This window comes from Mycobacterium helveticum (assembly GCF_007714205.1).
GTDB lineage: Bacteria > Actinomycetota > Actinomycetes > Mycobacteriales > Mycobacteriaceae > Mycobacterium > Mycobacterium helveticum.
Map to the genome: position 1 here is coordinate 1 of NZ_VMQU01000029.1, position 46,628 is coordinate 46,628.

The 46,628-nt window shown below is 70.9% G+C and carries 43 protein-coding genes and 2 pseudogenes; 32 read left to right on the top strand and 13 right to left on the bottom strand.

The annotated features are described in order from the left end of the window. Together FPZ47_RS09055 and FPZ47_RS09060 are read right to left on the bottom strand one after the other, a co-directional pair. Positions 1-482, bottom strand: a 482-nt coding sequence (locus FPZ47_RS09055; protein ID WP_210419863.1) for a TIGR03089 family protein, incomplete at its 3' end; no start/stop codon positions are given. Beyond that, positions 470-1,945, bottom strand: coding sequence for an LCP family protein (locus tag FPZ47_RS09060; RefSeq protein ID WP_144948616.1), 1,476 nt, complete (start codon positions 1,943-1,945; stop codon positions 470-472). The genes FPZ47_RS09055 and FPZ47_RS09060, both read right to left, overlap by 13 nt. A 109-nt stretch (positions 1,946-2,054) precedes the next feature. On the opposite strand from FPZ47_RS09060, the gene rfbD reads away from it, so the two are divergent. The 3 genes from rfbD to manB are packed head-to-tail and all read left to right on the top strand — an operon-like array spanning position 2,055 to position 4,991. Then, a complete protein-coding gene (gene rfbD, locus FPZ47_RS09065) occupies positions 2,055-3,029 on the top strand; it encodes a dTDP-4-dehydrorhamnose reductase (protein WP_144948613.1) in 975 nt (324 codons plus the stop codon). Positions 3,030-3,039: 10 nt separating this feature from the next. After that, on the top strand, positions 3,040-3,912 hold the full coding sequence (locus FPZ47_RS09070) for a glycosyltransferase family 2 protein (RefSeq protein ID WP_168209401.1): 873 nt from the start codon (positions 3,040-3,042) through the stop codon (positions 3,910-3,912). 2 nt (positions 3,913-3,914) lie between these two features. Further along, entirely contained in the window at positions 3,915-4,991 is a 1,077-nt protein-coding gene (gene manB, locus FPZ47_RS09075; protein ID WP_144948607.1) for a mannose-1-phosphate guanylyltransferase, read from the top strand. A gap of 22 nt (positions 4,992-5,013) precedes the next feature. Here the strand turns inward: manB and FPZ47_RS09080 are convergent, their stop codons facing one another. Genes FPZ47_RS09080 through cofD form a run of 4 tightly spaced genes read right to left on the bottom strand, consistent with a single transcriptional unit; the run spans position 5,014 to position 8,145 of the window. Continuing rightward, positions 5,014-5,568: an NUDIX hydrolase gene (locus FPZ47_RS09080; protein ID WP_144948604.1), complete on the bottom strand. Its 555-nt coding sequence runs from the start codon at positions 5,566-5,568 to the stop codon at positions 5,014-5,016. Then, complete coding sequence (locus FPZ47_RS09085; protein WP_144948601.1) at positions 5,565-5,786, bottom strand: hypothetical protein; 222 nt, start codon at positions 5,784-5,786, stop codon at positions 5,565-5,567. Before FPZ47_RS09085 ends, FPZ47_RS09080 begins: the two co-directional genes overlap by 4 nt. After that, entirely contained in the window at positions 5,783-7,123 is a 1,341-nt protein-coding gene (locus FPZ47_RS09090) for a coenzyme F420-0:L-glutamate ligase (protein ID WP_144948703.1), read from the bottom strand. Before FPZ47_RS09090 ends, FPZ47_RS09085 begins: the two co-directional genes overlap by 4 nt. Before the next feature lie 29 nt (positions 7,124-7,152). Beyond that, positions 7,153-8,145, bottom strand: coding sequence for a 2-phospho-L-lactate transferase (cofD, locus tag FPZ47_RS09095; RefSeq protein WP_144948598.1), 993 nt, complete (start codon positions 8,143-8,145; stop codon positions 7,153-7,155). Between the two features lie 379 nt (positions 8,146-8,524). On the opposite strand from cofD, the gene FPZ47_RS09105 reads away from it, so the two are divergent. Next, entirely contained in the window at positions 8,525-8,863 is a 339-nt protein-coding gene (locus FPZ47_RS09105; protein WP_144948596.1) for a WhiB family transcriptional regulator, read from the top strand. 48 nt (positions 8,864-8,911) lie between these two features. On the opposite strand, the gene FPZ47_RS09110 is transcribed toward FPZ47_RS09105, so the two are convergent. Then, on the bottom strand, positions 8,912-9,334 hold the full coding sequence (locus FPZ47_RS09110; RefSeq protein WP_144948700.1) for a metallopeptidase family protein: 423 nt from the start codon (positions 9,332-9,334) through the stop codon (positions 8,912-8,914). Between the two features lie 186 nt (positions 9,335-9,520). Between FPZ47_RS09110 and FPZ47_RS09115 the strand changes: the two genes are divergently transcribed. The 4 genes from FPZ47_RS09115 (at position 9,521) to manA (ending at position 13,850) form a co-directional block, all read left to right on the top strand. Continuing rightward, complete coding sequence (locus FPZ47_RS09115) at positions 9,521-9,964, top strand: DUF3499 domain-containing protein (RefSeq protein ID WP_168209400.1); 444 nt, start codon at positions 9,521-9,523, stop codon at positions 9,962-9,964. A gap of 120 nt (positions 9,965-10,084) precedes the next feature. Beyond that, positions 10,085-11,488, top strand: coding sequence for a phosphomannomutase/phosphoglucomutase (locus FPZ47_RS09120; RefSeq protein WP_144948593.1), 1,404 nt, complete (start codon positions 10,085-10,087; stop codon positions 11,486-11,488). Then, the gene (locus FPZ47_RS09125) at positions 11,485-12,615 is read left to right on the top strand and encodes a TobH protein (RefSeq protein WP_144948590.1); all 1,131 of its coding nucleotides are present in this window, start codon (positions 11,485-11,487) and stop codon (positions 12,613-12,615) included. Before FPZ47_RS09120 ends, FPZ47_RS09125 begins: the two co-directional genes overlap by 4 nt. An 8-nt stretch (positions 12,616-12,623) precedes the next feature. Next, positions 12,624-13,850, top strand: a complete 1,227-nt coding sequence (manA, locus tag FPZ47_RS09130; protein WP_144948587.1) for a mannose-6-phosphate isomerase, class I — start codon at positions 12,624-12,626, stop codon at positions 13,848-13,850. Here the strand turns inward: manA and FPZ47_RS09135 are convergent. Beyond that, positions 13,828-15,238 (bottom strand): annotated as a pseudogene (locus tag FPZ47_RS09135) (FAD-dependent oxidoreductase). The gene manA and the pseudogene FPZ47_RS09135 overlap by 23 nt on opposite strands. Positions 15,239-15,292: 54 nt before the next feature. On the opposite strand from FPZ47_RS09135, the gene FPZ47_RS09140 reads away from it, so the two are divergent. From FPZ47_RS09140 to lpqB, 10 genes are all read left to right on the top strand, one after another. Beyond that, positions 15,293-16,804 carry an amino acid permease gene (locus FPZ47_RS09140; protein ID WP_144948584.1) on the top strand — a complete coding sequence of 504 codons (1,512 nt, stop codon included), beginning with the start codon at positions 15,293-15,295 and terminating at the stop codon, positions 16,802-16,804. 105 nt (positions 16,805-16,909) lie between these two features. Next, on the top strand, positions 16,910-18,166 hold the full coding sequence (locus tag FPZ47_RS09145) for an alkane 1-monooxygenase (RefSeq protein WP_144948581.1): 1,257 nt from the start codon (positions 16,910-16,912) through the stop codon (positions 18,164-18,166). Then, a complete protein-coding gene (locus FPZ47_RS09150) occupies positions 18,163-18,345 on the top strand; it encodes a rubredoxin (RefSeq protein WP_144948578.1) in 183 nt (60 codons plus the stop codon). Before FPZ47_RS09145 ends, FPZ47_RS09150 begins: the two co-directional genes overlap by 4 nt. After that, entirely contained in the window at positions 18,342-18,524 is a 183-nt protein-coding gene (locus FPZ47_RS09155; protein WP_144948576.1) for a rubredoxin, read from the top strand. The genes FPZ47_RS09150 and FPZ47_RS09155 overlap by 4 nt, the downstream gene beginning before the upstream one ends. A 35-nt stretch (positions 18,525-18,559) precedes the next feature. Then, entirely contained in the window at positions 18,560-19,156 is a 597-nt protein-coding gene (gene alkX, locus FPZ47_RS09160) for a TetR family transcriptional regulator AlkX (protein ID WP_144948697.1), read from the top strand. Positions 19,157-19,276: 120 nt separating this feature from the next. Further along, on the top strand, positions 19,277-20,749 hold the full coding sequence (gene ahcY, locus FPZ47_RS09165; RefSeq protein ID WP_144948573.1) for an adenosylhomocysteinase: 1,473 nt from the start codon (positions 19,277-19,279) through the stop codon (positions 20,747-20,749). 20 nt (positions 20,750-20,769) lie between these two features. Next, positions 20,770-21,435, top strand: coding sequence for a dTMP kinase (locus FPZ47_RS09170; protein WP_144948570.1), 666 nt, complete (start codon positions 20,770-20,772; stop codon positions 21,433-21,435). 103 nt (positions 21,436-21,538) lie between these two features. Next, the gene (gene mtrA, locus FPZ47_RS09175; RefSeq protein ID WP_144948567.1) at positions 21,539-22,225 is read left to right on the top strand and encodes a two-component system response regulator MtrA; all 687 of its coding nucleotides are present in this window, start codon (positions 21,539-21,541) and stop codon (positions 22,223-22,225) included. A 49-nt stretch (positions 22,226-22,274) separates the two neighbouring features. Beyond that, the gene (gene mtrB, locus FPZ47_RS09180) at positions 22,275-23,975 is read left to right on the top strand and encodes an MtrAB system histidine kinase MtrB (RefSeq protein ID WP_144948565.1); all 1,701 of its coding nucleotides are present in this window, start codon (positions 22,275-22,277) and stop codon (positions 23,973-23,975) included. Then, positions 23,975-25,732, top strand: coding sequence for an MtrAB system accessory lipoprotein LpqB (lpqB, locus tag FPZ47_RS09185; RefSeq protein WP_144948563.1), 1,758 nt, complete (start codon positions 23,975-23,977; stop codon positions 25,730-25,732). The genes mtrB and lpqB overlap by 1 nt, the downstream gene beginning before the upstream one ends. A gap of 23 nt (positions 25,733-25,755) precedes the next feature. Here the strand turns inward: lpqB and FPZ47_RS09190 are convergent, their stop codons facing one another. After that, positions 25,756-25,947 carry a chorismate mutase family protein gene (locus tag FPZ47_RS09190; protein WP_144948560.1) on the bottom strand — a complete coding sequence of 64 codons (192 nt, stop codon included), beginning with the start codon at positions 25,945-25,947 and terminating at the stop codon, positions 25,756-25,758. A gap of 105 nt (positions 25,948-26,052) precedes the next feature. On the opposite strand from FPZ47_RS09190, the gene FPZ47_RS09195 reads away from it, so the two are divergent. The 5 genes from FPZ47_RS09195 to FPZ47_RS09220 all read left to right on the top strand — a co-directional run bounded on the left by FPZ47_RS09195 (position 26,053) and on the right by FPZ47_RS09220 (position 32,443). Then, a complete protein-coding gene (locus tag FPZ47_RS09195) occupies positions 26,053-26,697 on the top strand; it encodes a ComF family protein (protein ID WP_144948694.1) in 645 nt (214 codons plus the stop codon). Between the two features lie 326 nt (positions 26,698-27,023). After that, positions 27,024-27,704, top strand: coding sequence for a ribosome hibernation-promoting factor, HPF/YfiA family (gene hpf / locus FPZ47_RS09200; protein WP_425461743.1), 681 nt, complete (start codon positions 27,024-27,026; stop codon positions 27,702-27,704). Positions 27,705-27,881: 177 nt separating this feature from the next. Further along, entirely contained in the window at positions 27,882-30,743 is a 2,862-nt protein-coding gene (secA, locus tag FPZ47_RS09210; protein WP_144948554.1) for a preprotein translocase subunit SecA, read from the top strand. 55 nt (positions 30,744-30,798) lie between these two features. Next, positions 30,799-31,281 (top strand): cation:proton antiporter regulatory subunit, encoded by a 483-nt coding sequence (locus tag FPZ47_RS09215; RefSeq protein WP_144948551.1) that lies wholly within the window; start codon positions 30,799-30,801, stop codon positions 31,279-31,281. A gap of 4 nt (positions 31,282-31,285) precedes the next feature. Continuing rightward, positions 31,286-32,443, top strand: a complete 1,158-nt coding sequence (locus FPZ47_RS09220; protein WP_144948548.1) for a cation:proton antiporter — start codon at positions 31,286-31,288, stop codon at positions 32,441-32,443. Between the two features lie 3 nt (positions 32,444-32,446). On the opposite strand, the gene FPZ47_RS09225 is transcribed toward FPZ47_RS09220, so the two are convergent. Beyond that, positions 32,447-33,001, bottom strand: a complete 555-nt coding sequence (locus FPZ47_RS09225; protein ID WP_144948545.1) for an Rv3235 family protein — start codon at positions 32,999-33,001, stop codon at positions 32,447-32,449. Between the two features lie 193 nt (positions 33,002-33,194). On the opposite strand from FPZ47_RS09225, the gene FPZ47_RS09230 reads away from it, so the two are divergent. From FPZ47_RS09230 to FPZ47_RS09265, 8 genes are all read left to right on the top strand, one after another. Beyond that, positions 33,195-34,610, top strand: a complete 1,416-nt coding sequence (locus FPZ47_RS09230) for a WS/DGAT/MGAT family O-acyltransferase (protein WP_144948688.1) — start codon at positions 33,195-33,197, stop codon at positions 34,608-34,610. Positions 34,611-34,664: 54 nt separating this feature from the next. Continuing rightward, positions 34,665-35,543, top strand: coding sequence for a polyphosphate kinase 2 (ppk2, locus tag FPZ47_RS09235; protein ID WP_144948542.1), 879 nt, complete (start codon positions 34,665-34,667; stop codon positions 35,541-35,543). Beyond that, positions 35,540-36,061: a DUF6912 family protein gene (locus tag FPZ47_RS09240; protein ID WP_144948539.1), complete on the top strand. Its 522-nt coding sequence runs from the start codon at positions 35,540-35,542 to the stop codon at positions 36,059-36,061. Before ppk2 ends, FPZ47_RS09240 begins: the two co-directional genes overlap by 4 nt. A gap of 138 nt (positions 36,062-36,199) precedes the next feature. Then, the gene (locus FPZ47_RS09245) at positions 36,200-37,345 is read left to right on the top strand and encodes a ferredoxin reductase (RefSeq protein ID WP_144948536.1); all 1,146 of its coding nucleotides are present in this window, start codon (positions 36,200-36,202) and stop codon (positions 37,343-37,345) included. Positions 37,346-37,447: 102 nt separating this feature from the next. Then, complete coding sequence (locus tag FPZ47_RS09250; protein ID WP_144948533.1) at positions 37,448-38,737, top strand: fatty acid desaturase family protein; 1,290 nt, start codon at positions 37,448-37,450, stop codon at positions 38,735-38,737. Between the two features lie 150 nt (positions 38,738-38,887). Beyond that, positions 38,888-39,952 (top strand): AraC family transcriptional regulator, encoded by a 1,065-nt coding sequence (locus FPZ47_RS09255; RefSeq protein ID WP_144948530.1) that lies wholly within the window; start codon positions 38,888-38,890, stop codon positions 39,950-39,952. Positions 39,953-40,037: 85 nt separating this feature from the next. Beyond that, the gene (locus FPZ47_RS09260; RefSeq protein ID WP_144948527.1) at positions 40,038-41,528 is read left to right on the top strand and encodes a flavin-containing monooxygenase; all 1,491 of its coding nucleotides are present in this window, start codon (positions 40,038-40,040) and stop codon (positions 41,526-41,528) included. Beyond that, a complete protein-coding gene (locus tag FPZ47_RS09265; RefSeq protein WP_144948525.1) occupies positions 41,525-43,246 on the top strand; it encodes a GMC oxidoreductase in 1,722 nt (573 codons plus the stop codon). The genes FPZ47_RS09260 and FPZ47_RS09265 overlap by 4 nt, the downstream gene beginning before the upstream one ends. 68 nt (positions 43,247-43,314) lie before the next feature. Here the strand turns inward: FPZ47_RS09265 and rsgA are convergent, their stop codons facing one another. Both rsgA and aroA read right to left on the bottom strand, forming a co-directional pair. After that, on the bottom strand, positions 43,315-44,295 hold the full coding sequence (rsgA, locus tag FPZ47_RS09270; protein ID WP_144948523.1) for a ribosome small subunit-dependent GTPase A: 981 nt from the start codon (positions 44,293-44,295) through the stop codon (positions 43,315-43,317). Then, a complete protein-coding gene (gene aroA, locus FPZ47_RS09275; protein ID WP_246133277.1) occupies positions 44,292-45,611 on the bottom strand; it encodes a 3-phosphoshikimate 1-carboxyvinyltransferase in 1,320 nt (439 codons plus the stop codon). Before aroA ends, rsgA begins: the two co-directional genes overlap by 4 nt. Positions 45,612-45,654: 43 nt before the next feature. Here aroA and FPZ47_RS09280 point away from each other — a divergent pair, with 43 nt between their 5' ends. Next, positions 45,655-46,425 carry an SOS response-associated peptidase gene (locus tag FPZ47_RS09280; protein ID WP_144948520.1) on the top strand — a complete coding sequence of 257 codons (771 nt, stop codon included), beginning with the start codon at positions 45,655-45,657 and terminating at the stop codon, positions 46,423-46,425. Positions 46,426-46,445: 20 nt separating this feature from the next. On the opposite strand, the pseudogene FPZ47_RS28885 reads toward FPZ47_RS09280, so the two are convergent. Next, positions 46,446-46,628, bottom strand: a pseudogene (locus FPZ47_RS28885) (hypothetical protein); the annotation flags it as partial.

The following is a 46,628-nucleotide window of genomic DNA, read 5'->3' on the forward strand; positions in this document are numbered from 1 at the left end:
CCCGGGTGGGGCTCGGGGACGATCCGGTCGCCGTGCACGCGCACCGCGCTGGCGTAGTCGGTGACGCCGATCGGCAGATCGGGGGCGGGCCGGCCGAACGCGTCCAGCGACAACACTGCCACCTCGCCACCGTCGACCAACGCGTCGGCCTCGTCGAGGCGTTCGGCGGTGCACAGGGCCAGGTCGGCCCGGCTTTCGAGCACCACCTCCGCGCCGACCCACCACACCCCGAACAGCACCGCCGCCGTCTGCCAGTGCGCCGGCAGCAGAATCGCGACCCGGCTGCCGGGCCCGGCGCCCAGCTCGTCGCGCAGCAGGTTGCCGGTCTTGGCGGCCCAGTTGGCCAGGGTCGCCGCGGACAACTCGATGCGCTCGCCGGCCGCATCGTCGTAGTAGGTGATGCGCGGGCCGACCGGGTCGGCCCGCAGCATCGGCTCGAGGATGGCCCCCGAAAGCGTGGCGGGCGTGCTCAGTTGATGCATTCGGGCTTGTCGGAGCCGGCGGTCAGGATGGGCGAGGGCGCCGGGACGTCCGGGTCGTCCGCCCCGCCCGCGTTGGACACGTGGGCGGCCGCCATCTGGCTGTTCGCACCGCCGCCCAGGCCGGAGCCCGGGCCGCTGTAGTCGTTGGCCAGCACCACGCGGACGGTGCCCGGGGCTATCGACGTGTCGGCGACCACGGGCAGGCCGCCCAGTTGCCGGGCGACCTCCCGGGCGCCGACGTCGTCGCTCTTGGCCGCCCGCACCTGGCTGCCCTTGACGTGCCCGCCCACGTTGTTGCCGACGGCGCCGGTCGTGAATCCCTTGGAGCTCAACACGTCCGCTACCGCCGCGGCCAGGCCGTTGATGTCGGTGTCGTTGACGACGCTGGCCGTCGTCTTGGCCGGGGTGAAGGCCAGCTCCTCGGTCTTGCCCTGGTCCTGGTTGTGCAGCAGGCCGGCGACCCAGTCCTGGACCTGGTGCGGGTCCACCCGCACCACGCTCTGCATGCCGTCGTCGCTCCAGCCGGCGCCGTCGAGCACCGGGATGGTGGCGAACGCGACTTTGCCGCCGGCCAGCTTCTGCATCTGCTGCACGAAGTCCATCACGTCCCAGCCCGAGGAGAGCACCACCGAGCGCTGGACGGCGGCCTCCAGGCGCTGCAGCGTGGTGGGGCTCGACAGCGTCTTGCCGGAGATGACGCTGTGGGCCAGCGAGGCCATCACCGCCTGCTGGCGCACGACGCGATCCAGATCGCCGCGCGGCAGCTCGTGGCGCTGGCGTACGAAGCTGAGCGCCTCCGGGCCGGACAGGCGCTGCTGGCCGGCGGGGAAGTCGGCGCCCGAGAGCGGCTCGAACACCGGCTCCTTGAGGCAGACGTCGACGCCGCCGAGGGCGTCGGTGATCAACGCGAAACCCAGCAGTCCGATCTCGGCGTAGTGGTCGACGGTGACCCCGGTGAGGTCGGCGACGGTCTTGATCAGCGCCTCCCGGCCGGCCTCGGTGCCCTGGGCCGCGGCGTGCTCGGCCGAGTCGCCGGCCTGGACCAGGTTGGCGCGCCTGGTCTCCCGGGTCTGGCCGTAGACGCCGTTGATCTTCGTCTTGCCCAGGCCCGGGGCCGCGACGTAGGAGTCGCGCGGGATCGAGATGGCGGTCGCCGACTGCCCGTTGTTGGGAATCCGGATCAGGATGATGGTGTCGGTGTTGGTCGCCTCCTCGTCGCCGGCGCGCAGCGCCGCGAGCTCGTCGGCCGACAGCGGGTTGCCGTGCGCGTCGGTGCGGCTGTCCAGGCCGACCAGCAGGATGTCGATCGCGCCGTCGTCGCCGCCCTTGCCCAGCGAGGCGGCCGACATGTGGAAGATGCCGTCTTCGAAGGACCGGACGTTGGTCCACGCGATCCCGGTGCCGAGAACGACCAGGACCGTCAGCGCGGTGGCAACCACACGAACCACACGATGCACTCCCATCCCACTAGGTTACTTGCGGCACAGCCGCTTCGCGGGTAGCGGGCACCCGCGCGCCCCCGGCGTGACCCGGGCGTGACCCGCGCGTTTCGGCGCGTGCCACACTCATGCCATGTCGGGCAGGATGATTATCAGCGGGGCCGGGGGGCAACTGGGCAGCACGTTGGCGGCGCTGGCGGCCGACCAGGGCCGCCCGATGCAGGCGTACACGTCGTCGCAGTGGGACATCACCGACCCGGCGGCGGCCGAGCGGATCATCGGCGGTGGCGACATCGTGATCAACTGCGCGGCCTACACCGACGTCGACGGCGCCGAGAACGACCAGGCCCGCGCGTATGCGGTCAACGCCGCCGGACCCGAGCACCTGGCCAGGGCCTGCGCGCGGGCGGGCGCCCGGCTGATCCACGTCTCCACCGACTATGTCTTCGGCGGCGAGGCCTTCGGCGGCGAGGCCTTCGGCGGCGAGGCCTTCGGCGGCGAGGCCCGCGGCGGCGACCCGGGCGCCCCGGCCTCCCGCCCCTACGAGCCCGGCGACCCCACCGACGCGCGGGGCGTGTACGCCCTCAGCAAGCTCGCCGGCGAGCGGGCCGTGCTGGCCGCGCTGCCGGAGGCCGGCGCCGGGACAGTCGTGCGCACCGCCTGGGTCTACACCGGCGGCACCGGCAAGGACTTCGTCGCCGTCATGCGCCGGCTGGCCGCCGGGGACGGCCCCGTCGACGTGGTGGACGACCAGACCGGCTCCCCGACCTACGTCGGCGACCTGGCCGCCGCGCTGCTGCAGGTGGCCGACGACGGCGTGCCCGGCCCGATCCTGCACGCCGCCAACGCGGGGGCGGTGTCCCGGTTCGGGCAGGCCCGGGCGGTCTTCGAGGAGTGCGGCGCCGACCCGTCCCGGGTGCGCCCGGTCAGCACCGCGCAGTTTCCCCGGCCGGCGCCGCGGCCGGTCTATTCCGCGCTCGGCGGCGAGCAGTCCCGGGCGGCGGGCCTGCGGCCGCTGCGGCCCTGGCGCGAGGCCCTGGTCGCGGCGCTGTCGGCGGCCGGCGGCGTCGCCGCGGGCGACCGACCGCTACCCTCGACGCGTGACTGACGTCGTGCCGGTGGTCACGGTGACCTATTCGCCGGGCCCGCACCTGGAGCGCTTTCTGGCCTCGTTGTCACTGGCCACGGATCGCCCGGTCGAGGTGCTGCTGGCCGACAACGGCTCCACCGACGGGACGCCGCAGACGGCGGTCGAGCGCTACCCGAACGTGCGGCTGTTCGAGACGGGGGCCAACCTCGGATACGGCACCGCGGTGAACCTCGCCGTCGAGCGGCTGGGGGAGATCGGGGCGGCCGACGACTGGGTGATCGTGGCCAACCCCGACGTGCAGTGGGGTCCGGGCAGCATCGACGCGCTGCTGGACGCCGCCAACCGGTGGCCGCGGGCGGGTGCGCTGGGCCCGCTGATCCGGGACCCCGACGGGTCGGTGTACCCGTCGGCGCGCCACCTGCCCAGCCTGGTCCGCGGCGGGATGCACGCGGTTCTCGGGCCCTTCTGGAAGCGCAACCCGTGGACGGCGGCGTACCGCCAGGAGCGGCTCGAGCCCAGCGAGCGGCCGGTCGGCTGGCTGTCGGGGTCGTGCCTGCTGCTGCGCCGGTCGGCGTTTCGCCAGGTCGGCGGGTTCGACGAGCGCTACTTCATGTACATGGAGGACGTCGACCTCGGGGACCGCCTGGGCAGGGCCGGCTGGTGCAGCGTCTACGTGCCCTCGGCGGAGGTGCTGCACCACCGGGGCCACTCCACCGGGCACGACCCGGCGAGCCACCTGACGGCGCATCACCAAAGCACCTACATCTTCCTGGCCGACCGGCATGCCGGATGGTGGCGGGCCCCGCTGCGCTGGACGCTGCGCGCGTCGCTGGAGGTGCGTTCGCGCCTGATGGTGCGCAATTCGCTGCGCAGCAGAAGACGCGACATGGAAGGGCGCTAGAGGTGGCAAGACCCCCGGTTGACGCGGTGATCCTGGTGGGCGGCAAGGGCACTCGGCTGCGGCCGCTGACCCTCTCGGCGCCCAAGCCGATGCTGCCGACCGCCGGGCTGCCCTTCCTCACCCATCTGCTGTCGCGGATCGCCGCGGCCGGCATCGAGCACGTGATCCTCGGGACGTCGTATCGGGCCGAGGTGTTCGAGGCCGAGTTCGGCGACGGGTCCAAGCTGGGCCTGCAGATCGAGTACGTGACCGAGCCGAACCCGCTGGGAACCGGCGGCGGGATCGCCAACGTCGCGCCGAAGCTGCGCCACGACACCGCGATGGTGTTCAACGGCGACGTGCTGTCCGGTGCCGACCTGGGCGCGCTGCTCGAGTTCCACCACACCAAGCAGGCCGACGTCACGCTGCACCTGGTGCGGGTCGGTGACCCCCGGGCGTTCGGCTGTGTGCCCACCGACGAGGACGACCGCGTCGTCGCGTTCCTGGAGAAGACCGAGGACCCGCCCACCGACCAGATCAACGCCGGCTGCTACGTCTTCCAGCGCGAGGTGATCGACCGCATTCCCCGCGGCCGCGAGGTCTCCGTGGAACGCGAGGTGTTCCCGGCCCTGCTGGCCGACGCCCTCAAGGTCGTCGGCTACGTCGACGCCACGTACTGGCGCGACATGGGCACTCCGGAGGACTTCGTGCGCGGATCGGCGGACCTGGTGCGCGGCATCGCCCCGTCGCCGGCGCTGCAGGGCCACCGCGGCGAGCAGTTGGTGCACGACGGCGCCGCGGTGTCGCCCGGCGCGGTGCTCATCGGCGGCACGGTCGTCGGGCGGGGCGCCGAGATCGGCCCCGGGGTGCGGCTGGACGGCGCGGTGATCTTCGACGGCGTCAAGGTCGAGGCGGGCAGCGTGATCGAACGGTCGATCCTCGGCTTCGGGGTGCGCATCGGTCCGCGGGCCCTGATCCGCGACGGGGTGATCGGCGACGGCGCCGACATCGGCGCGCGCTGCGAGCTGCTGCGCGGTGCCCGCGTCTGGCCCGGCGTGGCCATTCCCGACGGCGGGATCCGCTACTCCTCGGACGTCTGAGTCCCCGGCCCGGGCGTGGCGGCTAACGGCCCAGGGCTTGAGCCACCAGGTAGGCCAGCGCGTGATCGGTGCCTTCCGGCAGCCCGTCGGCCGGGAACCACCGCAGGTCCAGCGACTCGTCGCTCATCGCGATCCGCGCGCCGGCCGGCGCGCGCGCCACGAACTGCAGGTCGAGGTGCCGGGTCGGCACGCCCAGCGAGCAGGTGACCGGGTGGACGTGCACCGCGGCCAGCTCCGGCTCGATACGCAGACCGGCGATCCCGGACTCCTCGGTCGCCTCGCGCAACGCCGCGGCGACGACGTCGGGGTCCCCGTCGTCGTCCTCGTCCCCTTCGTCGCAGTGCCCGCCCATCTGCACCCAGCGGCGCAGCCGGTGGTGCAGGGTCAGCAGCACCCGGTCGCCGGTGTCGTCGAGCACCAGCGCCGACGCGGTCACGTGGCCGGGCACGCAGTCGCGGCGGCAGGCGTCGGGGCGGGCGTGCAGGAAGGCCAGGACGGCGTGCCGCACCGAATCCTGGGCCGGGTCGGGCGCCCGCCAGTCGGTGAGTATCGAGATCGCCGAGTCGCGAACGCTCACCGCGGCACCCGCCCGGTCCGGTGGTCGCGCAGCGCCGACCACGCCGCGCGGCAGCGGGCCACGACGTCGGCGGCGAGTCCGCCGCAGGCGCAGGCCGGCGGCGCGGCGGGCAGCTGCTCGGCTGCGGCGGGCTCGAGTTCCCAGATTCCCCCACCGTAACTGCGGCCGGTGCGCACCGCCGCCGCCGCCTTGCCCGCGAACGCCGTCGTCGGGGTCATTTCCGGATCAGCAGGTCCGCCGCCGGAACCGGTTCGCGCGGCCCGGCCGGGTCCTGCGCGTAGCCGATCGCGACGGCGCCCAGCGGCTCCCAGTCGGGCGGCAGGTCGAGCTCGGCGCGCACCAGGTCGGCGGCGAAGATCGTCGAGCCGATCCAGCAACTGCCCAGGCCCCGCACCGCCAGGGCCACCAGCAGGGCCTGCACGGCCGCCCCGACCGCGACCGTGAACATGGCGTGCTCGGCATCGCTGCGGGCGGCGTCGGCATAGGTGTGTGCGCCGTCGGGAACCAGGAACGGGACGACGACCTCCGGCGCGTCGTAGAGGATCTGGCCCCGCGCCACCCGACGCTCTATCGCGTCGGGGGGGTTGCCGTCGCGGGCGAGGTCGGCGCGCCACCGGTCCTTCATCCGGTCCAGCAGCCGCAGCCGGGTGGCCGGGGTGCGCAGCCACACGAACCGCACCGGCCGGGTGTGGTGCGGGGCCGGCGCGGTGAGGGCCTCGGCGACGGCGGCCTCGACGAGCTCGGCCGGCACCGGCCGGCCGCCGAACCGGCGCACCGACCTGCGCAGCAGCTGGGCCTGCCGACGGCCCAGCTCGAGAGCCTCGGCGGTGCCCAGCCAGAACAGGTCCTCGGTGCCCGGCCGCACCAGCCGCCGGGCCGTCGAGCCGTCGTCGGTCACGTGCAGGCCGCGCACGACGGCCACCGGCATCGCGGTCAGCTTGCCCTTGACCAGGTCGGCGGCGGCGGCGACCTCGTCGGCGACCGCAACCTCGGTGACCTGCAGCTCGTTGCCGTGCCGGTCGACGGTGCCCGAATAGTTGTGCAACACGGCCAGACCGGCCGCGCCGATCGCCGCGTCGGTCTGGCCGTTGCGCCAGGCCCGGCCCATCGTGTCGGTGATGACCACCGCGACCTTGACGCCGAGGCGCTGCCGCAGGCCCGCGCGCAGGGCCGCGGCGCTGGCGTCGGGGTCGACGGGCAGCAGCGCCAGCTCGTCGACCCCGACGTTGGATCCGTCCACACCGGCGGCGGCCTGGACCAGGCCCAGCCGGCTCTCGGTGATCAGGGTGCGGCCCTTGCGGGCCAGCACGCGCACCGCTTCGTCGTCGACCAGCCGGCGCCGCAGCCGGTCCCGCTCCTCGGCGTCCCGCGGCGCCGGCACCAGCCGTCCCTCGCACTTGGAGACCGCCTTGCTGGTCACCACCACGACGTCGCCGTCGCGCAGCCAGGGCGCGGCCGCGGCGACGGCCGCGGTCAGGTCGTCGCCCGGCCGGAACTCGGGGAGCCCGCTCACCGGCAGGATCTCGACCGCGGCCGCCGTGCCGTGCTCGCGCACGCCGGGCGGCGCCGTCGGACCCGGGCCGCTCACGCGCTCACGCCCACGAGGCCGAGCCCGGCGGCGACCATGTCGGCCGTGGCCTGCGGGTCGGTCATCACCAGCGGGACGGAACGGACCGCCACCCCCTCGATGATCGCCGCGTCGCCCTCGTGCACCAGCCAGCCGTCCAGGACCCCGGTGCCCGCACGCGCCCCGTAGTGGCGGCCCACCGCCTCCGCGGTGGACTCGACCCCGATCACGGACAGGCAGGCATCGGCCATGCCGCGCAACGGCTTTCCGCCGATGATGGGCGAGTAGCCGACGACCGGGGCGGTGGTGGCGCGCAGCGCACCCCGGATGCCGGGGATCGCCAGGATGGCGCCGACGCTGACCACCGGGTTGGACGGGGCCAGCAGGATGACGTCCGCTTCGGCGATAGCCGCCACGGCCTCGGTTGTGGCGCCGGCCTTTTCGGCGCCGACGAACGCGAAGCTGTGGGTGGGCACCTGAGCCCGGTAGCGCACCCACCACTCCTGGAAGTGGATCGCACGCCGGCTCTCGTCGGCCGGGTCGGTGATCACGACGTGGGTCTCGCACCGGTCGTCACTGGCCGGCAGCAGCCGGGCGCCCGGCTGCCAGCGGTCGCACAACGCCGCGGTGATCTGCGTCAGCGGGTAGCCGGCGCCCAGCATCTGGGTGCGCACCAGATGGGTGCCCAGGTCGCGGTCGCCCAGCATGAACCAGTCCGGTTGCACGCCGTAGCGCGCCAATTCTTCTTTGGCGTGCCAGGTTTCGTCGCGGTGACCCCACCCGCGCTGCGGGTCCACGCCACCGCCTAAGGTGTACATGCAGGTGTCCAGATCCGGGCACACGCGCACCCCGTGGATCCAGGCGTCGTCGCCGATGTTGACGACCGCGACCAGCTCGTGGTCGTTCGCCGGGCGCCCCGGTGCCCGGAACCGGCCCAGCCCGAGCAACTGCTGGACCCCCAGCAGGAAGCGGGCGCCGCCGACCCCGCCGACCAGAACGGTGACCTTCACGTGACCTTCACAGGGCACGACAGTACCGGCCGGCCACGGTCCGGCGGCGGGCCCATGAGGCGGGCCGGAAACGAGGATTCGGAAACGGTTGTGACAGTTGTGATCGACACGCCGGGGGCCCAATGCAACAGAAACGCCGAAATTTCGTCACGAGATGATATGGAAACGCCGTCTGACGCTTGACCGGGCACAGCAACCCGTGTCTAATCACAACAGTGTCATTTCCCGGTTGGCCAGCCGTTTCCGGTGTCGCAGACCGAGATTCGATCACTTGTTCGAATTGTTCGAATGTCTGTACATCAGAACAGTGGGAACCCCTACTCTTTCAATCAGCCTGAGGAGGCGGAAACGCATGTCCTACGAACACCTTCGGGGCGTTATGGCAGGCTCACCGCACACCATGTTCGGCTCGGCTCCGGTGGCGCTCGCGCGGCCGCACCTGACTGTGGTTCCCGATGCGCCGGTCGCATTCGAACCCGAGCCCGTGCCGCCGTCGACGCCGGACCAGTGGCAGGACCGCGCGTTGTGCGCGCAGACCGATCCCGAGGCGTTCTTCCCCGAGAAGGGCGGCTCCACCCGCGAGGCCAAGAAGATCTGTCTGGGCTGCGAGGTGCGCAGCGAATGCCTCGACTACGCCCTGGCGCACGACGAGCGCTTCGGCATCTGGGGCGGGCTCTCCGAACGGGAGCGTCGCCGCCTCAAGCGCGGCATCATCTGACGCGGCATCATCTGACCGACAGCATCTGACCGACAGCGCAATTCGCGGTCAGTCGTCATCGATCGTCGGGTCGATGACCGAGGGCTCGACGTCCAAATAGACGGCCACCTGAGCCACCAGGATCTCGTGCAGCAACTCGGCGAGTTCGACGGTGTCCTTCGCCCGTCGCTCGATCGGCTTGCGGAACAACACAATTCGTGCCCGCGTGGCGTTGCCGCGGACGTCGACGCCGGCCGGGATCAGGCGGGCCAGCGCGATCGGACCGTCGGCGACGACCTCGGGCGGCCACTGCACGCTCTCCGGATCCTTGGCCGCGATGCGGGGGATCTCGTCGACCGCGACGTCGAGGTCGGCCAGCCGGTCCGGCCAGCGCCGCTCGATGGGCTCGTAGGCTTCCAGGACCGCCATGTCGAACCGCTCGGCCCGGCTGCGCCACCCCGGCACCGTCGGCGGCAGCAACGGCCCGCGCATGTCCCGGCCCCGCCGGGAGGCCCGGGACGCGCCGGGTGCGCCCCTCGACCGATCGTTGCGGCCGAAGCTGCGCGAGTCGCCGCGGGAATCACTCATCGGGCACGATGGTAACGGTTGGACATCGTGCGCCGAACGGTTGCGCGTGTCCGGCGCTTCGGCGGCGTTTTCGCACGATAACCTTTCGGCGTGAACGTTCCCCGTCGCTGTTGCCGGCCCGGGTGTCCGCACTACGCCGTGGCGACTCTGACGTTCGTCTACTCGGATTCGACGGCCGTGGTGGGTCCACTCGCGACCGCGCGGGAGCCGCATTCGTGGGACCTGTGCGTCGGCCACGCCGGCCGGATCACGGCGCCCCGCGGGTGGGATCTCGTGCGCCACGCCGGCCCGCTGCCCACCCATCCCACGCATCCCGAGGACGACGACCTGGTGGCCCTGGCCGACGCGGTGCGTGAGGGCGGGCCGGGCGAGGCAAGCCTGCCCGGCGTCCCGCAGCGCGGATTCTCCGCGCCTTCGGTCCAGCACGCCGGTGTGCACGCGACCGCCCCGAGCGGCGCTGTGCTGGCGCCTCCCGAGCACCGGTCCGGGCGCCGCCGCGGGCACCTGCGCGTGCTGCCCGATCCCACCGACTAGCGCCCACCCGCCGTGTCCGCGCGCGGCGTCGGGGCCCGCGCACCGTGGTGCCCGTGTCCCCGGGGGGTTATAGGCTGACGGCCAAGAGGCGAAGCAATCCATGGCGTCAGGAGGCCCCGCATGTCTCGGCCCGCCGCGACTGTCCACCGTGTCGTCAAGGCCTACGACGTGCGCGGGCTGGTCGGTGAGGAACTCGACGAACCGCTGGTCACCGACCTGGGAGCGGCGTTCGCCCGGTTGATGCGCGCCGAGGGCGCCCACCAGGTGGTGATCGGCCACGACATGCGGGACAGCTCACCGGCGCTGGCGGCCGCGTTCGCCGGCGGCGTCACCGGGCAGGGCCTGGACGTGGTGCGCATCGGCCTGGCGTCCACCGATCAGCTGTACTTCGCCTCGGGGCTGCTGGACTGTCCCGGCGCGATGTTCACCGCCAGCCACAACCCGGCGGCCTACAACGGCATCAAGCTGTGCCGCGCCGGGGCGAAACCCGTCGGCGCCGACACCGGGCTTGGCGTGATCGGCGATGACGTGATCGCCGGGGTCGCAGGCCACCGCGGGCGACCCGGCTCCGTCGCCGATCGCGACGTCCTGGCCGACTACGGCGCCTACCTGCGTTCGCTGGTGAACACCTGCGGGCTGCGTCCGCTGCGGGTGGCCGTGGACGCCGGCAACGGGATGGCCGGCCACACCGCGCCCGCGGTGCTCGGACCGATCGAGTCGATCACGATGTTGCCGTTGTACTTCGAGCTCGACGGCTCGTTCCCCAACCACGAGGCCAATCCGCTCGACCCCGCCAACCTGGTGGACCTGCAGGCCTACGTGCGCGACACGGGTGCTGACATCGGGCTGGCGTTCGACGGGGACGCCGACCGCTGCTTCGTGGTCGACGAGCGCGGCGAGCCGGTGGCGCCGTCGACGGTGACCGGCCTGGTGGCCGCCCGCGAGCTGAAGCGGGAGATCGGCGCGACCGTCATCCACAACGTGATCACCTCGCGCTCGGTGCCCGAACTGGTCACCGAGCGGGGCGGCACGCCGCTGCGCTCGCGGGTCGGCCACTCCTACATCAAGGCGCTGATGGCCGACACCGGCGCGATCTTCGGCGGCGAGCACTCGGCCCACTATTACTTCCGGGACTTCTGGGGCGCCGACTCCGGGATGCTGGCCGCGCTGTACGTGCTGGCCGCCCTCGGCGAGCAGGAGCGGCCGCTGTCGGAGCTGACCGCCGACTACCAGCGCTACGAGTCCTCCGGCGAGATCAACTTCAGGGTGGCCGACGCGCCGCACTGCGTGGAGGCCGTGCTGAAGTCGTTCGGCGCCCGGATCCACTCCCTCGATTACCTCGACGGGGTGACGGTCGACCTGGGCGACGGCAGTTGGTTCAACCTGCGCAGCTCGAACACCGAGCCGCTGCTGCGGCTCAACGTCGAGGCCCGTGACGCCGGGGACGTCGCCGCCGTCGTCAAGCAGGTCACCGCGGAGATCGACGTGGCGAACTCCGCGGTGCCCGGAGACGCCGGACCGTGAGTGCGACCCGGGCGATCGACCTCGAAGACGCCGAGGGCCTGCTGGCCGCCGACCGGGACGGCCTGCTGCGGGCGGCGTCGTCGGCCGGCGCCCAGGTGCGTGCCGTCGCCGCCGCGGTCGAGGAGGGCGCGCTGGACCCGCTTAGCGTCGACCACCCTCCGCGCAGCGTGATCTGGGTGGCCGGCCGCGGGACCGCCGAGACCGCCGGCGCCATCCTGGCCGCGACGCTGGGCGGGCAGGTGTCCGCGCCGATCGCGGTTCTCGGCGAGGCGCCGCCGTGGGTAGGCCCGCTCGACGTGCTGATCGTCGCCGGTGACGATCCCGGCGATCCGGCGTTGGTCACGTCCGCGGCGACGGGGGTGCGCCGCGGCGCGCGGGTCGTCGTGGCGGCCCCGTACGAGGGTCCGCTGCGCGATTCCACCGCCGGGCGAGTCGCCGTGCTCGCCCCGCGGCTCCGGGTCCCCGACGAGTTCGGGCTCTGCCGCTACCTGGCCGCCGGCCTGGCCGCCCTGCACACCGTGGACCCCGGAACGGGCATCGACCTGGGGCGGCTCGCCGACGAACTGGACGCCGAGGCCCTGCGCAACAGCGCCGGCCGCGACCTGTTCACCAACCCCGCCAAGACGATCGCCGCGCGGATCTCCGGTCACCGGGTCGCGCTGGCCGGCGACGGCGCCGCCACGATCGCCGTGGCGCGGCACGGCAGTTCGCTCCTGCTGCGGATCGCGCGCGAGGTGGTCGCCGCCGCCGGGCTCGCCGACGCGGTGGTGGCGCTGCGCGCCCCCGACGGCCCGGGCCCCGACGGTTTGAGTGACGCCCGGTCCTCGGTGGACACGCTCTTTCACGACGAACAGATCGACGGGCCGCTGCCCGAGCGGCTGCGGGTGCTGGCGCTCACCCTGGCCGCCGAACGCACGGTGGTGGCGGCGCGCGTCGCCGGTGCCGGAGACGTCCACCTGGTCTGCGCCGAGGATGTGCCGGAGGCGCCCGGCGACCCGGCCGCGCCCGGCGGGGCGGCCGGTGGCAAGGCCATGCCGGCCGGCGCGGGGAGCGCCTGGCAACAACTGACAGTATTGGCCGTCCGGCTGGAGATGGCCGCGGTTTACCTGCGACTGGTGCGGGGATAGATACACACGTGCAACTGCTACGCGGGGCCTTGAGGACGTACGCATGGGGATCGCGTATGGCCATCGCCGAGTTCACCGGCCGGCCGGTCCCGGCGGCCCACCCGGAGGCCGAGCTCTGGTTCGGGGCACACCCCGGCGATCCGGCCTGGCTGGAAACCGAGCACGGCGAGGTCTCGTTGCTGGACGCGCTGGTCGCCGACCCGGAGGGCCAGCTCGGGCCCGGCTCGCGCGCCCGGTTCGGCGACGTCCTGCCGTTCTTGGTGAAGGTGCTGGCGGCCGAGGAGCCGCTGTCGCTTCAGGCCCACCCCAGCGCCGAGCAGGCGGTCGAGGGCTACCTGCGCGAGGAGCGGCTGGGCATCCCGGTGAACTCCCCGGTCCGCAACTACCGCGACACCTCCCACAAGCCCGAGTTGCTGGTGGCGCTGCAGCCCTTCGAGGCGCTGGCCGGGTTCCGTCAGGCCGCGCGTACCGCGGAGCTGCTGCGGGCGCTGGCGATCGCCGAGCTGGACCCCTACATCGAGCTGCTCAACGACCAGTCCGACGCCGACGGCCTGCGTGCGCTGTTCACGACCTGGATCACCGCGCCCCAGCCCGACCTCGACGCGCTGGTCGCGGCCGTGCTGGACGGTGCGATCGCCTACGTGAGCTCCGGCGCGACCGAGTTCGCCGACGAGGTCAAGACGGTGCTCGAGCTCGGCGAACGCTATCCGGGCGACGCCGGGGTGCTGGCGGCCCTGCTGCTGAACCGCATCAGCCTGGCCCCGGGCGAGGCCATCTTCGTACCGGCCGGCAACCTGCACACCTATCTGCGGGGCTTCGCCGTCGAGGTGATGGCCAACTCCGACAACGTGCTGCGCGGCGGCCTCACCCCCAAGCACGTCGACGTGCCCGAGCTGCTGCGGGTGCTGGACTTCAGCCCCACCGCCGAGGAGCGCCTGCGCCCGCGTGTCCGCCGCGAGGGGTTCGGCATGGTGTACGAGACCCCGGCCGAGGAGTTCGCGGTGGCGCTGCTGGCGCTGGAGGGCGCGTACCTGGGGCACGAGGTCGACGCGGCGTGCAGCCACGAGGGGCCGCAGGTCCTGCTGTGCACCGAGGGGTGCACGACGGTGCACGGCAAGTCCGGCTCGCTCACGCTGCGGCGCGGGATGGCGGCCTGGGTGGCCGCCGACGACGGCCCGATCCGGCTCGTCGCGCGCGAGCCCACCAAGCTGTTCAGGGCGACCGTGGGGCTGTGACGGTCCGCCGTGCCCGGGAGGCCTGGCGGCGTCCGCCCAGCCAGAGCTTCAAGTTGTGCGCGACGGCGCGGCCGACGATCCGCGGCGGCGGCACCATGTACAGGCTGTCGAGCAGCGAGAACCGGCGCAGGAACCATTCGGCGAGCACGGGTTCGGTCTCGGCCGCGCCGAGGAACTGGTCGAACAGCGCACCGACCGGCCGCCACCAGCGGGGGATGGGGTCGGTCTCGGCGTGGTGGAAGCTGACGTCGCCGATGGCGTTCATCAGCCAGACCGGGTAGGTGGTCCTGGCGGTGGCGCGGTTCAGTGTCGCCGGCACGCGGTCGTCCGGTTGCTGCAGCGCGCGCCGCAGGTGCCCGGCCTGCAGCGACGTCATCGTCATGCCCTGCCCGAAGGTGGGGTTGAAGCTGGCGACCGCGTCGCCGAACGGGACGATGCCGCCCGGGGAAGCGGTCCAGCTTGTCGTAGCGGCGCCACCTGCTGGCCGGGAACGCGTGGAAGGCCGGCTCGCCGAGCGGCTCCGCCTGCGCCAGCGCGGCGGTGAAATGCGCCGGCAGCAGCTCGGCGGCCAGCGCCAGCATCTGCGGGAACGTCCGCGGCGGTTTGGCATCGGCCACCCCGAAGGTGGTGAGCACCCAGGTGCCGTCCTCGTAGCACAGCATGCCCAGCCCCAGCGACTGCTCGTGGGAGGCCCCGGCGACGACCACCTTCTCGGCGATCAGGCCGTCGGGTATGCGGAACTGCCGGGTGGCGTAGTTGATGCCGATGTCCAGGGTCTGTTCGGGCGGGCGCGAGTAGCCCCACCGGGTCAGCCACACCGGCAGCCGGGTGCCGCGGCCGGCCGCGTCGACGACCAGGCCGGCCGGCACGAACTCGGCGCCGACGGGGTCGCCGGAATCCAGCAGCACCCCGGTGACCCGCCGCCGGGCGGGGTCGAAGCGCGGCTCGGCGACGCGGCGCCGCACGATCTCGACGTTGGCGCTGTCGCGCACGCGCCGGCGCAGCTGCCATTCCAGGTGCGGGCGGCTGGGAACGTAGGCGGTGAACTCGTCGCGCAGGGTCTGCCCCACGCCGAGCACGTGGCCCGCGGCGCCGAGATGGATGCAGTCGGGCCGGTTCTCCAGCATGGGCACGCCCGCGGCGACCATGTCCCGCAACAGTCCGGGGAACAGGCCGTCGAACTCGATCGCCCCGCGGGCCATCAGCATGTGCAGGTGCCGGTCCTGGGGCACCGTCGCGCGGTTGGCCGGGGTGTCCGGCAACTCGTCGCGTTCGTAGACGGTCACCCGCGAGTAGAACTGCGAGAGGACCCGCGCGGCGCACAACCCCGCGATGCCGGCCCCGATGACGACGGCGTGTTCCCGTGTGTTGTGTTCGCCCCCGGACACTTTCGCAGGGTACCCAGTACTGTGCCGTCAAACGGGTGACCAACGGGAGGGCGGATGGCCAATCGGTGGCGCATGAAGTCCGTGGAGCAATCGATCGCCGACACCGACGAGCCGGACACCCGGCTGCGCAAGGACCTCAACTGGTGGGACCTGGTGGTGTTCGGGGTCGCGGTGGTGATCGGCGCGGGCATCTTCACGGTGACGGCCTCGACCGCCGGCGACATCACCGGCCCGGCCATCTGGGTGTCGTTCGTGATCGCCGCGGTCACCTGCGCGCTGGCGGCGCTGTGCTACGCCGAGTTCGCGTCGACGCTGCCGGTGGCGGGGAGCGCCTATACCTTCTCCTACGCCACCTTCGGCGAGTTCCTCGCCTGGATCATCGGTTGGAACCTGCTGCTGGAACTGGCCATCGGCGCGGCCGTGGTGTCCAAGGGGTGGTCGAGCTACCTGGCGACGGTGGTCGGCTTCGCCGGTAGCCGGCTGCAGCTCGGAGCGGTCCGGCTCGACTGGGCGGCGCTGCTGATCGTCGCGGTGGTGGCGACCCTGATCGCGCTGGGCACGAAGTTGTCGTCGCGGTTCTCCGCGGTGGTCACCGGCGTCAAGGTGGCGGTGGTGGTGCTGGTGGTGGTGGTCGGCGCCTGCTACGTCAAGGGCGCGAACTACTCGCCGTTCGTCCCCGCGCCCGAGACGGGGCATGAGGCCTCAGGCATCAACCAGTCGGTGCTGTCGCTGCTGACCGGGGCGCCCGGCAGCCACTACGGCTGGTACGGCGTGCTCGCGGGGGCGTCCATCGTGTTCTTCGCGTTCATCGGGTTCGACATCGTGGCCACGATGGCCGAGGAGACCAAGCGGCCCCAGCGCGACGTCCCCAAGGGCATCCTGGTGTCGCTGGCGATCGTCACGGTCCTCTACGTCGCGGTGTCGGTCGTGCTGTCGGGCATGGTGCCCTACTGGAAACTCAAGACCGTCCCGGGCCGCGGGCAGGCCAACCTCGCGACGGCGTTCACGGCGAACGGGGTGCACTGGGCCGGCAAGGTCATCGCCATCGGGGCGCTGGCCGGGCTGACCACCGTGGTGATGGTGCTGATCCTCGGTCAGTGCCGCATCCTGTTCGCGATGGCGCGCGACGGCCTGCTGCCGCGGTCGCTGGCCAAGACCGGTGCGCGGGGGACCCCCGTCCGGGTCACCGTGCTGGTCGCGGTGTTGGTGGCGCTGACGGCCTCGGTGTTCCCGATCGCCAAGCTCGAGGAGATGGTCAATGTCGGCACGCTGTTCGCGTTCGTCCTGGTCTCCGCCGGCGTCATGGTGTTGCGCCGGACGCGTCCCGACCTGGAGCGCGGCTTTCGGGCCCCGTGGGTGCCGCTGCTGCCGATCGCCTCGATCTGCGCGTGCGTCTGGCTGATGCTGAACCTCACCGCGCTGACCTGGATCCGGTTCGGGATCTGGCTGGTCGTCGGGACCTCGATCTATGCCGGCTACGGGTACGGGCATTCGTTACAGGGCCGCCGGGAGGCCGGCGACGAGCCACGCTTGCCCGCGCCGCGCCGCGCCCTACCTCCCCGGTAAGGTGGCGGATCAGCTTTACAAAAGCCGCTTAATGTCTAGACAAGAGACTAAACTTGTCATATTGTCCAAATCAATCGTGGTGTGACTCACAAGGAGGTTTGGCGTATGACCACACAAACTGACCGCGGCGGATTAGAAGCCCCCGGCGGTGCGGAAAGCTCGGGGGAGCGGTGGCGGGATAAGAAGCGCCATCTGTGGCTGATCGGGCTCATCCCGCCGACGGCGTTGTTCGTGATGCTTCCGATCGTGTGGGGGATGAACCAGCTCGGCTGGCACGCCGCGGCGCAGGCGCCGCTGTGGATCGGGCCGATCCTGATCTACCTGCTGGTACCGATCCTGGATCTGCGTTTCGGGCCCGACGGGCAGAATCCCCCCGACGAGGTGATGGAGCGGCTGGAGAACGACAAGTACTACCGCTACTGCACCTACATCTTCATCCCGTTCCAGTATCTGAGCTTGGTGTTGGGCGCCTACCTGTTCACAGCCACCCACCTGAGCTGGCTCGGTTTTGACGGCGCGCTGGGCTGGGCGGGCAAGCTCGGCGTGGCGCTGACGGTCGGGCTCGTCGGCGGCGTCGGCATCAACACCGCGCACGAGATGGGCCACAAGAAGGAGGCGCTGGAGCGCTGGCTGTCCAAGATCACCCTGGCGCAGACCTGCTACGGGCACTTCTACCTCGAGCACAACCGCGGCCACCATGTGCGCGTGTCCACCCCGGAGGACCCGGCTTCGGCTCGTTTCGGCGAGAACTTCTGGGAGTTCCTGCCGCGCAGTGTGTTCGGTGGCCTGCGCTCGGCGTTGCGGCTGGAAGCCCAGCGGCTGCGCCGGCTGGGCAAGAGTCCCTGGCACCCCGCGACGTACCTGCGCAACGACGTGCTCAACGCTTGGGCGATGTCGGTGGTGTTGTGGGGTGTGCTGATCGCCGTCTTCGGCCCGGCGCTGATCGCGTTCGTGATCATCCAGGCGGTGTTCGGCTTCTCCCTGCTCGAGGGCGTCAACTACCTCGAGCACTACGGACTGCTGCGACAGCAGGCGGCCAACGGTCGCTACGAGCGTTGCGCGCCGGTGCACAGCTGGAACTCCGACCACATCGTGACCAACCTGTTCCTGTACCACCTGCAGCGGCACAGCGACCACCACGCCAACCCCACCCGCCGCTACCAGACGCTGCGCAGCATGGATGGCGCCCCCAACCTGCCCAGCGGGTACGCGTCGATGATCTCGCTCACTTATTTCCCGCCGCTGTGGCGCAAGGTGATGGATCACCGGGTGCTGGAGCACTACGACGGCGACATCACCAAGGTGAACCTGCACCCGCGGCGACGGGCCAAGCTGCTCGCCAAGTACGGAGTTTCGGCATGACGGCCGCCTACCGGTGCCCGGGCTGCGGCTACGTCTACGACCCGGCCAAAGGCAATGCGCGCGAGGGCTTTCCGGCCGGAACGTCGTGGGAGCAAATACCCGACGAATGGTGCTGTCCCGATTGCGCGGTGCTCGAGAAGGTCGATTTCGAACCGATACAGGTAGGAGCTAACTCGTGAGTGAGTACAAGCTGTTCCGCTGCATCCAGTGCGGCTTCGAGTACGACGAGGCGGTCGGTTGGCCGGAGGACGGCATCGCGCCGGGCACCCCCTGGGATGACATCCCCGAGGACTGGAGTTGCCCAGACTGCGGCGCGGCGAAGTCGGACTTCGAGATGGTGGAGGTTGCGCGGGCGTGAGCGTTCAAGACGTTATTTGCGCGCCGGTGAAGCGGATGCCTTATGCCGAGGCGTCGCGAATCCTCTTGCGTGACTCAGTTCTCGACGCAATGCGGGACCTGCTGCTGGCCCGCGACTGGTCCGCCATCACGCTGTCCGACGTGGCCCGCGCCGCCGGCGTCAGCCGGCAGACCATCTACAACGAGTTCGGCTCCCGGCAGGGCCTGGCGCAGGGTTACGCCCTGCGCCTGGCCGACCGGCTCGTCGACACCGTGCACGCCGCCCTCAACGCCCACGTCGGCGACGTCTACGAGGCGTTTCTGCACGGTTTTCGCGACTTCTTCGCCGAGTCGGCGGCGGACCCGCTGGTGATCTCGCTGCTGACGGGGGTGGCCAAGCCCGATCTGCTGCAGATCATCACCACCGACAGTGCCCCGATCATCACCCGCGCGTCGAATCTGCTGAGGACGGCGCTCACGCAGAGCTGGGTGGCCGCGAGCGACGAGGACGCCGGCGTGCTGGCCCGCGCCATCGTGCGGCTGGCGCTGAGCTACGTGTCCATGCCACCCGAGGCCAACCACGATGTCGCGGCGGATCTGGCCCGGTTGATGACGCCGTTCGCGGAGCGGCACGGCGTTAACAACCTGCCCTGAACCTGCCCCCGCCTCTCCCTGATTGAGGGGCCGTGAGGTCGCCTACTACAGTGGCTGAAGAACATATTAAAGCTAAGTACCGCTGGTGACGGCGAGCCTCGAGTAAGGATGAGAGACGCTATGACGACGACCGAAAAATCGCTGAGTGCCGACGTCCGGAACGGCATCGACTTCAAGGTTGCCGATCTGTCGCTGGCGGATTACGGGCGGCGCGACATCGAGCTGTCCGAGCAGGAGATGCCGGGACTGATGTCGCTGCGCCGCGAGTACGCCGAGGTGCAGCCGCTGAAGGGCGCGCGGATCTCGGGCTCTCTGCACATGACGGTCCAGACCGCGATCCTGATCGAGACCCTCGTCTCGCTGGGCGCCGAGGTGCGGTGGGCGTCGTGCAACATCTTCTCCACTCAGGACCACGCGGCGGCGGCCGTCGTCGTCGGCCCGTACGGCACCCCCGAGGAGCCCCAGGGTGTGCCGGTGTTCGCCTGGAAGGGCGAGACGCTTGAGGAGTACTGGTGGGCCGCCGAGCAGATGCTGACGTGGCCGAACGAGCCGGCCAACATGATCCTCGACGACGGCGGCGACGCCACCATGCTGGTGCTGCGCGGCGCCCAGTACGAGAAGGCCGGCGTGGTGCCGCCCGCCGAGGAGGACGACTCCGCCGAGTGGAAGATCTTCCTGGACCTGCTGCGCAACCGCTTCGAGACCGACAAGGGCAAGTGGACCAGGATCGCCGAGTCGGTCAAGGGCGTCACCGAGGAGACCACCACCGGGGTGCTGCGGCTGTACCAGTTCGCCGCGGCCGGGGACCTGGCGTTCCCGGCGATCAACGTCAACGACTCGGTGACCAAGTCCAAGTTTGACAACAAGTACGGCTGCCGGCACTCCCTGATCGACGGGATCAACCGTGGCACCGACGTGCTGATCGGCGGCAAGAAGGTGCTGATCTGCGGTTACGGGGACGTGGGTAAGGGCTGCGCCGAATCGGTCAAGGGTCAGGGGGCGCGGGTCGTCGTCACCGAGATCGACCCGATCAACGCGCTGCAGGCCCTGATGGAGGGCTTTGACGTCAAGACCGTCGAGGACGTGATCGCCGAGGCCGACATCGTCGTCACCGCCACCGGCAACAAGGACATCATCACCCTGGCGCACATGAAGGCGATGAAGGACAAGGCCATTCTGGGCAACATCGGGCACTTCGACAACGAGATCCAGATGGCCGCGCTGGAGAAGTCGGGGGCGACGAAGGTCAACATCCGGCCGCAGGTCGACGTGTGGACATTCCCCGACACCGGCAAGTCGATCATCGTGCTCTCGGAGGGCCGGCTGCTCAACCTGGGCAACGCCACCGGCCACCCGTCTTTCGTGATGAGCAACAGCTTCTCCAACCAGGTGATCGCCCAGATCGAGCTGTGGACGAAGAACGACGAGTACGACAACGAGGTGTACCGGCTGCCCAAGCACCTCGACGAGAAGGTGGCCCGCATCCATGTCGAGGCGCTCGGCGGCCAGCTGACCAAGCTGAGCAAGGATCAGGCCGAGTACCTCGGTATCGACGTCGAGGGCCCCTACAAGCCGGACCACTACCGCTACTGACCGCCCGCCAGGCTCGCGCCGTGCTGATCGCGGTCGAAGGGGTCGACGGCGCCGGCAAGCGGACGCTGACCGACGGGCTGAGCAAGGCTTTCGCCGCCGCCGGCCGGTCGGTGGCCACGCTGGACTTTCCGCGCTACGGACGTTCGGTGACCGCGGACCTCGCCGCGGAGGCGCTGCACGGCGAACACGGTGACCTCGCGGCGTCGGTGTACGCGATGGCGACGCTGTTCGCGCTCGACCGCGCGGGGGCGGTCGAGGAGATCGGGAGGCTGGGCGGCGACCACGACGTGGTGATCCTGGACCGCTACGTGGCCTCCAACGCGGCCTACAGTGCCGCCCGTCTGCACCAGGACGCGGCCGGCGAGGCCGTGGCGTGGGTATACCGGCTCGAATACCAGCGGCTGCGGCTGCCCGCGCCCGACTGGCAGGTGCTGCTCGCGGTGCCCGCCGAACTCGCGGGGAGGCGGGCACGGGCCCGGGCCGCCGCCGAGCCGGGCCGGGTGCGCGACAGCTACGAGCGCGACGACGGGCTGCAGCAGCGGACCGGTGCGGTGTACGCCGGGTTGGCCGCCGCCGGCTGGGGTGGACGATGGCTGGTGGTGGACGCCGACGTCGATCCGGTGCGGCTCGCCGCGACTGTGACGGGGTCCGGGACCGTCCCCGAGGGCGTTGCGCAGCGCCCGTAGGGGCCGCGAAACGCACATTTTGACCCTGTTTGGCGCCCAATTGCCCGTGTCGGCCAAGAAACGCCCGTGTGGCGCCCCTGTTTTGTCCCGATCTGGTGACACCATGGAGTCCATGAGGCAAAGGATTCTCGTCGTCGACGACGACGCTTCGCTGGCCGAGATGCTCACCATCGTGCTGCGCGGGGAGGGCTTCGACACCGCGGTCATCGGCGACGGCACCCAGGCCCTGACCGCGGTGCGCGAGCTGCGGCCCGACCTGGTGCTGCTGGACCTGATGCTGCCCGGCATGAACGGCATCGACGTGTGCCGGGTGCTGCGCGCCGACTCCGGCATCCCCATCGTGATGCTGACCGCCAAGACCGACACCGTGGACGTGGTGCTGGGCCTGGAGTCCGGCGCCGACGATTACATCATGAAGCCGTTCAAGCCCAAGGAGCTGGTCGCGCGGGTGCGGGCCCGGCTGCGGCGCAACGACGACGAGCCGGCCGAGATGCTGTCCATCGCCGACGTCGACATCGACGTGCCGGCGCACAAGGTGACCCGCAACGGCGAGCAGATCTCCCTGACCCCGCTGGAGTTCGACCTGCTGGTCGCGCTGGCACGCAAGCCGCGGCAGGTGTTTACTCGTGATGTGCTGCTCGAACAGGTGTGGGGATACCGGCATCCGGCGGACACCCGCCTGGTGAACGTGCACGTCCAGCGCCTGCGGGCCAAGGTCGAGAAGGACCCCGAGAACCCGACCGTGGTGTTGACCGTTCGAGGAGTGGGATACAAGGCCGGACCTCCGTGATCCGCGTCGGCGACGATGCGGAGCGCCGCGATAGTGAGGAGCGCCGCAGGTGATCTTCGGCTCCCGCCGACGCACTCGTAGTCGCTGGGGCCGCTCGGGTCCCCTGCCTCGCGGCATGGGCGCGGTGAGCCGCGCCGTCGCCGTCGCATGGCGCCGTTCCCTGCAGCTGCGCGTCGTGGCGCTGACCCTCGGGCTGTCGCTGGGAGTGATCCTGGCCCTCGGCTTCGTGCTGACCAGCCAGGTCACCAACCGCGTGCTCGACGTCAAGGTCCGGGCCGCCATCGAGCAGATCGAGCGGGCGCGCACGACGGTCGGCGGGATCGTCAGCGGCGAGGAGACGCGCTCGCTGGACAGCAGCCTGCAGCTGGCCCGCAACACGCTGACGTCCAAGACCGACCAGGCCTCGGGCGCCGGGCTGGCCGGCATGTTCGACGCGGTGCTGATGGTGCCGGGTGACGGCCCCCGCGCCGCCACCACGGCCGGGCCCGTCGACCAGGTGCCCAACGCCCTGCGGGGTTTCGTCAGGGCCGGGCAGGCGGCCTACCAGTACGCCACGGTGCACACCGACGGATTCTCGGGCCCGGCGCTGGTCATCGGCTCGCCGGCGTCGTCGCAGGTGGCCAACCTGGAGCTCTACCTGATCTTCCCGCTGAAAAACGAGCAGGCCACGATCATGCTGGTGCGCGGCACGATGATCACCGGCGGCGCGGTGCTGCTGGTGCTGCTGGCCGGGATTGCGCTGCTGGTGTCCCGCCAGGTGGTGGTGCCGGTGCGGCAGGCGTCGCGGATCGCCGAGCGGTTCGCCGAAGGTCACCTGTCCGAGCGGATGCCGGTGCGCGGCGAGGACGACATGGCCCGCCTGGCGCTGTCGTTCAACGACATGGCCGAGAGCCTGTCCCGGCAGATCACCCAGCTCGAGGAGTTCGGCAACCTGCAGCGCCGTTTCACCTCCGACGTCAGCCATGAACTGCGCACCCCGCTGACCACGGTGCGAATGGCCGCCGACCTGATCTACGACCACAGTGCCGATCTCGACCCCACGCTGGCGCGCTCCACCGAGCTGATGGTCAGCGAGCTGGACCGGTTCGAGACGCTGCTCAACGACCTGCTGGAGATCTCCCGGCACGACGCCGGTGTGGCCGAGCTGTCCGTGGATGCGGTGGATCTGCGCGCCACCGTGCGCAGCGCGCTGAGCAACGTGGGGCACCTGGCCGAGGACGCCGGCGTCGAGCTGCAGGTGGACCTGCCCGGCCACGAGGTGATCGCCGAGGTGGACACCCGCCGCGTGGAGCGCATCCTGCGCAACCTGATCGCCAACGCCATCGACCACGCCGAGCGCAAACCCGTACAGATCCGGATGGGCGCCGACGAGGACACCGTCGCCGTCACCGTGCGCGACCACGGGGTCGGGCTGCGCCCCGGCGAGGAGAAGCTGGTGTTCAGCCGGTTCTGGCGGGCGGACCCCTCGCGGGTGCGGCGCTCCGGCGGCACCGGACTCGGCCTGGCGATCAGCATCGAGGACGCGCGACTGCACCAGGGCCGGCTGGAGGCGTGGGGCGAGCCCGGCGAGGGCTCGTGCTTCAGGCTGACGCTGCCGCTGGTGCGCGGCCACAAGGTCACCACCAGCCCGCTGCCCATGAAGCCGGTCCCGCAAGCGAATTCGCAGCCCATCCCGCAGGTCGGCGACACCGGCCCGCACCACCACAAGGACCGCCAGCGTCAGCGCGAGCCCGCCGAGAGGAGCGGGTGATGCGGCGCCTGCCGGGCCTGCTGTTCGCGGCGGTGCTGCTCGGCGGCTGCGCGGGGGTGCCCAGCACGTCGGCGCCGCAGGCCATCGGCACCGTCGAGCGGCCCGCGCCCTCGAACCTGCCCAAGCCGACCCCGGGCATGGATCCCGACGTGCTGCTGCGGGAATTCCTCAAGGCCACCGCGGACCCGGCGAACCGGCACCTGGCCGCGCGGCAGTTCCTCACCCAGTCGGCGTCCAACGCGTGGGACGACGCCGGCAGCGCGTTGCTGATCGACCATGTGGTGTTCGTGGAAACCCGTGCCGCCGAACGTGTCTCGGCGACCATGCGGGCCGACATCCTGGGTTCGCTGTCAGATATGGGCGTGTTCGAGACCGCCGAGGGCGTGCTGCCCGACCCGGGGCCGATCGAGCTGGTCAAGACGTCGGGCGGCTGGCGGATCGACCGCCTGCCCAACGGCGTCTTCCTGGACTGGCAGCAGTTCCAGGCGACCTACAAGCGCAACACGCTGTACTTCGCCGACCCGACCGGCAAGACGATGGTTCCCGATCCCCGCTACGTCGCGGTGCCCGACCATGACCAACTGGCGACCGAGCTGATCTCCAAGCTGATTGCCGGGCCACGCCCCGAGATGGCGCACACGGTCCGCAACCTGCTCGCCCCGCCGCTGCGGCTGCGCGGCCCGGTGACCCGCGCCGACGGCGGCAAGAACGGGATCGGCCGCGGTTATGGCGGCGCGCGCATCGACCTGGAGAAGCTGTCCACCACCGACCCGCACAGCAGGCAACTGCTTGCCGCGCAGATCATCTGGACCCTGGCACGCGCGGACATCCGCGGGCCGTACGTGATCAACGCCGACGGCGCACCGCTGGACGACCGGTTCGCCGAGGGGTGGACCACCTCCGACGTCGCCGCCACCGACCCGGGCGTGGCCGACGGTGCGGGGGCGGGGTTGCACGCGCTGGTCAACGGGGCGCTGGTGGGCCTGGACGGCCAGCACGTGACGACGGTGCCCGGGGCCTTCGGGCGGATGCCGGACCAGACCGGGGCGGCGCTGTCGCGCAACGGGCGGCAGGTCGCCTCCGTCGTGACGCTGCGCGGCGGCGCACCGGACCAGGAGGCGTCGTTGTGGATCGGGGACCTCGGCGCCGAGGCGGTCCAGTCCGCCGACGGGCGCACCCTGTCGCGGCCCAGCTGGGCGCTGGACGACGCGGTCTGGGTGGTGGTGGACGGCAACAACGTGTTGCGGGCGATCCAGGAGCCCGCGTCCGGGCAGCCCGCGCGCATCCCGGTGGATTCCGCGGCCGTCGCGAGCCATTTCCCGGGACCGATCACCGACCTGCAGCTGTCCCGGGACAGCACTCGCGCCGCGATGGTGATCGGCGGCCAGGTGATCCTGGCCGGTGTCGAGCAGACGCAGGCCGGGCAGTACGCCCTGACCTACCCGCGGCGGCTGGGTTTCGGGCTGGGCACCTCGGTGGTGTCGCTGTCCTGGCGGACCGGCGACGACATCGTGGTGACCCGCACCGACGCCTCCCACCCGGTGTCCTACGTGAACCTCGACGGGGTGAACTCCGACGCACCGGCGCGCGGTGTGCAGCTTCCGGTGGCCACGGTCGCGGCCAACCCGTCGACGGTGTACGTCGCGGGGCCCCAAGGGGTGTTGCAGTATTCGGCGTCGGTCGGCGAGGGTCAGCAGGGCTGGTCGGAGGTTCCGGGGCTGACGGTCGTCGGGGCGGCGCCGGTGCTGCCGGGCTGAGTTGTCGTTGTGGCTGCCCGCGGCTACGTTCTCCGCGTTGAGCCGATGGCGAGGATTGCCGTCTCGCGCGAGCGCTGCCGAGGGTGGTGAGTCAGTGCGGAACACGTTGGGCGCGGTAGCGCGGCCTCGTTGACCAGCTTGTGGCGCGCGGCCAAAAACCTGACGATGTGCTCGTCGATCTGATCGATATGGGAGCGGACCTCAGCGAGCGACACGTCCGCGACCGTACATGAGCCGGCGAGCCACCGAAATCGACATGTGCTCGCCAAAGTGCGGGTGATCGCGTGCACCATGTCGGTCCCGTGCGCGACACTGCGCGGGTGCTCGACCTGATCCTGCCGCTGGAATGCGGCGGCTGCGGGGCGCCGTCGACCCGCTGGTGTGAGGCGTGCGGCCGCGAGCTGTCGGTGGCCGCCGACCAGCCGCACGTCGTCAACCCCCGCATCGACCCGCAGGTGCCGGTGTTCGCGCTGGGCCGCTACGCGGGCGCCCGCCGCCAGGCGATCCTCGGAATGAAGGAGCGCGGCCGCGGCGACCTCGTCGCGCCCCTGGCGCGCACCCTGGCCGTCGGCGTGCACCGGCTGCTGACCTGGGGGATCGTCGACACCCCGCTGACCATCGTGCCCGCGCCGACGCGGCGTTCGGCGGCGCGCCGGCGCGGCGGCGACCCCGTCACCCGCCTGGCCCGGGCCGCCGTGGCGGGGCACCCCGACGTCACCGTCGCGCAGGTCCTGCGGATCGGGGCGCTGGCCCGCGACTCTTCGGGTCTGGGCATCGCGGCCCGTGAGCGCAACATCGCCGGGCGGGTGCTGCTGCGCGGCGGGCCGCTCGCCGGCCAACCGGGCACCGAGGTGATGGTCGTCGACGACGTCGTCACCACCGGGGCGACGGCCCGCGAGTCGGTGCGGGTCCTGCACGCCGCGGGGGCGCGGGTCGCCGCGGTCCTCGCAATCGCGGCGGCATGACTCCGGCGTGAAACCGGGCACGTGCCATGAGATTGTGAAGAACTTGCAACAGGTCGGCGAAATCAGTGGCATCCCAAGGCGAACACGAGCTAACGTCGAGACCAACACGCAACGGCCTACCGGTCGTGCTGCACTGGTCGAAAGTCCCAGGTTGAGGCCCCACTGGCGAAGGGGGTGAGCATTCGGCACCTTGCACCGGCGGGCAGCCTGCGCGTGAACCATTCCGGAACCGCCTTAACCCCGTCGGCGCGCCTGAAATAAGCCGGGCACGCAGCGCGCGTGCGACGTGGAAAGGGAACGAATTGTCACGCATGTCAAGGCCATCCGTGGATTCCAGTCAGATGCTCGCCGAGCCGCCGGCACAAATCGACGGGCAGGTCGAACCGACGCTGAGCGCCGAAGTCGTGTTCAAGGGCCGCAACGTCGAAATCCCCGACCACTACCGCGTTTACGTCTCCCAGAAACTCGCCCGGGTCGAGCGGTTCGACCGCTCCATCTACCTCTTCGACGTCGAGCTCAAACACGAGCCCAACCGGCGTCAGCGCAAGTCGTGTCAACGGGTGGAGATCACCGCCCGCGGCCGCGGGCCGGTCAGCCGGGCGGAGGCCTGCGCCGACAGCTTCTATTCCGCGTTCGAGTCCGCGGTCGCCAAGCTGGAGAATCGGCTGCGCCGCGCCAAGGACCGACGCAAGGTCCACTACGGCGACAAGACCCCGGTCTCGCTGGCCGCGGCCACGGCGGCGCCGCCCCCGTCCGGGCGGCTAAACGGCGCACCGGAGCCGTCGCCGGCCGACGGCGCCGCGCCCGACCAGCTCGGGGACCACGAGCCGGGCCGGATCGTGCGCACCAAGGAGCACCCGGCCACGCCGATGACGGTCGACGACGCGCTGTACGAGATGGAGCTGGTCGGGCACGACTTCTTCCTGTTCCACGACAAGCACAGCGAACGCCCGTGCGTCGTCTACCGCCGGCACGCCTACGACTACGGCCTCATCAGACTGGGTTGATGAGGCCGGGGCTGATGAGGCCGGGGCTGATGAGGCCGGGGCTGATGACGCCGGGGTTGATGACGCCGGGCTGATCCGGCTCGCCCGCTCGGCGCGGGCGCGGCCGGCGCGGCGTGTCACCTAGGATGGACGGCGTCTCATAGACAGAGAAGACTCCAACCCACAGGGGACATAGCTGTGCTGTCGAAGTTGCTGCGCCTTGGTGAAGGTCGCATGGTCAAGCGCCTCAAAAGGATCGCCGACTATGTCGACACGCTGTCCGAGGACATCGAGAAGCTCACCGACGCCGAGCTGCGGGCCAAGACCGAGGAGTTCACGAAGCGGCACGCCGACGCCAAAAACCCGGAAAGCCTCGACGACCTGCTGCCCGAGGCGTTCGCCGTCGCCCGCGAGGCCGCGTGGCGGGTGCTCGACCAGCGCCCGTTCGAGGTGCAGGTGATGGGTGCGGCCGCCCTGCACTTCGGCAACGTCGCCGAGATGAAAACCGGTGAGGGCAAGACCCTGACGTCGGTGTTGCCGGCCTACCTCAACGGCATCGGCGGCAAGGGCGTGCACATCGTCACCGTCAACGACTACCTCGCCAAGCGCGACAGCGAGTGGATGGGCCGCGTGCACCGCTTTCTCGGCCTGGACGTCGGGGTGATCCTGTCCCAGATGACGCCCGACGAGCGCCGGGTGGCCTACCACGCCGACATCACCTACGGCACCAACAACGAGTTCGGCTTCGACTACCTGCGCGACAACATGGCGCATTCGCTGGACGACTGCGTCCAGCGGGGGCACAACTTCGCCATCGTCGACGAGGTCGACTCCATCCTGATCGACGAGGCCCGCACCCCGCTGATCATCTCCGGCCCGGCCGACGGCGCCTCCAACTGGTACCTCGAGTTCGCCCGCCTGGCGCCGTTGCTGGAAAAGGACCTGCACTACGAGGTCGACCTGCGCAAACGGACGGTCGGCGTGCACGAGAAGGGCGTGGAGTTCGTCGAGGACCAGCTGGGCATCGACAACCTCTATGAGGCCGCCAACTCGCCGCTGGTCAGCTACCTCAACAACGCGCTGAAGGCCAAGGAGCTGTTCCACCGCGACAAGGACTACATCGTCCGCGACGGCGAGGTGCTCATCGTCGACGAGTTCACCGGCCGTGTGCTGTACGGCCGCCGCTACAACGAGGGCATGCACCAGGCCATCGAGGCCAAGGAGCACGTCGAGATCAAGGCCGAGAACCAGACCCTGGCCACCATCACGCTGCAGAACTACTTCCGGCTCTACGACAAGCTGGCCGGCATGACCGGCACCGCCCAGACCGAGGCGGCCGAACTGCACGAGATCTACAAGCTCGGCGTGGTGCCCATCCCGACCAACAAGCCGATGATCCGCACCGACTGCTCCGACCTCATCTACAAGACCGAGGAGGCCAAGTACATCGCGGTGGTCGACGACGTCGCCGAGCGCTACGAGAAGGGCCAGCCGGTGCTGATCGGCACCACCAGCGTGGAGCGCTCGGAGTACCTGTCGCGGCAGTTCGCCAAGCGCCGCATCCCGCACAACGTGCTCAACGCCAAGTACCACGAACAGGAGGCCGGCATCGTCGCCGAGGCGGGCCGCCGCGGCGGCGTCACCGTGGCCACCAACATGGCCGGCCGCGGCACCGACATCGTGCTGGGCGGCAACGTCGACTTCCTGACCGACCAGCGGCTGCGCGAGCGCGGCCTGGACCCGGTGGAGACGCCCGACGAGTACGAGGCGGCCTGGCACGCGGAGCTGCCCAAGGTCAAGGAGGAGGCCGGCAAGGAGGCCGCCGAGGTGATCGAGGCGGGCGGCCTGTACGTGCTGGGCACCGAGCGGCACGAGTCGCGGCGCATCGACAACCAGCTGCGCGGCCGCTCCGGGCGCCAGGGCGACCCGGGGGAGTCGCGCTTCTACCTGTCGCTGGGCGACGAGCTGATGCGGCGGTTCAACGGCGCCGCCCTGGAGGCGATGCTGAACCGCCTCAACCTGCCCGACGACGTGCCGATCGAGGCGAAGATGGTCACCCGCGCGATCAAGAGCGCGCAGACCCAGGTCGAGCAGCAGAACTTCGAGGTCAGAAAGAACGTCCTCAAGTACGACGAGGTGATGAACCAGCAGCGCAAGGTGATCTACGCCGAGCGCCGCCGCATCCTCGAGGGTGAGAACCTCAGGGAGCAGGCCCTCGACATGGTCCGCGACGTGGTCACCGCCTACGTCAACGGCGCGACGGCCGAGGGTTACGCCGAGGACTGGGACCTGGAGGCGCTGTGGACGGCGCTGAGGACGCTGTACCCGGTCGGGATCGACCACGAGACGCTGATGCGCCTGGACGCCGACTCCGACCGCGACGACCTGACCCGCGAGGAACTGCTCGACGAGCTGCTCTCCGATGCCGAACGCGCCTACACCGCAAGGGAAGCCGAGCTCGAGGAGCTCGCGGGTGAGGGCGCGATGCGGCAGTTGGAGCGCAACGTGCTGCTCAACGTCATCGACCGCAAGTGGCGCGAGCACCTCTACGAGATGGACTATCTCAAGGAGGGCATCGGGCTGCGGGCGATGGCGCAGCGCGACCCGCTGGTCGAATACCAGCGCGAGGGCTACGACATGTTCATGGCCATGCTCGACGGCATGAAGGAGGAGTCGGTCGGCTTCTTGTTCAACGTCGCCGTGGAAGCCGTGCCCGCGCCGTCCCCGCAGGTGGCCCCGGTGGCGGCGCCCGAGGGGCTGGCCGGCCTCGGCAAGTCCGACGCCACGGACGCCGAACAAGCGGGCGACGGTGCGGCTCCGGCGGCGCGCGAAGAGACGCACAGCACGCTGCGCGCCAAGGGCATCGACGACAACGAGGCGTCCGCCCTGACGTATTCGGGCCCGTCGGAGGACGGCTCGGCGCAGCTGCAGCGCAACGGCGGCGGCGCGGAGAAGGCGCCGGCCGGCGTGCCCGCCGGCGCCAGCCGCCGCGAACGGCGCGCGGCCGCGCGACAGCAGGGCCGCGGTGCCAAGCCGCCGAAATCGGTGAAGAAGCGCTAGCCGTATCCGGCCGGTGCGCTTTGATCCCGGCCGCGTTTCGTCAAGGATCGACGCCATGGATGTCAACGAGGTGCTCCTGCCGGGCGTCGGCCTCCGCTACGAGTTCACCGACCACAAGGGCGACCGGATCGGCATCATCGCCCGGCGCAGCGGCGAATTCGACGTCGTCGTCTACGCCCGAGAGGACCCGGACCAGGCGCGACCGCTGCTGTGCCTCACCGACGAGGAGGCCGAGGCCATGGCGCAGATTCTCGGCGCGCCGCGGATCGCGGAGCGGTTCACCGAACTGGCCCGCGAGATACCCGGCCTCGAGACGGGGCAGGTCCACATCCTGGCGGGCAGCCCGTTCGCCGGCCATCCACTGGGGGACACCCACGCGCGCACCCGCACCGGGGCCTCGATCGTCGCGATCGTGCGCAACGAGGAGGTGCTCGCCTCGCCGGGTCCTGCCGAGATGCTGCGCGCCCAGGACGTCCTGATCGTCATCGGCACCGCAGAAGGCATCGCCGGGGTCGAGCAGATCGTCGACAAGGGCTGAGCCCGTGCAGGTTTCGGAGGCGCTGCTGTTCCAGCTCGGCGCTCTCCTGGCAGTGCTGTCGGTGCTGGGGGCCCTGGCGCGCCGCTTCGCGTTGTCGCCGATACCGCTGTACCTGCTGGCGGGCCTGTCGCTGGGCAACGGCGGCATCTGGCCGGTGGCCGCCGCGGGCGGGTTCATCACCACGGCCGCGTCGCTGGGCATCGTCTTGCTGCTGCTGACCCTGGGTCTGGAGTTCTCCGCGACCGAGTTCGCCAGCAGCCTGCGGCATCACCTGCCGTCGGCGGGCGCCGACGTGGTCCTCAATGCCACGCCGGGCGCGGTGGCGGGCTGGCTGCTGGGGCTCGACGGTGTGGCCATCCTGTCGCTGGCCGGGGTCACCTACATCTCCTCGTCGGGCGTGATCGCGCGGCTGCTGGAAGACCTGCGCCGCCTCGGTAACCGCGAGACGCCGGCCGTGCTGTCGGTGCTCGTGCTCGAGGACTTCGCGATGGCGGCGTACCTTCCGCTGTTCTCGGTGCTGGCCTCGGGCGGCACCTGGCCGGCGGCCGTCGCGAGCATGGTCGCCGCGGTCATCGCGCTCGTCGCGGCGTTCACCGCGTCCTATCGCTGGGGCCACCACTTCGGCCGGCTGGTGACGCACCCCGACTCCGAGCAGCTGCTGCTGCGGGTGCTGGGGGTGACCCTGATGGTGGCCGCGCTGGCCGAGTCGTTGCACGCGTCGGCCGCGGTCGGCGCCTTCCTGGTGGGACTGACGCTGACCGGGGACACCGCGGATCGGGCACGCAAGGTGCTGGGCCCGCTGCGCGACCTGTTCGCCGCGACGTTCTTTCTGTCGATCGGCCTGTCGGTCGATCCCCAGCAGCTGGTTCCGATGCTTCCGGCGGCCCTGGTGCTGGCCGTCGTGACCGCGGCGACCAAGGTGCTCACCGGGATGGTCGCGGCCCGCCGCGACGGGGTGGCGCGGCGCGGCCAGCTGCGTGCCGGCACCGCGCTGATCGCCCGCGGCGAGTTCTCTCTGGTCATCATCGGGTTGATCGGCGCGTCCATCCCCGCCGTGGCGGCGCTGGCGACGTCCTACGTCTTCGTGATGGCGATCGCGGGTCCGGTGCTGGCGCGCTTCACCGGCGGCCCGCTGCCGCAAGGGGCCGGCTCGCCGCGCTAGACCTCAACCGATGTGCAGCGCGACCACCAGCCACCGGGGCCGCCCCCCGGCGCACAGCTGCTCCACGCGGCAGGCGATCGCGTGGACCCTGTTGCCGCGGCTGTAGGAGCCGAAGACCTCGGCCGCCGTCTCCGGGTCGCGGCGCCCCGCCGGTTGCAGCCGCATGCGGCGCAGCACGGCGGCGCCGTCAGCGCCGGCACCGGCCCGGACCACCGACAGCACGGAGTCGACCAGGCCGGGCGCGAGCAGGGGCTGCAGCTGGGCGGCGGGACGGCGGCGGTCGATGACCTCGAGAACGCGGCGCAGCGCCGCGTCGGCGAAGATCGCCGCCTGGCGCATCCGTGGCGACAGGTTCGTGCCGCTCGACGGCGGGGGGTGGGGCTGGCCGCCGGGCCCGTCCTGGCGGCGCAGCGGCGCACGGGCGCCGCGCCGCCGCGGCGAGGCCGGGGACGGATGCCGGCACGCGGGCACGTCTCGGGTCGGGGGCTCGTAGTCGATGACGGGCGTCACGGTGAAAGCATCCGGGCCGGACGGCCGCACGACGGGATGGACGGGCAATGTGCACTCTCCAGTCACGTGGTCAAACCGAGTGGTCCCGACGGCGGGCGGGCCTGCTGGAGAGGGGCAGACACCGGCCATCATGGCACAACTCGACCTCACGCGTACCCGCGCGGCGCTGTGCGCCGGTTGGGCGGTTACCGTGGGCGGGAACAGCGGTGTGGCAACGATCGACAAGGAGGACGGGGCCGCAATGGTGACCCGCTTGTCCCCCGCGGACGCGTCGTTCTTCCGGCTGGAAAACACCTCCACCCCGATGTACGTCGGGTCGCTGTACATCCTGCGCCGGTCGCGCGCCGGGCTGAGCTACGAGTCGCTGCTGGCAACCATCGAGCATCGGCTGCCGCAGGTGCCGCGCTACCGGCAGAAGGTCCGCGAGGTCATCGGCATGGCCAGGCCCGTGTGGATCGACGACAGCGACTTCGACATCACCTATCACGTGCGTCGCTCGGCGCTGCCCTCGCCCGGCAGCGACGAGCAACTGCACGAGCTGATCGCCCGGCTCGCCGCGCGGCCGCTGGACAAGTCGCGGCCGTTGTGGGAGGCCTATCTCGTCGAGGGCCTGGCCGGCAGCCGCCTGGCCCTCTACACGAAGTCCCATCAGGCCCTGATCAACGGTGTGACGGCACTGTCGATCGGTCATGTCATCGCCGACCGGACGCGACGCCCGCCGGCGCTCCCCGAAGACATCTGGGTGCCGGAACGCGACCCCGGCAACACCCGGCTGCTGCTGGGCGCGCTGGGCGACTGGGTGGCGGGCCCGGGCGCGCAGCTGCGGGCCGTCGGGTCGGCGGTGGCCGGGGCGGTGACCGACCACGCCGAGTTGCTCGAGGTGGGCCGTCGCGCCGTGCGCCTCGCGCGGGCGGTGGCGCGCGGCACGGCGCCCAGCAGCCCGCTCAACGCGACCGTCTCCCGCAACCGGCGCTTCGCGGTCGCCCGTGCCAGCCTCGAGGACTACCGGACGGTGCGGGCGCGCTACGACTGCGACATCAACGACGTGGTGCTGGCCGTGGTGGCCGGCGCGCTGGCCAACTGGCTGCTGTCGCGCGGGGAACCGGTGTCGCCGACCGCGACGGTCCGGGCGATGGCGCCGCTGTCGGTCTACGCCGAGGACCAGTTCGACTCCACCGGACCGGGACAGATGATCAGCCAGGTCACACCGTTTCTCGTCGACCTTCCGGTGGGGGAGCCCAACGCCGTGGTGCGGCTGTCGCAGATCGCCCATGCCACCGAGTCCAACCCGACCGCCGCCAGCGCGGTCGACGCCAGGACCATCGTCACCTTGTCGGGCTTCGCGCCACCGACCCTGCACGCCATGGGTGTCCGCGTCGCCACCGCCTTTCCCAGCTTCTCCAAGCGGACATTCAACCTGCTGATCACCAATGCCCCCGGGGCGCAGTCGCAGATGTACATCGCAGGCACGAAGCTGCTGGAGGCCTACGCGGTGCCGCCCCTGCTGAACGGCCAGGCGCTGGCCATCAGCGTGACGTCGTACAACGGCATGCTGTATTTCGGGATCAACGCCGACCGCGACGCCATGAGCGACGTCGACCTGCTGCCCGATCTGTTGAACCAGGCGCTCGAGGAACTCCTGGACACCGCCCGTTAGCGCGTGGCGCGAAAGTTGGTGCCGCGGAATCGCAGCGAGATAGCATTCGTTGCTGTGAGCACCGCGACCAGCGACGGCAGCCGGGCGAGGGCGAAGAAAAAGAAATCGGCCGCCCCGGACCCGCCCAGGATTTCCCGCGCCCGCTACGAGGCCGAATTGTTCCGGCTGCAAAGCGAATTCGTGAAGTTGCAGGAGTGGGTGCGGTATTCCGGGGCGCGTCTGGTGATCATCTTCGAGGGTCGCGACGGCGCGGGCAAAGGCGGCGCCATCAAGAGGATCACCGAATACCTCAACCCCCGGGAGGTGCGCGTCGCCGCGCTGCCGGTGCCGACCGACCGGGAACGCGGGCAATGGTATTACCAGCGGTACATCGCCCAGCTGCCCGCGCGAGGGGAGATCGTGCTTTTCGACCGGTCATGGTACAACCGCGCCGGCATCGAGAAAGTCATGGGATTCTGCACGCCGCAGGAATATGTGCTGTTTTTGCGGCAGACGCCGATCTTCGAGCAGATGCTGATCGACGACGGGATCGTGCTGCGCAAGTATTGGTTCTCGGTGTCCGAGGCCGAGCAGCTGCGCCGGTTCAAGGCGCGGCTGCACGACCCCGTGCGGCGATGGAAACTCAGCACCATGGACCTGGAATCGGTGTACCGGTGGGAGGACTTTTCGCGCGCCAAGGACGAGATGATGGTGCACACCGACACGCCGGTCAGCCCGTGGTTCGTCGTGGAATCGGACATCAAGAGGCACGCCCGGCTGAACATGATGGCGCACCTGCTGTCCACGATCGAGTACCACGACGTCGAAAGGCCCGCGATCACGTTGCCGAAGCGGGTGATCGCGGCCGAGAACTACCAGCGGCCGCCCCGTGAGTTGTCGACGTACGTGCAGGACTATGCGGCGACGCTGATCGCCGGCGCGGCGGACTCATGACCGTCGTGTACGTCCCGGCCACGCTGGCGATGCTGCAGCAGCTGGTCGCGCAGGGATCGCTGGCGCCGGTCAGCGGCATCGCGTTCGCGGTGACTCCGACGTTGCGCGAGGCCTACGCCGAGGGTGACGACGACGAACTGGCCGAGGTGGCGCTGCGCGAGGCGGCGCTGGCGTCGCTGCGCCTGCTGGCGGCCGACCGCGACGCCGGGCCCGACGGCCTGCCGCCGCGGCGCGTGGTGCTGAGCGCCGACGTCGACTTGGGCGAATCCGGGGCAAAACACCGTCCCGACCTCGACGACGCCGTCGTCAAACTCGGTGCGCCGGTCGGGATGGACCGGGTGATCGCCGCCTATGTCGACACCGCCGAGGCCGAGCCGGACGTCGTCACGGCGATCGAGGCGATCGACGCCGCGGACCTCGGCGACGAGGATGCCGAACTGGCCGTCGGCGACGCGCAGGATCACGACTTGGCCTGGTACGCCAGCCAGGAGCTGCCGTTCCTGCTCGAGCTGCTGTGATGGCGAGGGACCGGAGCGGGTGCGTCACATTTTCGTATACGGTAGCGTAAGTTACGCTACCGTAGCTTCTGGGAGCGGCGCCGTACCGTCGCCGGCGGGGGGCGCTGACAAGTGACCAGTCGTGGACAGGAGCCCCCGATGAGCAAGAATTACGCCCCGGTCACCGCCAATGTCGTCGAGACCACGCGTCCCACCGTCGCGGGCGCCGACAGGCATCCCGCCTGGCACGCGCTGCGCACGCTGGCGGCCCGCATCACCACGCCGCTGCTGCCCGACGACTACCTGCGCCTGGCAAATCCGCTGTGGTCCGCGCGGGAGTTGCGGGGCCGCATCATTCAGGTGCGCCGGGAGACGGAGGACTCCGCGACGCTGGTGATCAAACCGGGCTGGGGCTTCAGCTTCGACTATCAGCCGGGTCAGTACATCGGGATCGGCGTCCCACTCGACGGGCGGTGGCGCTGGCGGTCGTACTCGCTGACGTCGAGCCCGGCCGCCCCGTCCGGGTCGTCGCGCACGGTCACGATCACCGTGAAGGCGATGCCCGAAGGATTTCTCTCCACCCATCTGGTCGCCGGTGTCGAGCCGGGGACCATCGTGCGACTGGCCGCCCCGCGGGGCAACTTCGTCCTGCCCGACCCGGCGCCGCGCTCCATCCTGTTCCTCACCGCCGGATCCGGGATCACGCCGGTGATGTCGATGTTACGAACATTGTTGCGCCGCAACCAAATCGGCGATGTCGTGCATCTGCATTCGGCCCCCACCCAAGCCGAGGTGATGTTCGGCGCCGAGTTGGCCGCGCTGGCCGCGGGCCGGCAGGGCTACCGGCTGCGGGTGCGCGAGACCCGCGTCGAGGGGCGGCTGGACCTGGCTGGCCTCGACCGGGAGGTGCCGGACTGGCGCGAACGCCAGACGTGGGCGTGCGGGCCGGAGAGCATGCTCACCCAGGCCGAGAAGGTGTGGTCGGCGGCCGGCATCGGCGATCGGCTGCACCTGGAGCGGTTCGCGGTGGCCAAGGCGGCGCCGGCCGGAGCGGGGGGAACGGTCACGTTCGCGCGAAGCGGTCGCGCCGTCGCCGCCGACGCCGCGACGTCGTTGATGGAGGCGGGCGAGGGCGCCGGTGTGCAGATGCCCTTCGGCTGCCGCATGGGTATCTGCCAGTCGTGTGTGGTGAGCTTGGTGGACGGCCACGTCCGCGACCTGCGAACCGGCCGCGAGCACGAACCTGGCAGCCGCATCCAGACCTGCGTCTCGGCGGCCTCCGGCGATTGTGTGGTCGACATCTAAGAGCTACTGACAGGTAACCTACGGTTTCGTAGGTTACGATAACGTAGGTGAGCGGCCCCCGGGGTCAACCACCACCCGATCAACCGCAGGGAGCTGAAGACGATGGCGATCACCGACGTCGACGTATTCGCGCATTTGACCGATGCTGACGTCGAAAGCCTGGCGTTCGAGCTGGACGCCATCCGCCGCGACATCGAAGACTCGCGCGGCGAGCGCGACGCGCGCTATATCCACCGCACCATCGCGGCCCAGCGCGCACTCGAGATCGCCGGGCGGGTGCTGCTCGCGGCCAGTTCACGACGTTCTGCCTGGTGGGCGGGCACCGTGACCCTGGGCGTGGCCAAGATCGTCGAGAACATGGAGATCGGCCACAACGTCATGCACGGCCAGTGGGACTGGATGAACGACCCGGAGATCCATTCCTCGACGTGGGAGTGGGACATGAGCGGGTCCTCGAAGCACTGGCGCTACACCCACAACTTCGTGCACCACAAGTTCACCAACATCCTCGGGATGGACGACGACGTCGGCTACGGCTTGCTGCGCGTCACCCGTGACCAGCGCTGGAAGCGTTTCAACCTCTTCAACGTGGTCTACAACACGCTGCTCGCCCTTCTCTTCGAATGGGGCGTCGGCCTGCAGCACGTGGAGCTGGGCAAGATCGCCAAGCGCCGGATGGAGCACGACGAGGCCCGGGAACGGGTCGACGAGTTCCTGGCCAAGGCCGGCCGGCAGGTGCTCAAGGACTATGTCGCCTTCCCGGCGCTGACCGCGCTCTCGCCGGGGGCGACGTACCGGTCGACGCTGAAAGCCAACGCGCTGGCCAACGTGATCCGCAACGTGTGGTCCAACGCGGTCATCTTCTGCGGCCATTTCCCCGACGGCGCCGAGAAGTTCACCAAGACCGACATGATCGGCGAAACCCAGGGTCAGTGGTACCTGCGCCAGATGCTGGGCAGCGCCAACTTCGACGCCGGGCCCGCGCTGCGGTTCATGAGCGGCAACCTGTGCCACCAGATCGAGCATCACCTCTATCCCGACCTGCCCAGCAACCGGCTGCACGAGATCTCGGTGCGCGTGCGCGCGCTCTGCGACAAGTACGACCTGCCCTACACCACGGGCTCGTTTCTGCTGCAGTACGGCAAGACCTGGCGCACCATCGCCAAGCTGTCGCTGCCCGACCGCTACCTGCGCGACACCGCCGACGACGCGCCGGAGACCCGCAGCGAGCGAATGTTCGCCGCGCTGGAACCCGGCTTCGCGGGCACCGACCCGGCGACGGGCCGCCGGCGCGGGCTCAAGACCGCGATCGCCACGGTGCGGGGGTGGCGGGGCAAGAAGCGCGCCGCCGCGGCGGTGGCCGGCCCCGTCGAGGAGGAGTCCGCCGCCTAGCCGCGGCCCATCCAGCACAACGGTTTCCGCTTGCCGGGTTTCCGCTTGCCGGGTTTCCGCTTGCCGGGTTTCCGCTTGCCGGGATGGTCAGGGCCCGTCGATGGCGGCCGTGCATGATCGGAGATCCCGGGTTCGGCCATACTGGGATTCGTGAAGGTCTTCGCCGGACAGCAGGTCTCGCACTGGGACTTCCCGCGTAGCACGGCGAGCGCCGCGTTGATGACCGAGTTCGGTTGTGAGAACGGGCTGGCCGCAGCGGACGTGCTCGACGGGTCCGGCCTGTCCGAAGCCGACCTGCGCGACCACCACCGGATGATCACCGGGCGCCAGGAGCTGGCGGTCGCGACGAACCTGGTGGGCCGATTGGGAGACCCGGCGAACCTGGGGGTGCGCGTGGGCACCGGCTACCACGTGGGATCGTTGGGCATCTTCGGTTTCGCCTGCCTGACCAGCTCGACGCTGGGCGACGCGGTCCGGTTCGCGGCCCGGTTCTACGAGCTCGGCTACGGATTCTGCCTGCCCAGTGTCACGGTGGACGGCCGGCTGGCGGCGTTGCGGCTCGATCTGCCCGACCTGACCGGTCCGGTCGCGGAGTTCCTCACCCGGCGTGACCTGGCGGCGATCGCCCGCGTCATGTCCGAATTGTTGGGCAGGACCGTCCCGTTCACGTCGATCGAGTTCGCGGGTCCGGCGCCGTCGGCGGGCGACGCGGCGGCCCGCCAGGTGTTCGGGGTGACCCCGCGGCACCACGCGCCGGCCACGGTGGCGTCCTGGCCGGCCGCGCTGCTCGACGAGCGGCTACCCCAGGCGAGTGAGCTGAGCGTGGCGATGTGTGAGCAGCAATGCCACGGCTTGCTGGAACGCCGTCGACAGCGGACCGGGGTGGCCCGCCGGGTCCGCGAACGATTGGCGTCGATCGACGGCAAACCCCACACGATCTCCGCCGTCGCCCGGCAGTTGGCGATGAGTGAGCGCACGTTGCGGCGGCGTCTCGCCGAGGAGAACACGACCTTTCGGGACCTGGCCGAGGAGGTCCACCGGGTCCTCGCGGAGGAACTGTTGGCAACGGGTGCGCTCTCGGTGGACGACGTCGCGTTGCGGCTGGGCTACGCCGAGGCAACCAGCTTCATCGCGGCGTTCAAACGGTGGACGGGCACGACACCCGCGCGCTATCAACGGGCGGCCGCGCCACGGGCGCGCTTGGTGGCCGTCTGAGCCGAATTGCCCGTGGCCGGAATCATTGATTTGCGGTCCGCGATCGCCTGTGCGATCGGCCCCGCCGGCTTCTAAATTGTGAGGCATGCCTCGTCGTCGTCCCCGCGCCGTGGTGATCGGCGCCGGCTTCGGCGGCCTGGCCGCCGCCTACGAGTTGTCCAAGGACGGGCTCGCCGACGTGACGGTGCTGGAGAAGGCCGGGGACATCGGCGGCGTCTGGCGGGCGAACACCTACCCCGGCGCCGCCTGCGACGTGCCGTCTAACCTGTACTCCTACTCGTTCGCCCGCAAGACCGACTGGGGCCGCCGCTACGCCGAGCAGCCCGACATCCTCGGCTACATCCACGACACCGCCGACCGGTTCGGTCTGCGCCCACTGGTGCGCACGGGGGTCGAGGTGACGTCGGCCCACTACGACGACAGCACCGCCACGTGGCGGGTGGCGACCTCGTCCGGGGAGGTTCTCGAGGCCGACGTGCTCGTGCCCGCGGTGGGCCAGCTGTCGCGGCCGGCGCTGCCGACGATCCCGGGACTCGACGCCTTCGCGGGGCCGTCCTTCCATTCGGCCGAGTGGCGCCACGACGTCGACCTGGCCGGCACACGCGTCGCGGTGCTCGGCACCGGCGCGTCGGCGATCCAGTTCGTCCCGCGCATTCGCCGGATCGCCGGGCACGTCACCGTCTTTCAGCGCTCCGCGCCCTACGTCGTGCCGAAGCCGGACCGTGCCTACACCGGCGCGCACCGCGCCGCGTTCCGGAAAGTGCCCGGCTTCGCCGCCGCGATGCGCCAGCTGATCTGGGAGATCTCGGAGTTCTTCGGGCTCGCGCTGACCCGGGTCGCCCCGCTCGCCCGGCTGATCGGCATCGTCGCGGCGGCAAACCTCAAGCGCCACATCAAGGATCCGGTGCTGCGGGCCAAGCTGACTCCCGACTACCCGATCGGCTGCAAGCGCGTGCTGTTCAGCAGCGACTGGTATCCGGCACTGGCCTGCGACAACGTCGACGTCGAGACCGCCGCGATCACCGAGGTGACGCCCACCGGTGTGCGGACCGACGACGGCCGGCTGCATGACGTGGACGTCATCATCTACGGCACCGGGTTCAAGGCCACCGAGTTCCTCGCCCCGATGACGATCACCGGCCGCGACGGGCGCGACCTGCACTCGCAGTGGCGGGAGGGCGCGCGCGCCCACCTGGGCATCGCCGTGCCGGGCTTCCCGAACATGTTCTTGATCTACGGCCCGAACACCAACCTCGGCAGCAGCTCCATCATTCTCATGATGGAACAGCAGGCCCGCTACATCCGCCAGATCGTGCAGGAGCTGGCCCGCGGCGGCGCGGCCCGCGCGTTCGAGGTTCGGCGCGCCGTGGAGCAGGCCTACGACGCCGAAGTCCAGTCCCGCCTGGATGCCGGCGTGTGGACCACGTGCGAGTCCTGGTACCGCACCGCCTCGGGACGCGTCACCACCAACTGGCCGGGACTGGTCCGCGAATACCGGCGCCGCACCCAGACCGCGAGCTTCGCGGACTTCGAAGAAATCCTGCCCGCTTCCGCCGCCCGCGAGGTCGGGGTGTGACCCGGGTTGCGTTCGACTACGACGTGCTCGTGATCGGCTCGGGCTTCGGGGGGAGCGTCACCGCGCTGCGGCTCAGCGAAAAGGGTTACCGGGTAGGCGTATTGGAGGCGGGCCGGCGCTTTCGCGACGAGGATTTCGCCAAGAACAGCTGGCATGTCCGCGATTACCTGTTCAAGCCCTCCGTCGGCTGCTACGGAATCCAGCGGATCGACCTGCTTTCCGATGCCGTGGTGCTCAGCGGCGCCGGGGTGGGCGGCGGCTCGCTGGTGTACGCGAACACCCTGTACGAGCCCGGCGAACCCTTCTATGCCGACCCGCGCTGGAGCGGCATCACCGACTGGCGCGACGAACTCGCGCCCGCCTACGACCAGGCCAAGCGGATGCTCGGCGTCGCGACCTATCCGCGGATGACGCCCTCGGACAAGGTGATGCTGCAGGTTGCCGTCGACCTCGGCATCGCGGACTCCTTCCACGCGACCCCGGTGGGGGTGTGCTTCGCCGGCGGTCCGGACTCTCAGGGCAGCCCGGCAGCCCCCGGCGCCCCGGTCGGCGACCCGTACTTCGGCGGCGCCGGCCCCGCCCGCAACGCGTGTCGCCACTGCGGCGAATGCATGACCGGGTGCCGGCACAACGCCAAAAACACGCTGGTCAAGAATTACCTGTACCTGGCCGAAAAGCTCGGTGCGACAGTGCATCCGCTGACCACCGTCGTCGACGTGCGGCCGCGCCATGATGGCGGGTACGACGTCGTCGCGCGCCGCACCGGCGGCAAGCTGCGCCGGCGCCGCCGGACGTTCACCGCGCAGCAGGTCGTGTTCTCGGCCGCCGCCCTGGGCACCCAGCGGCTGCTGCACCGCCTGCGCGATCGCGGCAGCCTGCCGCACGTGTCGCCCCGGCTCGGGGAGTTGTCGCGCACCAACTCCGAGGCGATCCTCGCGGTGCGGGCGCGCGGCGACGACGTCGACTACTCGGAGGGCGTCGCCATCACGTCGTCCATCCATCCGGACGGCCACACCCATGTCGAGCCCTGCCGCTACGGCCACGACTCCAATCTGATGGGGCTGCTCGGCACCGTCCTGGTCGACGGGCTGGACTCGCGAGGGCGTTGGCGGACCGGCATGAAAGAGCTGGTGCGCCAACGCCGAGACCTTACCCGTCTGCTCAACCCGAGGAATTGGTCGGAACAGACCATCCCGCTTCTGGTCATGCAGACCCACGACAACTCGCTCACCACCTACACCCGGCGCCGGCCGTTCGGGCGACGCATGCTGACGCGTCAGGGTGTGGGCGATCCGAACCCGACGTGGATCCCGGTGGGCCACGAGGTTGCCCGGCGTGCGGCGGAGCACCTGGACGGCATCGCCGGCGGGGCCTGGGCCGACCTGGCGGACATCCCGATGACGGGTCACTTCATCGGTGGTTGCGTGATCGGCGAGACCGCGGCCGACGGCGTCGTGGACCCCTACCACCGCATGCACGGACACCCCGGGCTGCACGTGATCGACGGGTCCACGATCACCGCGAACCTGGGCGTCAACCCCTCGCTGACGATCACGGCGCTGGCCGAGCGCGCCGCCGCACTGTGGCCGAACAAGGGGGAGGCCGATCCGCGGCCGCCGGTGGGTGCTCCCTACGTGCGCGTCGCGCCCGTCGCACCAGTCAACCCTGCCGTCCCGGAGGGCGCGCCGGGCGCGTTGCGGCCGGCCCAGCGGCGCTGAGCGCACCGGGGACGTACCGCGTTCCCACCCGGCGTGTCGTCGTACCGACACGCACGCTCGGCGGGCCGTCAGGCCTGATGGAGCGCCGCCAGCAGCCGGCGGGCCGCGGCCACGCGGCGAACGGCCGGTCCGGACAACGCGTCCAGCGCGCATTCGGGGTCGGCGGGCGGCCCCATGTGCCCGCAGCCGCGGGAGCAGTCCTGGATGGTGTCGGCCAGGTCCGCGAAGGCCATCAGCACGTCGTCGGGCTCGATGTGGGCCAGCCCGAACGAGCGGATTCCCGGGGTGTCGATCACCCAGCCGGAACCCTGCAGGGGCAGCGCGAGCGACTGGGTGGACGTGTGCCGGCCCCTGCCGATCTCGGTCACCTCACCGACGGCCCGCCCCGCTTCGGGCACCAGGCGATTCACCAGCGTCGACTTGCCGACCCCGGAATGCCCCAGCAGCACGGTGATGTTGCCCGCGAGCAGGTCCGCCACCGCCAGCAGCGGGTCGTCGCGGCCCGCGACGACCACCGTCAACTCGAGGTCGACGAACTGCTCGGCGAACGGCTCCGGCGGGGCGAGGTCGGTCTTGGTCAGGCACAGGATCGGGTGCAGCCCGCCGGCGTAGGCGGCGATCAGCGTCCGGTCGACCAGGCCGGTGCGCGGCGGCGGGTCGGCCATCGCCACCACGATCAGCAGCTGGTCGGCGTTGGCGACCACCACCCGTTCGGTGGGATCGGTGTCATCGGCGGTGCGCCGCAACACCGTTCGCCGCTCCCCGCGGCGCACGATGCGGGCCAGCGTGTCCGGCCGCCCCGACAGATCGCCGACCAGGTCGACGTCGTCGCCGACGACGATCGGGGTGCGGCCCAGCTCACGCGCCCGCATCGCGGTGACCCGGCGACCCGGGTCGCCGCCCAGCACGCACCCCCAGCGGCCGCGGTCGACGCTGATCACCATGGCGGCTTCGGCGTCGGCATGTTCCGGACGGGTCTTGGTTCGCGGCCGCGACCCCCTTCCGGAGCGGACCTTGACGTCGGACTCGTCGAGATCGCCGCGCCTCAAACGCCGGGCCCTTCCCCGAGTGCCCGGTGGGCCAGCATGCGCGCCCACAGTTGCGGGAACTCCGGCAGCGTCTTGGTGGTGGCGCCGATGTCGTCCACCTCGACCCCCGGCACCCGCAGCCCGACGATCGCGCCGGCCATCGCCATCCGGTGATCGGCGTACGCGCGCCAGGTGCCGGCGTGCAACGGCGTCGCGGTGATCACCAGTCCGTCGGGCGTTTCGGTGCACGTGCCGCCGAGGCGGTTGATCTCGGCGCGCAGCGCGGCGAGCCGATCGGTCTCGTGGCCCCGCAGATGGGCGATGCCGGAGAGGCGCGACACCGATCCCGGGGAGGCCAGCGCCGCGAGCGCCGCCACCGTCGGCGTCAGCTCGCCGACGGCGCGCAGGTCGACGTCAAAACCGGGGTAGCCGCCGTAGTTCGCCGGACCGCGCACCTCGAGGACCGAATCCGATTGGGTGACAAAGGTATTGAGTGTACCTAAGACTTTCAGGATGTGGTCGGCCGGTTGTACGCTGGTCGCGGGCCAGCCGGTGATGCGCACCGTTCCGCCGGTGACCACCGCCGCCGCCAGGAACGCGACCGCGTTGGTCAGGTCCGGTTCGACCTCCCAGTGCCGGGCCGTCACCGCGCCGGGCCGCACCCGCCAGCGATCGGGGATCGAGTCGTCGACGTCCACCGCGGCCTGCCGCAACATCTCCACGGTCATGGCGATGTGCGGCGCCGACGGCAGCGCCGCCCCGGTGTGCCGGACTATCAACCCGTCGTCGAAGGACGCCGCGCACAACAGCAGGCCGGACACGAACTGCGACGACGCCGACGCGTCGATGGCCACGGTGCCCCCGGCGACCGACCCGCCGCCGTGGACGCGGAACGGAAGCCCGGTGCCGTCGACCCGTACGCCCAGCCCGCGCAGCGCCTCGAGCAGCGGTGCGATGGGCCGCGTGCGGGCCTGCTCGTCGCCGTCGAACTCGACCACCGAATCGGCCAGCGCGGCCAGTGGCGGGACGAAACGCAACACCGTGCCGGCCAGGCCGCAGTCGACCCGGGCGCCGGGGGCCGGGTCGACCCGGCCGCTCACCGTCAGTTCGGACCCGGTCCCGTCGACGCGCAGGCCGAGGGTGCGCAGGGCGCCGATCATCAGGTCGGTGTCGCGGCTGCGCAGCGCTCCGCCGATCGTCGAGGCGCCCTGACCCTGCGCGGCCGCCAGCGCGGCCAGTACCAGCGCCCTGTTGGTCTGCGACTTCGATCCCGGCACGGTCACGGTCGCATCCACCGGTGCGGTCGCGTAGGGGGCCGGCCACGGCTGGGTGCTCACCGGTCCATCATTGCCTGTCGCCGGTTCTGCCACCATGGGAGTCATGTGCGGACGGTTTGCGGTCACGACGGATCCGGCACTGCTGGCCCGGAAGATCAAGGCGATCAATGAAGTCCCGGCGACGACGGGAGCCGCGGCCGGGGGCGCGGCGCCCAACTACAACGTGGCGCCCACCGCCAGCATCGCCACCGTCGTCGCGCGGCACAGCGAGCCCGACGACGAGCCGACCCGCCGCGTGCGGTCGATGCGCTGGGGGTTGGTGCCGCCGTGGGCCAAGCCCGGTCCCGACGGGGCGCCGGAGGCCAGGGGCCCGATGTTGATCAACGCCCGCGCCGACAAGGTCACCACCTCGCCGGCGTTCCGGTCGAGCGCCAAGAGCAAGCGCTGCCTGATCCCGATGGACGGCTACTACGAGTGGCGGGTCAACGACGCGAAGGCGGGCCACACGTCGCGCAAGACGCCCTTCTTCATGTATCGCGGCGACGGTGAGCCACTGTTCGTGGCGGGGCTGTGGTCGGTCTGGAAGCCGGCCCAGGACGCTCCGCCGCTGCTGAGTTGCACGATCATCACCACCGACGCGCCCGGAGAGCTCGGCGAGATCCACGAGCGGATGCCGTTGGTGCTGCCCGAACGCGACTGGGACCGCTGGCTGAACCCGGACGCCCCGGTCGACGAGGAGTTGCTCACCCGCCCGCCCGACGTGGGCGGAATCCGCGTGCGCGAGGTGTCGACGTTGGTCAACAACGTCCGCAACAACGGGCCGCAGCTGCTGGAGCCGGTCGAGCCGCAGCCCGAGCAGATGAAGCTGCTGTAGCCGCGGACCGCGGGCGGCGATCACGCCGCGCCCGAGCTGTGGTCCTCGTCGTCGTCGTCGTCGTTGTTGTTGTTGTTGTTGTTGTCGTCGTTGTTGTTGTTGTCGTTGTCGTTGCGGCGCAGCAGCTTTTCGGGGTGCCAGTAGGTGTTGGTGCGGGGTTGGCCGCGCTCGAGGTGTGGGGGTGGGATCCATTCGGTGTCGCC

Coding starts and splice junctions, on each gene's coding strand:
- FPZ47_RS09060 (WP_144948616.1), bottom strand. CDS start 1,945: ATGGGAGTGCATCGTGTGGTTCGTGTGGTTGCCACCGCGCTGACGGTC.
- rfbD (WP_144948613.1), top strand. CDS start 2,055: ATGTCGGGCAGGATGATTATCAGCGGGGCCGGGGGGCAACTGGGCAGC.
- FPZ47_RS09085 (WP_144948601.1), bottom strand. CDS start 5,786: ATGACCCCGACGACGGCGTTCGCGGGCAAGGCGGCGGCGGCGGTGCGC.
- FPZ47_RS09105 (WP_144948596.1), top strand. CDS start 8,525: ATGGCAGGCTCACCGCACACCATGTTCGGCTCGGCTCCGGTGGCGCTC.
- FPZ47_RS09110 (WP_144948700.1), bottom strand. CDS start 9,334: ATGCGCGGGCCGTTGCTGCCGCCGACGGTGCCGGGGTGGCGCAGCCGG.
- FPZ47_RS09120 (WP_144948593.1), top strand. CDS start 10,085: ATGTCTCGGCCCGCCGCGACTGTCCACCGTGTCGTCAAGGCCTACGAC.
- FPZ47_RS09140 (WP_144948584.1), top strand. CDS start 15,293: ATGGCCAATCGGTGGCGCATGAAGTCCGTGGAGCAATCGATCGCCGAC.
- FPZ47_RS09145 (WP_144948581.1), top strand. CDS start 16,910: ATGACCACACAAACTGACCGCGGCGGATTAGAAGCCCCCGGCGGTGCG.
- FPZ47_RS09150 (WP_144948578.1), top strand. CDS start 18,163: ATGACGGCCGCCTACCGGTGCCCGGGCTGCGGCTACGTCTACGACCCG.
- alkX (WP_144948697.1), top strand. CDS start 18,560: ATGCCTTATGCCGAGGCGTCGCGAATCCTCTTGCGTGACTCAGTTCTC.
- ahcY (WP_144948573.1), top strand. CDS start 19,277: ATGACGACGACCGAAAAATCGCTGAGTGCCGACGTCCGGAACGGCATC.
- mtrA (WP_144948567.1), top strand. CDS start 21,539: ATGGAGTCCATGAGGCAAAGGATTCTCGTCGTCGACGACGACGCTTCG.
- lpqB (WP_144948563.1), top strand. CDS start 23,975: ATGCGGCGCCTGCCGGGCCTGCTGTTCGCGGCGGTGCTGCTCGGCGGC.
- FPZ47_RS09215 (WP_144948551.1), top strand. CDS start 30,799: ATGGATGTCAACGAGGTGCTCCTGCCGGGCGTCGGCCTCCGCTACGAG.
- FPZ47_RS09230 (WP_144948688.1), top strand. CDS start 33,195: ATGGTGACCCGCTTGTCCCCCGCGGACGCGTCGTTCTTCCGGCTGGAA.
- FPZ47_RS09240 (WP_144948539.1), top strand. CDS start 35,540: ATGACCGTCGTGTACGTCCCGGCCACGCTGGCGATGCTGCAGCAGCTG.
- FPZ47_RS09245 (WP_144948536.1), top strand. CDS start 36,200: ATGAGCAAGAATTACGCCCCGGTCACCGCCAATGTCGTCGAGACCACG.
- FPZ47_RS09250 (WP_144948533.1), top strand. CDS start 37,448: ATGGCGATCACCGACGTCGACGTATTCGCGCATTTGACCGATGCTGAC.
- FPZ47_RS09260 (WP_144948527.1), top strand. CDS start 40,038: ATGCCTCGTCGTCGTCCCCGCGCCGTGGTGATCGGCGCCGGCTTCGGC.
- FPZ47_RS09280 (WP_144948520.1), top strand. CDS start 45,655: ATGTGCGGACGGTTTGCGGTCACGACGGATCCGGCACTGCTGGCCCGG.